The 57,671-nt window shown below is 55.0% G+C and carries 53 protein-coding genes, 1 tRNA gene, 2 riboswitches and 1 other annotated feature (1 of these 57 running past the window's edge); of the genes, 53 read left to right on the forward strand and 1 reads right to left on the reverse strand.

Annotated features, from left to right (window positions below):
• The 5 genes from E308F_RS13285 to E308F_RS13305 all read left to right on the forward strand — a co-directional run.
• Window positions 1–897, forward strand: partial view of a uroporphyrinogen decarboxylase family protein gene (locus tag E308F_RS13285; RefSeq protein ID WP_141265406.1) — the 3' portion only. It extends 117 nt beyond the left edge of the window; the window shows 897 of its 1,014 coding nt (coding positions 118–1,014); its start codon lies off the left edge, out of view; it ends in the stop codon at window positions 895–897.
• Window positions 898–1,026: 129 nt separating this feature from the next.
• Window positions 1,027–1,815, forward strand: a complete 789-nt coding sequence (gene hyi / locus E308F_RS13290) for a hydroxypyruvate isomerase (protein ID WP_141265407.1) — start codon at window positions 1,027–1,029, stop codon at window positions 1,813–1,815.
• A 97-nt stretch (window positions 1,816–1,912) separates the two neighbouring features.
• Entirely contained in the window at window positions 1,913–2,803 is an 891-nt protein-coding gene (gene garR, locus E308F_RS13295; protein WP_141265408.1) for a 2-hydroxy-3-oxopropionate reductase, read from the forward strand.
• A 167-nt stretch (window positions 2,804–2,970) separates the two neighbouring features.
• Window positions 2,971–3,708, forward strand: a complete 738-nt coding sequence (locus tag E308F_RS13300) for a FadR/GntR family transcriptional regulator (RefSeq protein ID WP_141265409.1) — start codon at window positions 2,971–2,973, stop codon at window positions 3,706–3,708.
• Between the two features lie 225 nt (window positions 3,709–3,933).
• Window positions 3,934–4,021, forward strand: a riboswitch (cyclic di-GMP riboswitch).
• Window positions 4,022–4,179: 158 nt separating this feature from the next.
• Window positions 4,180–4,419 carry a hypothetical protein gene (locus E308F_RS13305; protein ID WP_141265410.1) on the forward strand — a complete coding sequence of 80 codons (240 nt, stop codon included), beginning with the start codon at window positions 4,180–4,182 and terminating at the stop codon, window positions 4,417–4,419.
• Here the strand turns inward: E308F_RS13305 and E308F_RS13310 are convergent.
• Complete coding sequence (locus E308F_RS13310) at window positions 4,408–5,652, reverse strand: ISL3 family transposase (protein WP_141262898.1); 1,245 nt, start codon at window positions 5,650–5,652, stop codon at window positions 4,408–4,410. The genes E308F_RS13305 and E308F_RS13310 overlap by 12 nt on opposite strands.
• Before the next feature lie 222 nt (window positions 5,653–5,874).
• Between E308F_RS13310 and E308F_RS13315 the strand changes: the two genes are divergently transcribed.
• The 48 genes from E308F_RS13315 (at window position 5,875) to E308F_RS13550 (ending at window position 57,587) form a co-directional block, all read left to right on the forward strand.
• Window positions 5,875–5,949: transfer RNA gene (locus E308F_RS13315), tRNA-Gly, on the forward strand.
• 196 nt (window positions 5,950–6,145) lie between these two features.
• Window positions 6,146–7,480: a trigger factor gene (gene tig / locus E308F_RS13320; RefSeq protein ID WP_141265411.1), complete on the forward strand. Its 1,335-nt coding sequence runs from the start codon at window positions 6,146–6,148 to the stop codon at window positions 7,478–7,480.
• Window positions 7,481–7,534: 54 nt separating this feature from the next.
• Window positions 7,535–8,134 (forward strand): ATP-dependent Clp endopeptidase proteolytic subunit ClpP, encoded by a 600-nt coding sequence (clpP, locus tag E308F_RS13325; protein WP_141265412.1) that lies wholly within the window; start codon window positions 7,535–7,537, stop codon window positions 8,132–8,134.
• A gap of 23 nt (window positions 8,135–8,157) precedes the next feature.
• On the forward strand, window positions 8,158–9,417 hold the full coding sequence (gene clpX / locus E308F_RS13330) for an ATP-dependent Clp protease ATP-binding subunit ClpX (RefSeq protein WP_141265413.1): 1,260 nt from the start codon (window positions 8,158–8,160) through the stop codon (window positions 9,415–9,417).
• A 113-nt stretch (window positions 9,418–9,530) separates the two neighbouring features.
• Window positions 9,531–11,249, forward strand: a complete 1,719-nt coding sequence (gene lonB, locus E308F_RS13335) for an ATP-dependent protease LonB (RefSeq protein WP_141265414.1) — start codon at window positions 9,531–9,533, stop codon at window positions 11,247–11,249.
• Window positions 11,250–11,347: 98 nt separating this feature from the next.
• Window positions 11,348–13,660: an endopeptidase La gene (gene lon / locus E308F_RS13340; protein WP_141265415.1), complete on the forward strand. Its 2,313-nt coding sequence runs from the start codon at window positions 11,348–11,350 to the stop codon at window positions 13,658–13,660.
• A gap of 355 nt (window positions 13,661–14,015) precedes the next feature.
• Window positions 14,016–16,658 carry a valine--tRNA ligase gene (locus tag E308F_RS13345; RefSeq protein ID WP_141265416.1) on the forward strand — a complete coding sequence of 881 codons (2,643 nt, stop codon included), beginning with the start codon at window positions 14,016–14,018 and terminating at the stop codon, window positions 16,656–16,658.
• Window positions 16,659–16,669: 11 nt separating this feature from the next.
• Window positions 16,670–17,992, forward strand: a complete 1,323-nt coding sequence (locus E308F_RS13350) for a bifunctional folylpolyglutamate synthase/dihydrofolate synthase (protein WP_141265417.1) — start codon at window positions 16,670–16,672, stop codon at window positions 17,990–17,992.
• A 62-nt stretch (window positions 17,993–18,054) separates the two neighbouring features.
• Entirely contained in the window at window positions 18,055–18,702 is a 648-nt protein-coding gene (locus tag E308F_RS13355; protein ID WP_141265418.1) for a redox-sensing transcriptional repressor Rex, read from the forward strand.
• Between the two features lie 330 nt (window positions 18,703–19,032).
• Window positions 19,033–19,623: a Maf family protein gene (locus E308F_RS13360; protein WP_141265419.1), complete on the forward strand. Its 591-nt coding sequence runs from the start codon at window positions 19,033–19,035 to the stop codon at window positions 19,621–19,623.
• Window positions 19,620–20,315, forward strand: coding sequence for a RadC family protein (gene radC / locus E308F_RS13365; protein ID WP_141265420.1), 696 nt, complete (start codon window positions 19,620–19,622; stop codon window positions 20,313–20,315). Before E308F_RS13360 ends, radC begins: the two co-directional genes overlap by 4 nt.
• Before the next feature lie 93 nt (window positions 20,316–20,408).
• Window positions 20,409–21,449, forward strand: a complete 1,041-nt coding sequence (locus tag E308F_RS13370; RefSeq protein WP_141265421.1) for a rod shape-determining protein — start codon at window positions 20,409–20,411, stop codon at window positions 21,447–21,449.
• A 15-nt stretch (window positions 21,450–21,464) separates the two neighbouring features.
• A complete protein-coding gene (gene mreC, locus E308F_RS13375) occupies window positions 21,465–22,379 on the forward strand; it encodes a rod shape-determining protein MreC (protein ID WP_141265422.1) in 915 nt (304 codons plus the stop codon).
• Window positions 22,306–22,809, forward strand: a complete 504-nt coding sequence (gene mreD / locus E308F_RS13380; protein ID WP_141265423.1) for a rod shape-determining protein MreD — start codon at window positions 22,306–22,308, stop codon at window positions 22,807–22,809. The genes mreC and mreD overlap by 74 nt, the downstream gene beginning before the upstream one ends.
• Window positions 22,776–24,854, forward strand: coding sequence for a penicillin-binding protein 2 (gene mrdA / locus E308F_RS13385; protein WP_141265424.1), 2,079 nt, complete (start codon window positions 22,776–22,778; stop codon window positions 24,852–24,854). Before mreD ends, mrdA begins: the two co-directional genes overlap by 34 nt.
• Before the next feature lie 200 nt (window positions 24,855–25,054).
• Window positions 25,055–25,480: a septum site-determining protein MinC gene (gene minC / locus E308F_RS13390; RefSeq protein WP_141265692.1), complete on the forward strand. Its 426-nt coding sequence runs from the start codon at window positions 25,055–25,057 to the stop codon at window positions 25,478–25,480.
• The gene (gene minD / locus E308F_RS13395; RefSeq protein WP_141265425.1) at window positions 25,473–26,267 is read left to right on the forward strand and encodes a septum site-determining protein MinD; all 795 of its coding nucleotides are present in this window, start codon (window positions 25,473–25,475) and stop codon (window positions 26,265–26,267) included. The genes minC and minD overlap by 8 nt, the downstream gene beginning before the upstream one ends.
• A 16-nt stretch (window positions 26,268–26,283) precedes the next feature.
• The gene (minE, locus tag E308F_RS13400) at window positions 26,284–26,580 is read left to right on the forward strand and encodes a cell division topological specificity factor MinE (RefSeq protein WP_141265426.1); all 297 of its coding nucleotides are present in this window, start codon (window positions 26,284–26,286) and stop codon (window positions 26,578–26,580) included.
• A 138-nt stretch (window positions 26,581–26,718) separates the two neighbouring features.
• On the forward strand, window positions 26,719–27,855 hold the full coding sequence (gene rodA, locus E308F_RS13405; RefSeq protein ID WP_141265427.1) for a rod shape-determining protein RodA: 1,137 nt from the start codon (window positions 26,719–26,721) through the stop codon (window positions 27,853–27,855).
• 112 nt (window positions 27,856–27,967) lie between these two features.
• Complete coding sequence (groES, locus tag E308F_RS13410; RefSeq protein WP_054936265.1) at window positions 27,968–28,255, forward strand: co-chaperone GroES; 288 nt, start codon at window positions 27,968–27,970, stop codon at window positions 28,253–28,255.
• Window positions 28,256–28,279: 24 nt separating this feature from the next.
• Window positions 28,280–29,896, forward strand: coding sequence for a chaperonin GroEL (groL, locus tag E308F_RS13415; RefSeq protein WP_141265428.1), 1,617 nt, complete (start codon window positions 28,280–28,282; stop codon window positions 29,894–29,896).
• 189 nt (window positions 29,897–30,085) lie between these two features.
• Window positions 30,086–30,194, forward strand: a riboswitch (TPP riboswitch).
• A gap of 177 nt (window positions 30,195–30,371) precedes the next feature.
• Window positions 30,372–30,983: a thiamine phosphate synthase gene (thiE, locus tag E308F_RS13420; RefSeq protein WP_253260480.1), complete on the forward strand. Its 612-nt coding sequence runs from the start codon at window positions 30,372–30,374 to the stop codon at window positions 30,981–30,983.
• Window positions 30,984–31,118: 135 nt separating this feature from the next.
• On the forward strand, window positions 31,119–31,319 hold the full coding sequence (thiS, locus tag E308F_RS13425; protein WP_141265429.1) for a sulfur carrier protein ThiS: 201 nt from the start codon (window positions 31,119–31,121) through the stop codon (window positions 31,317–31,319).
• 99 nt (window positions 31,320–31,418) lie between these two features.
• Window positions 31,419–32,195 (forward strand): thiazole synthase, encoded by a 777-nt coding sequence (locus E308F_RS13430; RefSeq protein ID WP_141265430.1) that lies wholly within the window; start codon window positions 31,419–31,421, stop codon window positions 32,193–32,195.
• 71 nt (window positions 32,196–32,266) lie between these two features.
• Window positions 32,267–33,664, forward strand: a complete 1,398-nt coding sequence (gene hydG, locus E308F_RS13435; protein ID WP_141265431.1) for a [FeFe] hydrogenase H-cluster radical SAM maturase HydG — start codon at window positions 32,267–32,269, stop codon at window positions 33,662–33,664.
• Between the two features lie 76 nt (window positions 33,665–33,740).
• Entirely contained in the window at window positions 33,741–34,475 is a 735-nt protein-coding gene (locus E308F_RS13440) for a murein hydrolase activator EnvC family protein (protein WP_141265432.1), read from the forward strand.
• Window positions 34,476–34,478: 3 nt separating this feature from the next.
• Complete coding sequence (locus E308F_RS13445; RefSeq protein ID WP_141265433.1) at window positions 34,479–35,363, forward strand: M50 family metallopeptidase; 885 nt, start codon at window positions 34,479–34,481, stop codon at window positions 35,361–35,363.
• Between the two features lie 162 nt (window positions 35,364–35,525).
• The gene (locus tag E308F_RS13450; protein WP_277997651.1) at window positions 35,526–37,379 is read left to right on the forward strand and encodes a TIGR03960 family B12-binding radical SAM protein; all 1,854 of its coding nucleotides are present in this window, start codon (window positions 35,526–35,528) and stop codon (window positions 37,377–37,379) included.
• Entirely contained in the window at window positions 37,369–38,070 is a 702-nt protein-coding gene (locus tag E308F_RS13455) for a TIGR03936 family radical SAM-associated protein (protein ID WP_141265435.1), read from the forward strand. The genes E308F_RS13450 and E308F_RS13455 overlap by 11 nt, the downstream gene beginning before the upstream one ends.
• Before the next feature lie 14 nt (window positions 38,071–38,084).
• Window positions 38,085–39,770, forward strand: a complete 1,686-nt coding sequence (locus E308F_RS13460) for an Rne/Rng family ribonuclease (protein WP_141265436.1) — start codon at window positions 38,085–38,087, stop codon at window positions 39,768–39,770.
• 40 nt (window positions 39,771–39,810) lie between these two features.
• Window positions 39,811–39,888: a sequence feature (ribosomal protein L21 leader region), on the forward strand.
• Between the two features lie 9 nt (window positions 39,889–39,897).
• Window positions 39,898–40,212 carry a 50S ribosomal protein L21 gene (rplU, locus tag E308F_RS13465; RefSeq protein ID WP_141265437.1) on the forward strand — a complete coding sequence of 105 codons (315 nt, stop codon included), beginning with the start codon at window positions 39,898–39,900 and terminating at the stop codon, window positions 40,210–40,212.
• Window positions 40,209–40,541 carry a ribosomal-processing cysteine protease Prp gene (locus E308F_RS13470; RefSeq protein WP_141265438.1) on the forward strand — a complete coding sequence of 111 codons (333 nt, stop codon included), beginning with the start codon at window positions 40,209–40,211 and terminating at the stop codon, window positions 40,539–40,541. The genes rplU and E308F_RS13470 overlap by 4 nt, the downstream gene beginning before the upstream one ends.
• 33 nt (window positions 40,542–40,574) lie before the next feature.
• The gene (rpmA, locus tag E308F_RS13475; RefSeq protein ID WP_172613671.1) at window positions 40,575–40,844 is read left to right on the forward strand and encodes a 50S ribosomal protein L27; all 270 of its coding nucleotides are present in this window, start codon (window positions 40,575–40,577) and stop codon (window positions 40,842–40,844) included.
• 107 nt (window positions 40,845–40,951) lie between these two features.
• A complete protein-coding gene (locus E308F_RS13480; protein ID WP_141265440.1) occupies window positions 40,952–41,488 on the forward strand; it encodes a Spo0B domain-containing protein in 537 nt (178 codons plus the stop codon).
• Window positions 41,489–41,625: 137 nt separating this feature from the next.
• Window positions 41,626–42,897 carry a GTPase ObgE gene (gene obgE, locus E308F_RS13485; protein WP_141265441.1) on the forward strand — a complete coding sequence of 424 codons (1,272 nt, stop codon included), beginning with the start codon at window positions 41,626–41,628 and terminating at the stop codon, window positions 42,895–42,897.
• 386 nt (window positions 42,898–43,283) lie between these two features.
• Window positions 43,284–44,420 carry a glutamate 5-kinase gene (gene proB / locus E308F_RS13490; RefSeq protein ID WP_141265442.1) on the forward strand — a complete coding sequence of 379 codons (1,137 nt, stop codon included), beginning with the start codon at window positions 43,284–43,286 and terminating at the stop codon, window positions 44,418–44,420.
• 32 nt (window positions 44,421–44,452) lie between these two features.
• The gene (locus tag E308F_RS13495; protein ID WP_141265443.1) at window positions 44,453–45,709 is read left to right on the forward strand and encodes a glutamate-5-semialdehyde dehydrogenase; all 1,257 of its coding nucleotides are present in this window, start codon (window positions 44,453–44,455) and stop codon (window positions 45,707–45,709) included.
• A gap of 37 nt (window positions 45,710–45,746) precedes the next feature.
• Entirely contained in the window at window positions 45,747–46,400 is a 654-nt protein-coding gene (gene nadD / locus E308F_RS13500; protein ID WP_141265444.1) for a nicotinate-nucleotide adenylyltransferase, read from the forward strand.
• Window positions 46,401–46,445: 45 nt separating this feature from the next.
• The gene (locus E308F_RS13505) at window positions 46,446–46,691 is read left to right on the forward strand and encodes an RNA recognition motif domain-containing protein (RefSeq protein WP_141265694.1); all 246 of its coding nucleotides are present in this window, start codon (window positions 46,446–46,448) and stop codon (window positions 46,689–46,691) included.
• A gap of 77 nt (window positions 46,692–46,768) precedes the next feature.
• Window positions 46,769–47,335, forward strand: a complete 567-nt coding sequence (yqeK, locus tag E308F_RS13510) for a bis(5'-nucleosyl)-tetraphosphatase (symmetrical) YqeK (RefSeq protein ID WP_141265445.1) — start codon at window positions 46,769–46,771, stop codon at window positions 47,333–47,335.
• Between the two features lie 3 nt (window positions 47,336–47,338).
• Complete coding sequence (rsfS, locus tag E308F_RS13515) at window positions 47,339–47,686, forward strand: ribosome silencing factor (protein WP_141265446.1); 348 nt, start codon at window positions 47,339–47,341, stop codon at window positions 47,684–47,686.
• 131 nt (window positions 47,687–47,817) lie between these two features.
• Window positions 47,818–50,307: a leucine--tRNA ligase gene (leuS, locus tag E308F_RS13520; RefSeq protein WP_141265447.1), complete on the forward strand. Its 2,490-nt coding sequence runs from the start codon at window positions 47,818–47,820 to the stop codon at window positions 50,305–50,307.
• Window positions 50,308–50,539: 232 nt separating this feature from the next.
• Entirely contained in the window at window positions 50,540–51,988 is a 1,449-nt protein-coding gene (locus E308F_RS13525) for a sodium:proton antiporter (RefSeq protein WP_172613955.1), read from the forward strand.
• A gap of 246 nt (window positions 51,989–52,234) precedes the next feature.
• Window positions 52,235–52,906, forward strand: coding sequence for a ComEA family DNA-binding protein (locus E308F_RS13530; protein WP_141265449.1), 672 nt, complete (start codon window positions 52,235–52,237; stop codon window positions 52,904–52,906).
• Between the two features lie 108 nt (window positions 52,907–53,014).
• On the forward strand, window positions 53,015–53,800 hold the full coding sequence (gene uppP / locus E308F_RS13535) for an undecaprenyl-diphosphatase UppP (RefSeq protein WP_141265450.1): 786 nt from the start codon (window positions 53,015–53,017) through the stop codon (window positions 53,798–53,800).
• Window positions 53,801–54,103: 303 nt separating this feature from the next.
• Window positions 54,104–55,441 (forward strand): ammonium transporter, encoded by a 1,338-nt coding sequence (locus E308F_RS13540; RefSeq protein WP_141265451.1) that lies wholly within the window; start codon window positions 54,104–54,106, stop codon window positions 55,439–55,441.
• Between the two features lie 38 nt (window positions 55,442–55,479).
• On the forward strand, window positions 55,480–55,818 hold the full coding sequence (locus E308F_RS13545; protein WP_141265452.1) for a P-II family nitrogen regulator: 339 nt from the start codon (window positions 55,480–55,482) through the stop codon (window positions 55,816–55,818).
• A gap of 170 nt (window positions 55,819–55,988) precedes the next feature.
• Window positions 55,989–57,587, forward strand: coding sequence for an NAD(P)/FAD-dependent oxidoreductase (locus tag E308F_RS13550; RefSeq protein WP_141265453.1), 1,599 nt, complete (start codon window positions 55,989–55,991; stop codon window positions 57,585–57,587).
• Window positions 57,588–57,671: the final 84 nt, after the last annotated feature.

The following is a 57,671-nucleotide window of genomic DNA, read 5'->3' on the forward strand; positions in this document are numbered from 1 at the left end:
CGCAAGACCGATTTGCCGCCGGGCTGGCGTACCCCACCGGACTTATATAAAATTCTCTGCCTTGATACCATAACGTATAACTTCAGGCCCCCCTTTTATGCCATCATGGAGAAGAACGGCGACGTAGAACAATTGAAGGAAGGCCTGCTCAAGACCAGGGACGACTTAAAGGCTTTAAAGGAGTTTCTACCCGATCCTGAGAATCCGGATTTTTACAGGGGCGCCGAAGAACTTTTATCCTTTGCCCGGCAAAACGGCCTGGCGGCCATTGCTGGTATCAGGGTGGGGTTGAGCAACACGTACAACAGCATGGGGTATGAAAACTTCTCCTACGCCCTTTATGACGACCCCGGTTTTATTGAAGAAAGTATGGAATTGATCGGCGAGTGGTGTATTAAGGTTATTGAGCGGGTAAATGATTTAGGTTTCGATGCAGCCTATATTTCCGAGGACATAGCTTTTAAATGGGGACCGATGTTTTCTCCGGAACACTTCCGGAAATATATGCTGCCCCATATGAAAAAGGTAGTTGATCACATAGCTATTCCCAGGATATACCATACTGATGGCAATCCCCTGCCCATGCTTAAAGATCTGGTGGAAGAGCTAAACATCTGCGCCATTGCCAATCTAGAGCATGGTGCCGTTGATATTTTCCAGGTGAAGGAAGAATGGGGAGATAAGCTCTGCCTCATTGGCAACATGGACCTGCATTATACCTTAACAATGGGTACTCCCGAAGAGACGGTATTAGAGGCCAAAGAGAAGCTCGAAAAGGTGGGCAAGGGAGGGGGCTATATTATTTCCAGTTCTAATGGCTTGACAGAATACTGCAAGGCGGAAAATATATTAGCTTTAAACGGAGCAATACTGCGGTACGGTGTTTATTTTGAATAGCTAACTTCCCTACCAGGGTTTTTTATACCCGTTTGGTTCCTGGTTTTCAGTGAAAGGGGGGGTTAAGCAAATGTCGTAAAGAACCATATCAAATGGACGAGATATAATCTAAAAGGAGGCGTTAAAAATATGCCAAAATTCGCCGCCAACTTAACCATGCTGTTTACCGAAGTGCCTTTCCTGGAGCGCTTTCAGGCCGCGCGGGAAGCGGGTTTCAAAGCGGTGGAGTTTCTTTTCCCGTATGAATACAGCATGGACGCGATAAAGGGCGCGGTAGAAGAAAACAATCTCCAGGTGGTGCTTTTTAACCTACCTGCCGGCGACTGGGCGGCGGGTGAGCGCGGCATTGCCGCCAACCCGCAGCGGAGGGAAGAATTCCGTGAAGGAGTTAAGCAGGCAGTGGCCTGGGCCCGCGCCCTGGGCGTGCCGCGGTTGAACTGCCTGGCCGGCAAGAGGTTAGACGCCTTCACTTTTGAAGAGCAGTGGCAGGCGCTGGTGGACAACGTCCGCTATGCGGCTGGAGTTCTGGGAGAACATGGCTTAAACCTCATGGTGGAACCCTTAAACCATTACGACGTACCGGGTTTCTTACTTAACACGACCGGACAGGTTTTGCAACTGCTTGCCGAGGTTGATATGCCCAACGTTTATTTACAGTACGACATTTATCATGCCCAGAAAGTAGAAGGAAATCTGACGGCTATCCTGCGCGAGCATCTGCCAAAGATCGGCCACATCCAGATCGCCGACAACCCCGGCCGGCACCAGCCGGGAACGGGCGAGATTAATTATCCTTTCTTGTTGCGGGAGCTGGACAACGTCGGTTATAAGGGTTATGTGTCTCTGGAATACATTCCGGTACCGGACACTCGCCGGTCTTTAGACTGGGTGGCAGCGTACGGGTACAGGCTAGATTAATTTGGGGAGTGCGTTAGCCCCGATAAAAGGAGTATGCCGCTTGGGCGGCACATTAAAACCAGGTAAAAATTTTGGCGAAAGGGGTAAAAAGAAAAAGATGAGTAAAATTGGCTTCATAGGACTGGGCATCATGGGCAAGCCCATGAGTAAAAACCTGCTGAAGGCTGGCTATGAGCTGGTCGTATATGATATTATTAAAGAAGCAGTAGACGATGTAGTGGCCGCCGGCGCGGAACCGGCCGGTTCCTGCCGGGAGGTGGGCGAACGCTGCGATAAGTTTATCACCATGCTGCCCAATTCCCCCCACGTGAGGGAGGCTGTCCTGGGGCCGAATGGTTTGCTTGAGGGTGCCCGGCCTGGTTCAATCCTTATTGATATGAGCTCCATTGACCCTATGGTTAGCAGGGAAATAGCCGGGAAGCTGGCTGAAAAGGGCGTGCGTATGCTGGATGCGCCGGTGAGCGGCGGCGAACCCAAGGCCATCGACGGAACTTTGTCGATAATGGTCGGAGGCAAACAGGAAGACTTTGATGAATGTTATAATATATTAAAGGCCATGGGATCTTCCGTGGTCCGCGTCGGTGACATCGGCGCCGGCAATGTGACCAAACTGGCGAACCAAATTATTGTCGCCCTAAATATTGCCGCCATGTCCGAGGCCCTGGTCCTGGCCACCAAAGCCGGCGTTGACCCGGAACTGGTCTACCAGGCCATCCGCGGCGGCCTGGCCGGGAGTACGGTCCTGGACGCCAAGGCGCCCCTGGTGCTGGCCGGTCAGTTTAAGCCCGGTTTCCGGATTAACTTGCATATTAAAGACCTGGCCAATGCCATGGCTGCCGGGCATGAGGTGGGAGTTCCCCTGCCGCTCACCTCTGTTGTTATGGAAATTCTGCAAGCCTTAAAGGTTGATGGCTTGGGTGACGCCGACCACGGAGCCATCATTCGCTTTTACGAAAAACTGGCACAAGTTGAGGCAAGAAAGCATTAGTGGTCCCCCTTTGCGAGGTCCAGGCTGCCTGTAAGCCGCCTGGACCTTTATGCCAAAAACTTGAAAGGGCATGATGTGGAGAATGATCCGAACTTGAGCGGTGCCAGAGGGGCAATAGGACAGCGAGGTCTTAGTGGAAACATTTTGGTATAGGTGCGTGAATAACCATGAAAGACGGGCTAATCATCCGCAAGAAGAAAATGTATGAAGAAGTGGTGGAGCGCATTACCCGGTTGATTAAGAGCGGGGAGTATAAAGTGGGGGACCGCTTGCCGCCCGTTCAAGAATTGAGCGAAATGTTCGGTGTCGGTACCCCCACTTTAAGGGAAGGCCTCTCTGTCCTGGCCTCCAGCGGCATCCTGGAGATAAGGCACGGTAATGGCATTTATGTCAAGCGCTTTCCCTTGGAACCAGAGGACCTGATGGCCAAATTAAACGAGGTAGAATACCAGCAGTTGCTCTCCTGGGTTGAGTTTCGCCGGGCGCTGGAAGCCGAGGCTGCTGCCCTGGCCGCCGAAAGGAGCGACGAGGCGGATTTAGAGGCCATGGAAGCGGCAGAAATAAGGCTGGAAGAGGAGATAACCAGGGGAGAAATCACCATCGAACCTGACTACCAGTTTCACAACAGCATAGCTTTAGCCACCAAGAATCCTATATTTATCCAGACTTCTACCACTATAGAGCATATTATTCGGCAGTATTTTCATTTGAGTTTACGCTACGGCAGGACCTTGCCCTGGCACCGGGAATTGGTGGTGACTGAACACCGGAAAATATTGGAGAACATCCGCAAGAGACGACCGCGAGAAGCGCGCAATGCCATGCTGGAGCACCTCAACAACGTCTCCGGACGGGTGAAGCTTTTAGAGAGCCTGGCCGGGGGTAAGCAAATTGATGATCGTTAAGATGCGTTACTTAATCAAACCGGAGTATAAATTTAATTCATTTTTAAAGAGGGCTTAATACAATTATAACCCTGGCGTGCTATTATAAAAGCGAGCAAAGCCCTCTGACCTCCTTTTTAATATATACCCTACCACACCCGGATTGCCCGGGTTGTTTTTTTATTGCCCCAAAAAGTGGTATATTTTGCAGGAAAAAAAGCATTAATGTCGAATAGCGTAAAGGGTTACCGCTAAAGGCAAACCCCACCGAAAGGGGGGGACGCAAAGCCATGGGTCTAAGGCTTTTACGAGCTAAGATCGCCAGGCTGCCGGTACTTTGATGCTGCTGCAATTTTTAAGCATGAAGACAGGGGCGGCCTTTGGCGATGAGGCTGTCCTTTATTTTTTGTCTTCCATGAGGGTTGCTTCGCGCATGTGATCATTGCCGGGAAGGGGTAAAATTAATGAATAAAACCATAGGGTTATTGTCCGATGGCCTGCCGGGATAAACTCGTTAACCAGGAAGTACTGGAAGCCCTCCTGGACGATTACCTGCGCCGTAAGACTTTGCCGGCAACCTATAAAAACTATCTTTTGAGGTTAATCGAAGGCCAGGTTAACATACTCGTTCACAATCTTTTACAAATGGTTGATGGCGAGGGCGTTAATGAACCTGGCCGCTGCGTTAAATTGTCACAGCCCGGTGGGCAGAAAACGGCTCTATGTCAATAGTTGTGGGATTAAATTTTGAGGGCAACATCCCAGGAAAATTTTCTTGATGAAATGATTACGATTCCTAAAACCAAAACTTAATCGTTTCAGCATTTTGCTTAAAGTATTCTTGCCTTCTATATAACCATTGGTGTACCGGCGGCCTTGCTGGGTGTATCTAACCAGGTTTAATATTTCTGACCTCCAGAACTTAATAGTACGAGCCCATACCCGTCCCTCTACATTTTCAGCGCATTCTGCATTTATAAGCCAACGGCTTAAGGCAATTTCTGCCTCTTCAACCCGGTCCATCTTTATGATTTGTCTTAAATCTTCTTTTAGCTGGTATAGTTCATAGAGGGACGGGTATTTATTCTTAATTTCTTCTAGCTGCTGTTGTTGTCTGGAAGTAAGTTTTTCTTTAGCCTTGAGCAAGGGTAGGCGAGGTATATTCTCCTTGCCTGCTTCTTGCTCTATCTTGCGTGCTTCATTTAAGCGACGGTTGGCATCCTGAATTACATGGAAAGGGTCTACTATTATCCTGGCTGAAGGAAAGATTGCTTTTATTAACTTGCGCCAGGAGTCTTTCATGTCAATTACTACTGCTTCTACTTTAACCCCGGCTTTTTTGAGCCCCTCCAGGTAAGCCTTTATAGTTGCTTTCCTGTCATCACCCAAAATCGTCAAAGGCCTCTTATCCGGTTCCAGGCGCCCTACTACGCATACATAATCATTCCCGCTAAAGGACAGTTCATCTAAGGTTAAGACTATGGGCTCTTGAGTATCATCTGCTGGAAGACCGGACTGGATATACTTGTCTAGTAATCTTATAACCCTATTAGGAGTAAGGTGTAATATTCGGGCTGCATAGGTAAAGCTCATCCTCTGGGCATAATACACTACTGTCTGCACTCCTAGTTTTGTAAATCTGGCCCAGGGGATGGTATTCGGAGGACGAAGGGTAAAAGTCTTATGACAATGGTAACACTTATACCGTACAGGAACCCAGGATAAAAAAATCCATCTCCCGTATAAAAAAGCGTGACGAATTTTCCTTTCTTGGGGCTTCCGGTTCTTCTTTAAAATGCCGTGCTTATGTAATTTGCCTTTGTTACATGCAGGGCATAATGCTGGCGGCTCTAGCGTCACCCTTAACACAATATCTTTACGTTCCTGCCGTTCTCCTAAAATGGACTGGAGTATTTTATCAAAATTCTCTTGTCCCTTGAGGGTGATCGTGCTATTCTTATTCATGGGGGCACTCCTTTCCTAATGGGGTTTTTGTTTGCTAACATTTGATTTGGATGTGCCCCCCTCTTTTTCCTCCTTTAACTTCTAAAATCTCTTCTCCTCTGTCCTTCTATCTCTTCCTATCCCCTCCCACACTTTTTATTATAGAGCCGCAGAAAACTTGACAGAACCGGAGCTATCTGTTAATATATCGCTACGGAAAGCGTGGTAGTGCCTGAATAACGGGCGGAAGTAGCTCAGCGGTAGAGCATCGCCTTGCCAAGGCGAGGGTCGCGGGTTCAAATCCCGTCTTCCGCTCCATATTTTTGGCTTGGGGGGACCTCGGATCGGGTTTTTACCTGTCCGAGGTGTTATTCTACTAGCTTGTTTTTTAGTAGGCGCGGCAGGAAAAGGTAGACAAAGCGGCGAAATAAAATTGCTGATAGTATTTTATGCTAAATGGATGGTCATAATGAATGGCGTCCAGTAGTCGGGAGCAGGGAGGAGCAAGTAGGTAATGAAGGCTACCGTCGAGAAGTTAGATAAGCATCAGGTACTTCTGGAAATTGAAGTTGAAGCACCCAGGGTACAGAAAGCCCTGGATCAAGCTTACCGCCGCCTGGTAAAGCGGGTAAACATCCCGGGTTTCAGGAAAGGCAAGGCACCGCGTTTTATCCTGGAACGGTATATCGGCAAAGAGCCTATCTATAATGAGGCGGTAGAAATTGTTATTCCACCGGCCTATAAAGAAGCAGTAGCCGAGCACCAGCTGGAACCCATCGATCACCCTGAAGTGGAAATAGTCAAGGTGGAAGAGGGCGAGCCTTTAATCTTCAAGGCCAGAGTAGAAGTCAAGCCGGAAGTCCACCTCGGCACCTACAAAGGCTTGGAAGTGGAACGGCCGGAAGTAAAAGTTAGCGAGGAGGATATCGACGCCTATCTGAAAAGCTTACAGGAGCGTTATGCTACCATCAAGAACATCGAAGATGAACCGGCGGCAGCGGGGGATATTGTCGTCATTGATTTTAAAGGGACGGTAGAAGGCCAGCCTTATCCAGGTTTAGAAGGAAATAATTATCATCTGGAATTGGGGTCGGGTACCTTTGTCCCCGGCTTTGAGGAACAACTGGTAGGTGCCCGTCTAAACGAGGAACGTACCGTTACCGTTACCTTCCCTGCCGACTACCACAAAGAAGACCTGGCGGGCAAGGAAGCCGTCTTCCAGGTTGCCATCCGGGGCATTAAACGAAAAGAGCTGGCCCCTCTGGATGATGAATTTGCCAAAGACGTCAGCGAGTGCGAGACTCTAGCCGAACTGCGCCAGGATATCCGCCGCCGGCTGGAAGAGAGACAGCGGCAAGAGATTGACGCTGCCGTAAGGCAAGCTGTAGTGGCCAAGGCCGTAGCGGCAGCCACGGTGGATTTACCGGAAATCATGGTTAAACGGCGGATCGAATCCCGGCTCAGGGAACTGGAACGCAACCTGCATGCCAGGAAAATAACCCTGGGGGAGTTCTTAAATAATACTGGTAAGACTATGGATGATTTAGAGAAAGAATTCCAGCCCGGGGCGGAAAGGGATGTAAAGACCGAACTGGTGCTGGAAGCCATTGCCAAGGCCGAAAATATTGCGGCCACGGAAGAAGACATTGAGGCGGAAATTGAGAAGATGGCCAGGATCTTCCGCCAGGATGCAGCCGAAGTACGGAAGAATCTGGGCGACTTGTCCCTCCTGAAATACGATATAATGATTAAAAAGACCATAGATTTTCTGGTCGAGCACAGTGTGGCCGTACCTCCCCGGGAAGGCGGAGAAGGGGAGACAGGAGAAACTGCTGCGACGGAAGGCTAAAAGGAGTAGAAGCGGTTGTGGAAGGAATTTTTCACCATGGAGGTGGGGTAAGGAGTGTCAATCCTGGTACCGGTAGTAGTTGAGCAGACCAACAGGGGCGAGCGGGCCTACGACATTTATTCCCGCTTGCTGAAAGACCGGATTATCTTCCTGGGAAGCGCCATTGACGATCATGTAGCCAATCTGGTGATTGCCCAGATGCTATTCCTGGAGGCAGAAGATCCCGATAAAGATATCCACCTGTATATCAACAGTCCTGGTGGTTCCATCTCAGCCGGGATGGCTATCTTTGATACCATGCAGTATATCCGGCCCGATGTTTCCACCATCTGTGTCGGCCTGGCAGCCAGCATGGGCGCTTTTCTCCTGGCTGCCGGTGCTAAAGGCAAGCGTTTTGCCCTGCCCCACAGTGAAATTATGATTCACCAGCCCATGGGTGGCACCCAGGGGCAGGCGGTGGATATCGAGATTCATGCCAGGCGTATCCTGGCCATCCGGGATACATTAAACCGTATTTTAAGCGATATTACCGGTAAACCGGTGGAACAGATTGCCAGGGACACCGACCGCGATCATTTCATGACCGCCCAGGAAGCGAAGGAGTACGGTTTAATTGATGAGGTGATCACCAAGCGCGAGTTGCCCGGTAAATAGGGACAGCGAGGTGAACTAAAACCATGTATAAATACACGGACGATAAGGGCCAGCTGAAGTGTTCTTTTTGTGGTAAACTTCAGGACCAAGTCAAAAAGCTGGTCGCCGGTCCTGGCGTCTATATCTGCGACGAATGTATTGAGCTGTGCAATGAGATAATCGAAGAAGAACTGAGCGAGGATCTGAACCTGGAAATGGGCGAACTGCCAAAACCCAAAGAGATCCGGGAAATCCTCGACCAGTATGTCATCGGCCAGGATAAAGCCAAGAAAGCCATGGCGGTAGCCGTTTACAACCACTACAAGCGCATCAACCTGGGCATGAAGATGGATGACGTCGAGCTCCAGAAGAGTAACATCATCATGCTCGGGCCCACCGGCAGCGGTAAAACACTCCTGGCTCAGACCCTGGCCAAGATCCTGAATGTACCCTTTGCCATTGCCGACGCCACTTCCCTTACGGAAGCCGGTTATGTAGGCGAGGATGTGGAGAACATCCTGTTAAAGCTAATTCAGGCGGCCGACTACGATGTGGAGAAGGCGGAAAAGGGTATCGTCTATATCGATGAAATAGATAAAATCGCCCGCAAGTCGGAAAATCCGTCCATTACCCGGGACGTATCGGGCGAAGGTGTCCAGCAGGCCCTCCTCAAAATCCTGGAAGGGACCATTGCCAGTGTACCTCCCCAGGGAGGGCGCAAGCATCCCCATCAAGAATTCATCCAGCTGGATACCACCAATATCCTCTTCATCTGCGGCGGCGCCTTCGACGGCCTGGATAAGATCATCAAAAACCGCATCTCCCAGAAGACCATGGGCTTTGGTGCCGAAATTCACGGTAAAAAAGACATCCAGGTAGGCGATATCTTAAAGCAGGTCCAGCCGGTCGACCTATTGAAGTACGGTTTGATCCCCGAGTTTGTCGGCCGCCTGCCGGTTATCGTCACCCTGGATGCCTTGGACGAAGATGCCCTGGTCCGGGTCCTGACAGAACCCCGCAACGCCCTGGTGAAGCAGTACCAGAAGCTGTTTGAAATGGACGGAGTCACCCTTGAGTTTAAAGAAGATGCCCTGCGGGCCATTGCTAAGGAAGCCCTGAAACGAGAAACCGGCGCCCGGGGCTTAAGGGCCATCCTGGAAGAGATAATGCTTGACGTAATGTATGAAATACCTTCGCGGAACAACATCACCAAGTGTATCGTCACTAAAGATGTGGTCATGCGCAAGGAAGAGCCCCTGCTTTTGACGGTAGAAAGGAAGAAGAAAAAAGAAGAAACAGCTTGATGATAAAGGATGATAAAGGCGGTAGCGGGAAAGCTACCGCCTTTTTGGATAAAATCTTCCTTTCCGGATAAAACTTTAGGTAATCGAGATATCCGGAAAGGAGTAAAAGACCAATGTATGAATGGGGTCAAGGTCTGGGAGGAGTATTAAGTTTTATCCAGATATTTTTTGCCGTGGTAATCGGCCTCTATTTCTGGAACCTTTTGCGCAACCAGCAGGGCAACCGGGTCGCTGTCGAGAAGGAATCCCGTAAAGAACTGGAGAAACTCCAGCGTATGCGGGAAATATCCCTGTCGGAGCCCCTGGCGGAAAAGACGCGTCCCACCGCTTTTGAGGAAATAATCGGCCAGGAAGAAGGCCTGAAAGCCCTCAGGGCCGCCCTCTGCGGCCCCAACCCCCAGCACGTTATTATCTACGGACCCCCAGGGGTAGGCAAGACGGCGGCCGCCCGCCTGGTTCTGGAAGAAGCCAAAAAAAACCCCCTTTCCCCCTTTAAAGAGACAGCCCGGTTTGTCGAAGTGGACGGGGCGACCTCGCGTTTTGATGAACGAGGCATTGCCGATCCCCTGATAGGTTCCGTGCATGACCCCATCTACCAGGGTGCCGGTCCCTTAGGCATGGCCGGTATTCCCCAGCCCAAACCCGGTGCCGTTACCCGCGCCCATGGCGGCATCCTGTTTATAGATGAAATTGGCGAGCTGCATCCCATCCAGATTAACAAGCTCCTCAAAGTCCTGGAAGACCGGAAGGTGATCCTGGAGAGCGCTTACTACAGCACGGAAGACAGCAACATCCCCAGCCATATTCATGACATTTTCCGGAACGGCTTGCCGGCCGATTTTCGCCTGGTAGGAGCGACGACCCGCTTGCCCCAGGAAATCCCGGCCGCCATCCGGTCGCGCTGCCTGGAAGTTTTTTTCCGCCCCCTGCAGGCAGAAGAAATCGGCATCATTGTCCGCAATGCGGCCAGGAAGATAAACTTAACCATTTCCACAGCCGCCGTAGAAATAATCAAACAGTATGCCACCAACGGCCGCGAAGCCGTTAACATGGTGCAGCTGGCAGCCGGCCTGGCCCTGACGGAAAAGCGCCAGGAGATTACCCGCGAAGATGTGGAATGGGTGGTAACCAGCTGCCATTATACCCCCCGCCAGGACGGCCGGGTTTCATCTGAGCCCCAGGTGGGCGTGGTCAACGCCCTGGCCGTCTACGGTCCCAGTATGGGCCTTTTAGTAGAGATGGAGGCCAGCGTCAATTTTGCCGGCCACCGCCGCGGCCAGGTTACCGTTACGGGCGTCATCGAGGAAGAAGAAAGCGGAAGTAGCGACGGCCGCCGAATGCGGCGCCGGAGCATGGCCCGCAATGCGGTGGATAATGTATTGACCGTCCTGCGCAAGCTCTTACCGGTAGATGTGCGGGATTATGATATTCACCTCAATTTTCCCGGGGGAGTACCGGTAGATGGCCCTTCCGCCGGTATCAGCATGTTAACGGCTGTTTATTCCGCCTTTACGGATATACCGGTTAACAACCTGGTAGCCATGACCGGGGAAGTTTCTATCCGGGGCACTGTCCGGCCGGTGGGCGGCGTGGTGGCCAAGGTAGAAGCGGCCCGCCTGGCCGGGGCGAAAAAAGTGCTCATTCCAAAAGATAACTGGCAGGAAATATATCGCTCTTTTACGGATATCCAGGTAATACCCGTTCAAACAGTCAATGAGGTCCTGGAACAGGCCTTAATGCCGCGGACAAAGTCTAGCAGCCATGAAAGTTTCAAATCCCGTCCCCAGGTTTTAAGCGCAACGCCTTTGCCGTCTCATCCTTTAAGCTGCTAAAGCTATTGCAATAAGACGAATAATGCCGTAGAATATATTAGAATAATTACCTGGACAGATAAAAGTATATACAAGGGAGCACCGTGGAGGTGTAAAGTTTGAGCCGGATCCTTCCCCTGTTGCCCCTGCGAGGGGTTATTGTTTTTCCTTACACGGTAATTCACCTGGATGTCGGGAGGGAACGTTCGGTCAGTGCCATTGAGGAGGCAATGCTAAGGGACCGGGTTATTTTCCTGGCCATGCAGAAGGAGGCCCAGGATGACGATCCCGGGGAAGATGATATATATACTACCGGGACGATAGCTGAGATAAAGCAATTATTAAAATTACCCGGCGGCACCATTCGTATCCTGGTTGAGGGTATCCGGCGGGGAAAGATTAAGGAATATTTGAGCCATGATCCCTTCCTTAAAGTCGAAGTTGAGGAGGCTCCGGAGCCTGCCGAAACTTCCAGCGAAATCGAAGCCCTCATGCGCTGCCTGATCGATGAATTTGAGACCTATGTAAAGATGTCCAAAAGAATCCCCCCGGAGACGGTAGTGGCTGTCGTTAGCCTGGAGGAACCGGGACGGCTGGCCGATGTGGTAGCTTCCCACCTTAACCTTAAACTGACGGATAAACAGGCCGTCCTGGAAGCGGTAGATATTAAGGAACGCCTGAACCTCTTGTGCGAGATCCTGGCCAAGGAAAAGGAAATTCTGGAACTGGAACGCAAGATCAACTTGCGCGTCCGCAAGCAGATGGAAAAGACCCAGAAAGAGTATTACCTGCGCGAGCAGATGAAAGCCATCCAGAAAGAGCTGGGGGAAAAGGATGAAAGGGCAGCCGAAGTTGAGGAATTGCGGCAAAAAATTGAAGCAGCCAGGTTGCCCAAAGAGGTGCGGGAGCGGGCTTTAAAAGAAGTTGAGCGTCTGGAAAAAATGCCGCCCATGGTTGCCGAGGCTACGGTTGTCCGCAACTACCTGGACTGGCTTTTGAGTTTACCGTGGAACAAGCAAACCCGGGACCGCCTCGATATAAAAGTGGCCGAGCGCATCCTGGATGAGGATCACTATGGCTTACAGGAAGTCAAGGACCGCATCCTGGAATACCTGGCCATCCGCCAGCTGGCCAGGAAGATGAAAGGCCCCATCATCTGCTTTGTCGGGCCGCCGGGGGTAGGCAAGACATCCCTGGCCAAATCCATTGCCCGGGCCCTGCAGCGCAAGTTTGTGCGCATATCTTTAGGCGGGGTTCGGGATGAAGCCGAGATCCGGGGCCACCGGCGCACCTATGTGGGCGCCCTGCCGGGGCGGATAATCCAGGGTATGAAGCAGGCAGGTACCAGGAACCCGGTCTTTTTACTGGATGAAATCGATAAACTGAGCAGCGACTTTCGCGGCGACCCGGCTTCCGCCCTGCTGGAAGTCCTGGACCCGGAACAGAACTATATGTTTAGCGATCACTATATTGAAGCTCCCTTTGATCTCTCCAGGGTAATGTTTATTACCACGGCCAACGTCGAATACTCCATCCCGCGGCCGCTCCTTGACAGGATGGAGGTTATCCGCATCCCGGGTTATACCGAAGAGGAAAAAGTTAAAATCGCCGCCCTGCACCTGGTGCCCAAACAGATCAAGGAACACGGCCTGAAAAAGGACCAACTGGAAATATCAGAAAATGCCCTGCGCCGGATTGTACGGGAATACACCCGGGAAGCCGGGGTGCGCAACTTGGAACGGCAGATTGCCACCATTTGCCGTAAAACGGCCCGGGATATTGTCAGCGGTAAAACTAAAGCAGTTAGAATTACCGCCGGTAATGTAGAAGATTACCTGGGTATACCCCGTTACCGGCACACAGAAGCTTTCCAGAATGAGATGGTAGGGGTGGCCAACGGGCTGGCCTGGACTGAGGCCGGAGGCGAGGTGCTCAATGTAGAAGTTTCCGTTATGAAAGGCAAGGGTAACCTTACCCTGACGGGGAAACTTGGTGACGTCATGAAAGAATCGGCCTACGCCGGCTTCAGCTATATTCGCTCCCGGGCAGACACCCTGGGGCTGGAAGCCGACTTCCATGAGAAGCATGACCTGCACATCCATGTGCCCGAGGGTGCCATCCCCAAGGACGGGCCCTCTGCCGGAATCACCATGGCCACGGCCATGGCCTCGGCCCTTATGGGGGTACCGGTGAAAGGTGATGTGGCCATGACGGGCGAGATTACCCTCCGGGGCCGGGTGCTGCCGGTAGGCGGTATTAAAGAAAAGATCCTGGCTGCTCACCGGGCAGGGGTGAAAAACATCATTCTTCCCCGGGAGAATGAAAAGAACCTGGAGGACATCCCGGCCAATATCCGGCGCAAGCTCAACTTCATCCTGGTGGAGCATATGGATGAAGTCCTCAAGGAAGCCCTGGTGAGGAAAGAAGAATAACAGACAATACTTGACAGCAAGAGGCAGAAATCAGTAAGATAGTACCGTAGAGAGCGCCATTAAGGCTTATCTCCCCTCGTCCGTCCGGGCGGATGGGGGTTTTTTGTAGTGGGCTGGCTTTGTTTTCGCTCGCTCCGTGGTCCTCGCGGAGCGGCCTAAGGCTCAGCCTCCGGCTCGGGCGGGGTTCCCGGCCTATTCGGCATCCTTGCCTTTAGAATCCGGCCTCGGACATCCTGTCCTCGGCCCCGCCCTCGCTCTTCGGCACAGCCTGCGGCCGCTAAGCCGCTCGGACCAAGTCGCTCGCTCAAAACAAAAGCCAGCCAGGGTAAGTAATGATTCCGAGGAGGCAAGCGTTTTGGCTGCGCTAGATAAGGTCTACGATCCTAAAGCCGTAGAAGAAAAATGGTACCGCTACTGGACGCAAAAAGGCTATTTCCGCGGTCCCCTGCCGGCAGCGGGCCAGCAACCCTTCAGCATAGTTATGCCCCCGCCCAACGTTACCGGGAGCCTGCACCTGGGACATGCCCTGGATAATACCTTGCAAGACATCCTTACCCGCTGGCACCGTATGCGGGGGGATGCCACCCTGTGGGTGCCGGGTACCGACCATGCCGGTATAGCCACCCAGGCCCGGGTGGAAGAAGAGCTGGCCAAGGAAGGTTTGAGCAAATATGACCTGGGCCGGGAGAAGTTCCTGGAGCGAGTCTGGGCCTGGAAGAACGAGTACGGTGACCGCATTACCAGGCAGCTGCGCCTCTTAGGTACCTCCTGCGACTGGAGCCGGGAGCGTTTTACCATGGACGAGGGCTGCTCCCGGGCCGTGCGCGAGGTCTTTGTCCGCCTCTACGAAAAGGGCCTTATATACCGGGGCAACTATATTATTAACTGGTGTCCCCGCTGCCAGACCACCATTTCCGATATCGAGGTGGAACACGAGGAAGAGGACGGCCGCCTCTGGTATATCCGCTATCCCTTTAAAGACGGTAGCGGCAGTATCACCGTGGCCACCACCCGACCGGAAACCATGCTGGGCGATACGGCCGTAGCCGTGAACCCGGAGGACGAACGTTACCGGGACTTAATCGGGAAAACCCTGATCCTCCCCCTGGTCAACCGGGAAATCCCCCTGATCGCCGACAGCTACGTCGATCCTTCCTTTGGTACCGGTGCTGTCAAAATTACCCCGGCCCATGATCCCAACGACTTTGAAGTGGCAGCCCGGCATAATCTCCCCGCCATTACCGTCATCGGCAAGGACGCGGTGATGACGGAAGAAGCAGGTCCCTACGCGGGTATGGACCGCTACGCCTGCCGCGAGAAAATAGTTAGTGACCTGAAAACCCAGGACTTCCTGGTCAAGGTGGAAGACCACACCCATGCCGTGGGGCACTGTTATCGCTGTGGTACTGTGATTGAGCCCCTGGTCTCACCCCAGTGGTTCGTGCGCATGGCTCCGCTGGCGGCACCGGCCATCCGGGCAGCGAAAGAAGGCAAGGTACGATTTATCCCGGAACGCTTCACGAAAATATATCTGAACTGGCTGGAGAATATTCGCGACTGGTGCATATCCCGCCAGCTCTGGTGGGGCCACCGCATTCCCGTCTGGTACTGCCAGCAGTGCGGTGAAGAAATATGCGCCGTAGAAGACCCTGTGGAGTGCCCGGCCTGCGGCAGTACAGCCCTGGAACAGGATCCCGATGTCCTGGATACATGGTTCAGCTCCGCCCTCTGGCCTTTTTCCACCCTGGGATGGCCGGAAGACACACCGGAACTGAAAACCTTCTATCCTACTTCCGTCCTGGTAACAGGCCGGGATATCATCTTTTTCTGGGTCGCCAGGATGCTTTTCATGGGCCTGGAGTTCATGGGCCAGGTGCCCTTCCGCGAGGTTCTTATCCACGGCCTCGTCCTGGACGCGCAGGGGCGCAAGATGAGCAAATCCCTGGGAAACGGCGTCGATCCCATGGAGGTTATCGAAAAATATGGCGCCGACTGCCTGCGCTTTATGCTGGTTACCGGCAACACGCCGGGGAACGATCTCCGTTTTCATCCCGAACGCCTGGAGGGCACCCGCAATTTCACCAATAAAATCTGGAATGCGGCCCGCTTTGCCCTCTTGAATCTAGAGGACTTTAAACCCGTGCCCCTTGAACCAAAAGAGCTGGCCCTGCCCGACCGCTGGATTTTAAGCCGTTTGAACCGGCTTATTCGCGAGGTCACGGAGGGCCTCGAGGCCTATGAAATCGGTGAAGTGGCCCGGCTCCTTTATGACTTTTTCTGGGGTGAATTTTGCGACTGGTATATTGAACTAATCAAACCCCGCCTGTACGGCAAGGATCAAAAAGCCCGGCAGGTGGCCCAGGGAGTCCTCGTGGAAGTCCTGGGTAAAAGCCTGCTGCTCCTCCATCCCTTTATGCCCTTTATTACCGAAGAAATATGGCAGCATTTACCGGGAAAAAGAGAGAGCATCATGATCAGCTCCTGGCCCCGGGCTTTGCCGGAGCTGGATGACGATGACGCAGAGAAGGCCATGGCACTCGTAATGGCTGTCATCAGGGCTATCCGCAACCTGCGCAGCGAAATGAATATACCCCCGGGACGGCCGGCCGAGGTTATCCTGGTAGCAGAAGCGGAGGAAGATCGACAGATATTGCAGCAGGCCTCCCTTTACCTGGAAGTGCTGGCGGCGGCCAGCCCGGTGCAGGTGAAGGCTGCTTTATCCCAGCCACCCGCCCGGGCGGCAACGGCGGTCACCGGCGGCGTCCAGGTGTTCCTGCCTCTGGCGGGCCTTATCGACCTGGAAAAGGAACAGGCCCGCCTGGAAAAGGAACTCAAGAATACCCGGGCCGAGCTGGAGAAGGTGGAAAAGAAACTGGCCAGGGAAGACTTCCGCACCAAAGCCCCGGCGGCCATTGTAGCCAAGGAAGAAGCCCGGGCGGCAGAATTAAAGAGCAAGATAACGGCTTTGAGCCAGCGCCTGAGCTTCCTAAAGGGTTAGGAGGCGAAGGGGTGGATTATAAAGAAGCCCTTGAATTTTTGAGGCGGCTGACAAAATTTGGCTTTAATCTGGGCCTGGAGCGGATTAGAGAACTCACCCGCCGCTGCGGTGTGCCCCAGGAACGGTTGCGTTTTATCCACATTGGCGGGACCAACGGCAAGGGTTCGGTAGCCGCCATGGTTGCCAGTATCCTGAAGGAGGCCGGTTACCGGGTAGGTCTTTTTACTTCACCCCACCTGCATTCCTATACCGAACGGATGCGGATTAATGGCGTGCCTATCCCCGAAGAGCGCCTGGCAGCTCTCCTGACATGGTTTAAGCCGGTATTAGAGGCCATGGTGGCCGCAGGTTATGAACACCCGACGGAATTTGAAGTAAGTACGGCGGTGGCGCTGAAATATTTTGCCGAAGAGGGTGTTGACCTGGCAGTCCTGGAGGTCGGTTTAGGAGGGGCTATCGATTCTACCAATGTTATATCTTCAGCCCTGGTAAGTTGCATTACCAATGTAGGCATGGATCACATGGAGTACCTGGGGAACAATATAGCTGAGATCGCCAGGGTCAAGGCCGGTATCATCAAAGACGGCGGCGTCGTGGTGACTGCGGCCCGTCGCCCCGCGGTCCTGGAAGAAATCAGCCGTACCTGCCGGGAAAAGGGAGCCACCCTTTACCGCGTGGGCCGGGATGTCACTTGGCAGGAGCGCCGCGTCTCCCTGGCCGGGGGCGAGTTTGACCTGCAGGGCCTGCTGGGAACTTATGAGGGCCTTAAAATCTCCCTGCTGGGCAGGCACCAGCTGGAAAATGCCGCTACAGCCGTTACTGTGGTTGAAGCTGCCGTGCGCCACCATGGCCTTGGGGTTACAGAAGAGCATATCCGCCATGGCCTGGTGCAGGCCTCCTGGCCGGGGCGGCTGGAAATTATGCACCGGGAGCCCATGGTAGTCATCGATGGCGCCCATAATGTTGATGGGGCCAGGACTCTCCGTCGGGCCCTGGAAGAATTATTCTCTTACCGGCGGCTGATCCTGGTGCTGGGTATGCTGGCTGACAAGGAGCGCGAAAAGGTAGTGGCCGAGCTGGCCCCGAAGTCCGCAGTGGTAATTGTTACCCGGCCCAATAATCCCCGTGCCGGAAACTGGCAGTCCCTGGCGGGCTTTGTGCGCCGGTATGGAGAACAGGTAGAAGTTATTGAAGAAATTCCTGAAGCCCTGGACCGCGCTTTGAATATTGCCGGTCCGTCTGACCTCATCTGTGTAACAGGATCATTGTACATGGTGGCAGATGCCAGAGAATGGCTTAAGAAGCTTAAAAAAGAGGATTCTATCTGCCGGTAGCGAATATCTTTTAAAGATTATTTGTGCAAGGCCATATTGAGCCTTCAAGGGGGCAGATTCAGGTGAAAACCCTCAAAATTCCCGAAGCTACCATTATCCGGCTCTCGGTTTATTCCCGTTACCTGGCCCAGGTAGACCGGCGGGGAGTGACAACCATCTCTTCCGGGGAAATAGCCGACGGCGTTGGCGTTAGTCCGGCCCAGGTACGTAAGGACCTGGCCTATTTTGGCGAATTTGGTACCCGCGGTGTAGGGTATAATGTAAAGGATCTCTACTGGCATATCATCAAGATCCTGGGCCTCAATACCACCTGGTCGGTGGTCATCATCGGTGCCGGCAACCTGGGTACGGCCCTCTCCATGTATGGCGGCTTCCGGGAGCGCGGTTTTAAAGTGGTGGGAATTTTTGATAATGCTCCCCATAAAATTGGCTACCGTTTGAACGGCGTTGAAGTCTACCCTATGGAGCGCTTGAAGGAAATTATCGAACGGGAAAAGGCCCAGATCGCCATCATTGCCGTACCGGCAGAGTATGCCCAGGAGGTCGCCGACCAGCTGGCCGGGACAAGCATTCAAGGGATATTAAACTTTGCTCCTCGCGTGCTCAATGTACCGGAGCATATTGAACTCCGTAATGTTGACCTTTCCGTCAACCTGGAACTCCTAACCTTTAACCTGGCCCTGCGCCGGAGTATGAAGGGCGTGAGATAAACCCGCCGCTTCACGAGAACCAGGTACCAGGTAATGACGGCGAGCTGCCACCAGCGATGGCAGGAAAATTTAGGGCTGGCATTTGTCGGAAGCGAGCGACTTGGTCCGAACGGCGAAGCGGTCTCGGCGAAGCCGAGGAGCGAGGACGGGGCCGAGGACAGGATGTCCGAGGACGGCCTTTGAGGCAAGGATGCCGAATAGGCCGTGAACCCCGTCCGAGCCCGAGGCTGAGCCATAGACCGCTCCGTAAGGACCATGGAGCGAGCGAGACAAAGCCAGCTGCGACGGAGTGCCATGTGGTATAAAGAAGGAAAAAGGAAGAAAATTCCAGTGAATAGGTTAATTCTGGCTTCGGCCTCGCCGCGACGAAGGGAACTTTTGCAACGCATAGGTTTAAACTTCGAAGTCCGCCCCAGCCAGGTGGATGAAAATAACTTCAGGGACCTGCCGCCGGCGGCCAGGGTAGAGCACCTGGCCCTGGCCAAGGCCCGGGCCGTGGCTCAAGCATGTAAAGAAGGCCTGGTACTCGGTGCCGATACCATTGTCGTCTGCCGGGGGCAGGTTCTGGGTAAACCGGCCTCAGCGGCAGAAGCCGCGGCGATGCTTTCCTTTTTAAGCGGCCGCACCCATACAGTTTATACCGGGGTAGCGGTTGTCAGGGCCCCGGGCGGCGAGGAAAAGTTTACCCACTCGCGCACCGAAGTAACCTTCCGCCACCTGGACCCCGCCGTAATTTCTGCCTACGTAGCCACAGGTGAACCCCTGGATAAAGCCGGAGCCTACGGCATCCAGGGACGTGGCGCCCTGCTGGTGGAAAGGATCAACGGCGACTACTTTAACGTCGTCGGCTTGCCCTTGGTAAAAGTGGTGGAGCTCCTAGAAGAGTTTGGCGTGGATGTGTGGGGAGGAGAGAGAGAATGACCGGGGAAGCAGCGAAAGGGACCACCATTAAAGAGATGCCGGCCGATTTGCGGCCCCGGGAAAGACTATTGAGCTCCGGGCCCCAGGCCCTGTCCAACGCCGAGCTTTTGGCCATCCTCATCCGGACGGGTACCAGGACCGAGACGGCCATCGACGTAGCAAGACGCCTGCTCTCCCGGCCCGAAGGGCTCCAGTACCTGGCCGCGGCTTCCCTGGAAGAGTTACAAAAAGAAAAAGGTATTGGGCTGGCCAAAGCAGCCGAGCTGAAAGCCGCTCTGGAACTTGGCCGGCGCCTGGCCGCCTTTAACCTATCCCGGACGGTGATTAAGAACCCGTGGGATGTAGCCGGCCTCCTCATGGACGAAATGCGCTACCTGGACCGGGAAAATTTCCGTACCGTTTCCCTGAATACTAAAAACCAGGTAATAGGGATAGATAGTGTCTCTGTAGGCAGCCTTAATTCTTCCCCGGCCCATCCGCGGGAGGTCTTTAAAGACCCCATCCGACGCAGTGCTGCGGCCATTATCCTAGTCCATAATCATCCCAGCGGCGACCCCACTCCCAGCCAGGAAGACCTGCTGGTTACCCGGCGCCTGGTGGAGGCCGGCCAGATTTTGGGGATTGAGGTGCTGGATCATCTAATTATCGGCGACGGTCGCTTTATTAGCTTAAAGGAACGAAATTTACTATAGTGTACACCCGCTCCAATTCTATTATTAACCTGTTGCCCTTACATTTATCATGTACTATAATGGGTGCGAATTAAGCAGGAAGGAGCTAAAGGTATGCTTTTCGCCCGGGATCTCGGGATTGACCTGGGGACGGCCAATACCCTGGTTCATGTCCGCAACAAGGGCATTGTTCTCCGGGAACCATCGGTGGTCGCCATCCAGCGGGGAACGGGGAATGTCCTGGCCGTTGGTGAAGAAGCCAAGCGGATGATTGGCCGGACCCCTGGTAATATTGTTGCCATCCGCCCTTTAAAGGACGGTGTCATTGCCGATTTCGATGTTACCCAGAGCATGCTGCGGTATTTTATTGAGAAATCCATTTCCAAGGGATTCCTGGTTCGGCCGCGGGTAGTGGTAGGTGTTCCTTCCGGCGTTACGGCTGTGGAAGCGCGGGCCGTCCGGGAAGCTGCCTTCCAGGCCGGGGCCAAGGAAGCCTACCTGATTGAGGAACCTATGGCGGCAGCCATCGGTGCCGGATTGCCGGTTTACGAGCCGACGGGCAACATGATTGTTGATATTGGCGGCGGTACCACCGAGGTAGCCGTTATCTCCCTGGGAGGTATTGTCACCAGCCGTTCCATTCGCATTGGCGGCGATGAAATGGATGAGGCCATCACTCAGTATATCAAGCGTACCTACAACTTGATGATCGGCGAGCGGACGGCGGAGGAGATCAAGATTGAGCTGGGAGCGGCCTTTTTTGGTGATACTGAAGAGGACAGCGCCCGCAAAGATCGCACCTATGCCGTCCGCGGCCGGGATCTGGTCACCGGGCTACCCAAGACCATTGAGATTACGGCAACTGAAGTCCAGGAAGCCCTGGCGGAACCGGTGGCCGCCATCCTGGAGGCCATTAAGGTCTGCCTGGAAAGGACGCCCCCCGAGCTTGCTGCCGACCTTATGGACCGGGGCATCGTCCTGGCCGGCGGCGGTTCCCTGCTCTGGGGTCTGGACCGCCTGGTGAGCCAGGAAACAGGCATGCCTGTGAATATGGCCGAAGACCCCTTGACAGCCGTGGCTATAGGTACGGGTAAGGTCCTGGAAAATATTGAAGTACTGAAACGAGTGCTTTTACCGGCGCAGCGCGTAGGTTAAAGGGAGGGAGGAGCTTTGGGCCCTTATCGGCGGAAGCTCATTACCCCTCTCATCTTGATCCTGGCTGCCTTAAGTATTTATTTCATCATGCGCTGGACGGCCCTGGAACGGGGGCGCTTAAGCATTTTAGAAGGAGGCTTGCGGGATGCCCTGGCTCCGGCCGAAAGGGGTATTACCCTGGTGGTAAACAAAACCGAGGGGTGGCTGGCGGCAATCAAGAATTACAGCCGCCTCCAGGCCGAGAACCAGGCCTTGAAGCAGGAAATAGCTGCTTTAAAGGCGGCTAACATCCAGCTGGAAGAATACCGCCAGGAAAACAACCGCCTGCGCAACCTCCTTAAATTTACGGAAGTAAACGGCAATGCCTTTGACTTTACCGTGGCCCCGGTCATCGGCCGCAACCCTTCCAACTGGTACCATACCCTTACCCTGGGCCTTGGCTCCAGGGCAGGATTGCAAAAAGACCAGGTGGTAGTCACCTCCCAGGGAGTGGTCGGCCGGATCGTTGCCGTCACACCCCGGACGGCGGAAGTCTTGCTCATCCTGGACCGTGAAGGAGCCCTGGGTGGTATGATCCAGGTTAACCGGACGCCAGGCATCGTCGAGGGGAGCCCTGATTACCGCGGCTACCTGCAAATGATTCATATCGCCCGCGATGCCCCGGTAATGGAAAATCAGGTAGTCGTCACTTCCGGCCTGGGCGGTATTTTCCCCAAGGGCTTACTCCTGGGAACGGTGGTCAAAGTTTTGCCCGAGCCCGACGGGCTTATGAAACGGGCCATTATCGAACCATCGGTAGATTTTGACCGGCTGGAAGAAGTCCTGGTCATTACGCGGGTCAAGGGGGGCATTGAAGATGCAGTTCCTGGGGCTGGTGCTTCTGGGGCTGGCAGGACTTATCCTGGAGGCAACCCTGCTACCGGCCTTTAAGATGGCAGGAGTTAAGGCCGACCTGCTAACTGTTTTCCTGACCATTTTTGCCTTCCTTAAAGGGGCACCCCGGGGAGCTGCCATGGGTTTTATCTATGGGCTGTTGGAAGACTTTTATCTGGCTAAATTCTTAGGCCTCAATGCCCTGACCAGGATGGCTACCGGTTACCTGGTGGGTTTAAGTAAAGACTGGTTAAACCATGATAACCTGCTGGGTCCCGGTATCCTCACTTTTCTAGCGACCATTGGTCAGGGGTTTTTATTTTTACTGGTGGGGCATCTTGCTGGATTTAAATATCCCTGGCTGGCCGGGATGTTAACCGTCGTTTTGCCTATGGCCTTTTATAACGGCAGCCTGGCTCTGTTGGGATACAGTTTATATCAAGGGGGAGCAGCATGGGGGACCAGGAAAAGGAAAACTGGAAGCTGAAACTCTCCAGGCGCCTCAATGGCTACCTGGTAATTCTTATCTTTATCTTTATCCTCTTGACCTCCCGCCTGTTTTTTCTCCAGATTGTCAATGCCCAGGAATTCAGCAAACAGTCGGCCGAGAATCGCATCCGCATAAACCCCATTGAAGCCCGCCGGGGCGATATCCTGGATAGGAACGGCCAGGTCCTGGCCACCAGCCAGCCGGTATATGTGGTGACCATTCGCAGCATGCCCAACCAGGATCTGGATGGAGTCATTAACAACCTCTCCGCCCTGCTGGAGGACCCGGAGTTGACACCGGCGGCTATTAAAGAATTGATCAAAAATAACCCTATCCGTTACCGGTCGACGGAGATCAAAAGGCTCCCGGCCAGCGACCCGGTGGCCATTGCCACTGTGACCAGACTCGAGGAGCACCGCCAGGACCTGCCGGGGGTAAATATTATTGAGGAACCCCAGCGTTATTACCCCTATGGACCCCTGGCCGGCCATCTCCTGGGTTACGTCGGCCAGATAACCCAGCAGGAACTAGAAGACAGGAAAGAAGAAAATTACGGCCTCAACGATAAAATAGGCAAGAGCGGTATTGAAGCCTTCCTGGAATACAGTAACGAGGGCGGCCGGGAAATAGGCCTGCGCGGCAAGAAAGGCGCCGAGCAGGTGGAGGTTGACGCCTATAACCGTAAGGTCCGGGACCTGGTAACTCTGCCGCCCACACCGGGCGATACTGTTCAGCTCACCATTGACCTGCGGCTCCAGCAAACACTGGAAAAGGCCATGGACCAGGTGATTGCTGCTACAAAGAAAAAGAACCCCAAGGCCGGCGGCGGGGCGGCGGTAGTCCTGGATGTCAAGACCGGGGCGATCCTCGCTATGGCCAGCAAGCCCGATATGGATCCCAATGACTTTGTTAACGGCAACTATACCAGGAAGCAGGGCTATTATAACAACCCGCGCCTGAAACCCCTTTTCAACCGGGCCATTCAGGGGATTTACCCGCCGGGTTCGACCTTTAAGCCTATTACGGCCATGGCGGCCCTGGATGCCGGCGTGGTTAAGCCTCAGGATACCATTTACGACAGCGGCCGTTACTGGAAACCGGGTGGCATTACCTGCTGGGCGGTTCACGGCAATGTTAATTTATACCGGGGCATGGCCGTCTCCTGCAACACCTATTTCCAGTGGGCCGGGGAACTGGCCGGAATCGATAAAATCGACGAGGTGGCGCGGCAATTCGGCCTGGGAGAACCTACCGGGGTTATCGGCCTCCGGGGTGAAGCAGCGGGCATCCTGCCTTCACCAGAATGGAAAAAAGAGATTAATGCCCCATACTGGGACCGGTGGTTAAAAAATCAAGAAGACCGCATCGAAAAGAAGTATGCCGGTTTACTTGCGGCAGCCGCCCCGGAGGAAAAAAGCAAGCTGCTTGAGCAGAAGGAAAGGGAACTAAAGCAGGTTAAGGCCGAGTACCAGATAAACTATAACTTTAATACTACCTGGCAGCCCTTTAATACCTATAACACCTCCATAGGCCAGGGCGATAATAATTACACCATCATCCAGCTGGCCAACTATATAGCCACTCTGGCCAACGGCGGTACCCGCTGGCGCCCCTACCTGGTAGATAAGGTAATTGGCGCCGACGGCTCGTTAAAAAAACAATACCACCCCGAGGTGGCCGGGAGGGTTACGATCTCTCAAGAAGCTATGGCCCAGGTACGGCAGGCCATGCTGGAAGTGACCCGGGCGAGTGATGGTACTGCCAGTTTCCTCTTTCGCGATTTCCCGCCCGAACTTCAGGTGGCGGCCAAGACCGGCACCGCCCAGACAGGGCTGGCCGGTGACGACAGAAATAGCGATTTTTACGGGCTCTTTGTGGCCTTTGCTCCCTTCGATGACCCGCAGATTGCTATCGCGGTTATCATCGAATACGCCCAGCACGGCGGTGATTCCGCCGGTGTGGTGGCCCGGGCAGTCCTGGCCCAGTACTTTGGCCTGACGGATATCTTAAATAAGCCTTTTAACGGCGTTTCCGTGGAATAATGTCAGCTAGCGTCTCTTTTTGCTGAGAAGATGGGGAAAAAAGACCCCATCTTTTTTCCTGCTGCGGCAGGATTTACCTCACTGGTGTAGAAAATTAATAAAGCCGAAGCGGATTCTGCCGCCCGGTATCAAGGAGGAGAAGAGGCGTGTTTTCTTCAACTGGTAGTGACACCGGGGCAGGCACCCAGCAGGGGATAACGATGCCGGCTGCCAGGGGAAAACCGGGGTCGGACAACCATACCTTTCTGGTCTGCCGCACAGTGCGTTCCGGCCAGAGGTTAGAGTACCCCGGAAATGTGGTAGTTATGGGCGACGTTCATCCTGGCGGGGAAATAGTGGCCAGCGGCCATGTTATTGTCATGGGCACCTTAAAGGGAGTAGTCCATGCCGGGGCTGAAGGCAATGAAAAGGCTGTGGTCATGGCCTTCCGGCTCCAGCCCACTCAGCTGCGGATTGCCGGCTACATTACCAGGGCTCCCGATGATGAGGTCCAGGATGTCATGGGAGAACCGGAGATCGCCCGCATCCAGGATGAAGCAGTCGTCATTGAAAAATACCAGCCCGGCGGCGAAAAGCGATGGTTAAGCAGGAGCATGATTGAGGAAGAGGAGGAACAAAATGGGTGAAGTGATTGTCATCACTTCCGGTAAGGGCGGGGTTGGCAAAACAACTACTACAGCCAACCTCGGTACCGGCCTGGCCAGTCTGGGTAAGAAAGTTGTTTTAGTTGATACGGATATTGGTTTAAGAAATCTGGATGTGGTCATGGGCCTGGAAAACCGGATTGTGTATGATCTTCTTGATGTCGTCGAGGGCCGTTGCCGCTTAAAGCAGGCTTTAATTAAGGATAAAAGGCTGGAAAACCTCTACCTTTTACCAGCCAACCAGACCAGGGACAAGACAGCCGTCAGCCGCCAGCAGATGATTGACCTGGTGGCCCAGTTACGCGAGGAATATGAATTTGTGTTAATCGACTGCCCGGCCGGAATTGAAATGGGCTTTAAAAATGCCATCGCCGGGGCGGAAAAGGCCCTGGTGGTTACCACACCGGAAGTTGCCGCCGTCCGGGATGCCGACCGCATTATCGGGCTCTTAGAAGCAGCCGAAATGGAGGCTCCGCGCTTGATTATCAATCGCCTGCGGCCGGATATGGTGCGCAAGGGCGACATGATGGACATCGAGGATATGCTGGAGATCCTGGCTATTGATCTCATCGGCGTGGTGCCGGAAGACGAGTATATCGTTATTTCCACCAATCGCGGCGAACCGGCAGTTCTGGATAAGCATTCCCGGGCCGGCCAGGCCTACCGTAATATCGCCCGCCGTCTTTTAGGAGAAGAAGTTCCCTTCTTGAACTGGGACGCGGGGAGCGGCATCATGGCCAGGCTCCGCAGACTGATTGGCCTGGGTTAGGAAGGGGGCACGCGGGGTGCTGGAATTTTTGCTGCGTTTTTTCGGGCGAGATATTACAGCCAGCAAAAAGGTTGCCAAGGAACGCCTGCGCCTGGTGCTGGTTCATGACCGGGCCGGTGTTTCCCCTCACCTGCTGGAAGCCCTGAAAAACGATTTAATCAACGTCATTTCCGAATACCTTGATATCGATACTACGGGGCTGGAGGTTAGCTTAAATCACGAAAATGATTCCGTGGCCCTGGTGGCCAATATCCCCATCCTCAGGGTCAAGCGCACCTTTAAAACCAGTCCGGAGACCGCCGTTAAAGCATAAAAGTATCCCCCGGATTTTGCCGGGGGATTTCCTTTTACCGCTATTTTGTTATAGCCCGGCCATGCTTGCTGTTATATAATAATTACGGCCCCTTATTATCATGACTATCATTGACTCCCGTGAAGGGCAGGGGAAATAATGTTGGAGCGCCGCCTCTGGCGTAATCTCGATTATTATTTTGTGGGTAGCATTATCACCCTGTTATTAATTAGCCTGGCTGTTCTTAGCAGCGCTGCGGCCAACGTAGCAACAGATCCCTATTATTATGTTAAAAAACAACTGATATGGATTTTTGTTGGCCTAGCAGGGTTGACCGCAGTATTACTTATCGATTACGGGCAACTGAAACGCTATCAGTATCCCCTGTATATCTTGAATCTAATTTTATTGTCCGCGGTTTTCTTCATTGGCCATGAAGCTAAGGGAGCCCAGCGCTGGATCAACCTGGGCCCTTTTCTCCTGCAGCCTTCCGAATTTGCCAAGACCATAACGGTCATTACCCTGGCCTGCTTCCTGGATAAACGCCGGGGCAAACTTAACCGCTGGCAGGATTTAATCGTACCCTTCGCCTATGTAGCTGTACCCATGCTGCTAATTTTAAAACAGCCCGACCTGGGTACGGCCCTGGTTTTGCTGGCCATCCTTTTTGGCATGTTGTATATAGGAGGGGCCAACCCCAGGCTGTTATTATTAATCTCCGGCGGCGGCCTCCTCCTGGTCGGACTGGCCCTTTACGCCCACTTCCATTTCGGCCTGCCCCTGCCCCTGCAGGATTACCAGCTGCGCCGGTTGGTGGTAGTCCTCAATCCCTATAACGACGGCCAGGGCGGTACCGGTGCCGGTTACCATGTCATCCAGTCCCAGATCGCCATCGGCTCCGGCGGGTGGTGGGGGGTCGGCTTTCGCCAGGGTTCCCAGGTGCAGCTCAATTTCCTGCCGGAACACCATACCGACTTTATCTTCTCAGTAGTCGGGGAAGAGCTGGGATTCGTTCGTACTGTGGGTATTCTTGCCCTTTATTTCTTGCTCCTCTACCGCATGATTCGGATTGCTGCCCAGGCCAAGGACATGTTTGGCGCTTTGCTGGTGGGCGGCGTAGTCTCCATGTTTACCTTTCATATTTTGGTTAATGTGGGCATGACCATAGGTATTATGCCGGTGACGGGGATACCTCTGCCCCTTTTTAGCTACGGGGGGAGCGCTATGCTGGCCAATATGCTGGCCCTGGGGTTGGTTCTCAATGTTAACCTCAGGCGGCAAAAAATTCTTTTTTAGAGTTGTTCCTATTGACAAGGGGTAACCCCTTGTGTATATTAGTAATTGGCTGTTAGCACTAAGCTCAGGTGAGTGCTAACAACTCCTAAATGCTGTGAAAGGAGGAGTTTTCATGCTTAAACCGCTTGCCGACAGGGTAGTACTTAAGGTCCTGACCGGCGAAGAAAAAACCCAGGGGGGTATTGTTTTACCGGATACTGCCAAGGAAAAGCCCCAGGAAGGGGAAGTAGTGGCCGTCGGACCGGGCAAGATCCTGGAAAACGGTACCCGGGTAGCGCCGGAAGTTAAGGTTGGCGACATAGTAGTCTTTGCCAAATACAGTGGTACTGAAGTCAAATATGAAGGCCAGGAATATCTGATTATCCGTGACAGCGACATCCTGGCCATTAAGGAAAAATAAAGGAATTTAAAGGAGGTAGAAATTATGGCTGCCAAACAGCTGGCCTTTGATACGGAAGCCAGGCGCGCCCTGGAAAGAGGTGTCAGCGCTGTTGCCCAAGCGGTGAAAGTCACCCTGGGACCGAAGGGCCGCAATGTGGTCATAGAACGCAAATTCGGTTCCCCGGTCATCACCAAAGACGGGGTTACCGTAGCTAAAGAAATTGAGCTGCAAGATCCCTATGAAAACATGGGTGCCCAGCTCTGCCGGGAAGTCGCTTCTAAGACAAACGATGTCGCCGGTGATGGAACAACCACTGCCACCGTTCTCGCCCAGGCCATTGTCCTGGAAGGCTTGAAGAATGTGGCCGCCGGGGCCAATCCCGTCTTCATCAAGAAGGGCATTGACCGGGCTGTGGAAGCTGTGGTGGAAGAAATCAAGAAGATAAGCATCCCGGTGGAATCCAAGGAGAGCATAGCCCATGTAGCCTCCATTGCCGCCAATGAGCGCGAGATTGGCGAGCTCATTGCCGATGCCATGGAGAAGGTTGGTAAAGACGGCGTCATCACAGTGGAAGAATCCAAAGGTACGGCCACTACTGTAGAAGTAGTGGAAGGTATGGAATTCGACCGCGGGTATGTATCGCCGTATTTTGTTACCAACGCCGAGGCCATGGAAGCCGAATTTGAAGAACCCTATATACTTATCCATGAAAAGAAGATCTCGGCTATCAATGACCTGCTACCCCTGCTGGAAAAGGTAGTTCGTACGGGTAAACCCCTGGTTATCATAGCCGAGGATGTGGAGGGCGAAGCCCTGGCCACCCTGGTGGTTAACAAGCTGCGCGGCACCCTGAACTGCGCTGCCGTCAAGGCTCCCGGCTTTGGCGACCGCCGTAAAGCCATGATGGAGGATATCGCTATCCTGACTGGTGGCACCTTTATCTCCGAGGACCTGGGTGTCAAGCTGGAGAATGTTGACCTCCACATGCTGGGCCGGGCCAAGAAGGTCAAGATTGCCAAGGAAAAGACCACCATTGTCGAAGGTTACGGTAAGAAAGATGCTATTGACGGCCGCATAGCCCAGATTAAGAAGCAGATTGAAGAGACCGATTCCGATTACGACCGCGAGAAGCTACAGGAACGCCTGGCCAAGATGGCCGGCGGCGTAGCCGTCATCCGTGTCGGTGCGGCTACCGAAACCGAACTGAAAGAGAAGAAACACCGGGTGGAAGACGCTCTGGCCGCTACGCGGGCTGCTGTTGAGGAAGGTATTGTCCCCGGCGGCGGTGCCACCCTGGTCCACTGCATCCCGGCGGTAGAAAAGCTCCAGGCCGAGGGCGATGAGGCTGTGGGTGTCCGGATCATCAAACGGGCCCTGGAAGAACCCCTGCGCCAGATTGCAGCCAACGCCGGCCTGGAAGGTTCGGTTATTGTAGAACGGGTACGCAACGAAAAGCCCGGCATCGGCTTCGATGCTGTCTCCGAGCAGTATGTTGACATGGTGAAAGCCGGTATTGTTGACCCGGCCAAGGTTACCCGCAGCGCCCTGCAGAATGCGGCCAGCATTGCTGCCATGCTGCTGACCACCGAAGCCCTGGTCGCCGAGATACCCAAGGAAGAAAAGAATCCTCCCATGCCGCCCGGCGGTATGGATTATTAAAGTAGAAAAGGGCCTGGAGGTTATGTCCTCCAGGTTCTTTTTTCTACCCCCTTTTTAATTAAATAAATATAAAGGCGGGTGAAAATTGCTGCCAGGAGCTACAGGCCGGCGTTAAATGTGAAAATATGGCTTATATAATCTTAAATAGCCCTTGCGTTAAGAAACTATGAATAGTAAAATTATAGCAAAATTAATATGGAGGGGAGCTCCTGTTAGGGGCTGAGAAAGGGCTAGTGAGCACCTGACCCTTTGACCTGATCAGGGTAATGCCTGCGGAGGGAGAGTGAACGTTTACGACCGGTGTCCTCCTCCAAAGGAGCACACCGGTTTTTTTACTGGCAGAGGTTCTCATGAAGGCACCCTGCACCGGCGAACGAAGAAAATGAGAGATAAGTAGATCTGAAACTGGCGTGGCCAGTTTCCACAGAAATCCCACCTCTAACCTCCCACTTCGCACCTCTCATATACGGAGGTGTTGACCCTGGCCTGGCTTTATGTCATCACCAGCCGTCGCCTTGCTGGTGCCAGGTCTCTGGTAGACCTGGCTGCAAAGCTGGAAGGAGTAGATTACCTACAGCTGCGAGAAAAGGATTTAACCGGTAGGGAACTTTACCATCTGGCCCTGGATATAAAGCAGGTCCTGCCGCCGGGAACACGGCTGCTGATCAATGACCGGCTGGATGTGGCCCTGGCCGCCGGAGCCGACGGGGTGCATCTGGGCGAAAACTCACTGCCGCCGGCCGTGGCCCGCAGGCTTTTAGGGCCTGAGAAAATCATGGGGGTATCCGTCCACAGCGTGACGGCCGCCCGGGAGGCGGAGAAGGCCGGTGCAGATTACCTGCTGTTCGGCCACATATTCCCGACGGCTTCCAAGGAGGGAATCCCCCCCAGGGGGGTGGGAAGCTTGCGGGAAGTCGTTGCCAGTGTTGGTATACCAATTATCGCCCTGGGCGGCATCAATGCCGCCAATGCCCGCCAATGCCTTGCCGCCGGGGTCAGGGGTGTGGCCGTGATGTCAGCCGTTATGGCTGCTTCCGACCCGGCCCGGGCTGTTGCTGAATTAAAGCAGACCCTGAATAAGAGGTGAGGAGTGGGAGGTGGGAAACGGGAGGGTAAAGTACATGGAAATACCGGGCTGGCATTTGTCGGCAGCGAGCAAGCTTCTGCCGAGCGAGACAATGCCAGCCTACGACAGAGTTGTTTGGGGGGAGGCAATATTATTATGCGCCTGAAGGTGAATGGCGAAGAGCGGGATGTAGCGGCCGGGTTGACGGTTGCCGAACTGCTGCAGGAGCTGGGGATCGAGGGCCGTTATATGGCCCTGGAACGCAACCGGCAGGTTGTACCCCGGCAGGACTACGCGACAACTGTTCTTGAGGAAGGTGATGAACTGGAAATCATACGTTTTGTCGGGGGAGGCTGATGCCGGCCGAAGTCACCTTGCTGTTGAGGCCAGGTCGCTGGCTGCAGGCAAATGCCAGCTATATGCAAAAGTTCAAATTGCTACAGGGAGGAATCTTTTATGAATGATAAACTGGTCATCGCCGGCCGGGAGTTCAATTCCCGCCTGATGGTCGGGACCGGCAAGTACGCCACCATGGAGCTCATGCAGCAGGCTATTGCTGCCTCAGGGGCGGAGATAGTGACGGTAGCTGTGCGCAGGATCAATCTTCAGTCTCCGGGCCCATCCCTCCTGGATTACCTCGACCTGAAGAAGATAACCCTCTTACCCAATACCGCCGGGGCCACTACCGTTGATGAAGCGGTGCGTCTGGCCCGCCTGGCCCGGGAAGCAGGCCTTTCCGACATGGTCAAACTTGAGGTTATCGGCGACCAGGAAACCCTTTTACCTGACCCTGTGGCTACCATTGAGGCTACCCGCATCCTCGTCAAGGAAGGCTTTATTGTTTTACCCTACACCACCCAGGACGTAGTTGTGGCCCGGCGTCTGGTGGAAGCCGGGGCGGCTACAGTTATGCCCCTGGGTTCGCCCATCGGCTCGGGGCAAGGGTTGCCCAACTTTGATGCCATTAGGCTCATCATCGACCGCGTTAATGTCCCGGTGATAGTTGATGCCGGCATCGGTGCTCCCTCCGACGCCGCCCTGGCTATGGAAATCGGCGCTTCGGCCTGCCTGATCAATACAGCCATTGCTGAAGCTCGCGATCCTGTCCTCATGGCCACAGCTATGCGTGAGGCAGTAATTGCCGGCCGGCTGGGGTACCTCGCCGGCAGGATACCCAAGAAAACCTATGCCAGCCCCAGCAGTCCCACCGAGGGTATGATCGGCCGCGGCTAGGAAAGACACCCTTTCCCAACGAGCCGAGGGGCGGGGGCCCCGTCACATTTCCTATTCGGAGGTGTTTGTATATGAACGTGCCGGCTTATGAATACGACGGTGAGCTGAAGGCGATAGTTGATGCCGAAGCCATCGAGGCCCTCCTGGCAACGCCGCCCCCCGGAGGAGCGGCCCTGGATGCCATTTTACGTAAGGCCCGCTCTTTAAAGGGGTTAAGCCTGGAAGAAGCAGCCGCTATCCTTAATTTAAATGATGACGCTTTGCTGCCAAAGGTTTACCGGGCGGCAGCCGAGGTTAAAGAGCGGGTTTATGGCCGGAGAATAGTTCTTTTTGCTCCCCTGTATATCAGCAATCGCTGCAGCAATAACTGTCTCTACTGCGGTTTCCGCCGCGATAACAGGGACCTTAAACGCAGGCTTCTAAGTCCGGAAGAGATTGGTAAAGAAGCCCGGGCCCTGGCTGAGCAGGGCTTCCAGCGTGTCCTCCTGGTCGCCGGTGAAGGCCGGCCGGGTGCCGATGTTGATTACCTCTGCCAGGCCGTCGAGGCGGTTTACCGCTATTCGCCCCTGCGTATTGTCCACCTTAACGTTGCTCCCCAGACGGTGGCCGGATTTCGCCGCTTGAAGCAGGCCGGGGCCGGCGTTTACCAGTGTTTCCAGGAAACCTACCATCCTGCTACTTACCGGGTAATGCATCCTGCCGGCATCAAGGCCGACTACGGCTGGCGCCTGACGGTCATGCACCGGGCCATGGCCGCCGGATTTGGCGACGTGGGCATGGGGCCGCTCCTGGGCCTGTATGATTACCGTTTTGAGGTCCTGGCGGCCATCAGCCATGCCCGCAGCCTGGAGGAGGCGTTCGGCGCCGGTCCCCATACCATGTCGGTGCCGCGCCTGCGGCCGGCCCTGGGGGCGGCTTTAACTGAGGTACCCTATCCTTTAAGCGATACCGATTTCCGCAAGGTTATAGCCGTTTACCGCCTGGCCTTACCATATGTCGGCCTGGTGCTCACTACCAGGGAGCGGCCGGAACTACGGGATGAGCTGGTGGATATGGGTGTTTCTCAGATTTCCGCCGGTTCCTGTGTCAGCCCGGGCGGCTACGCTGAACCTGAAGACCCGGCCGCCCAGTTTGAAGTGGGCGACCACCGGCCTTTGAGCGCCATGGTAGCCATGCTGCTGCAACATGGCCACCTGCCCAGTTTTTGTACCGCCTGTTACCGCTCTGGCCGTACCGGTAAACGTTTTACCGCCCTGGCGCGGGAAGGTGACATCCGGCGTTTCTGCCTGCCCAACGCCATCTTGAGTTTTCAGGAGTACCTGGTGACAAAAGCGCCGTCGGAGCTAAAGGCTGCAGGGGAAAGGGTTATTGCTGCGGCCATAGCTACCATTGCTGATAGCAACTTGCGGGAGGAGATCATGAAGCGCCTGGAACAAACCCGCCATGGAGAGATAGATTTACATTTCTAACACTTTCATTAGTCATACCTCCCCGGTCCGGGCATATACATAAATAAAGAAATATGCTTGTCCGGGGGGACGCAAGGTGCGGGATAGCTGGGACTGGGAGGAAGTTAAAGGGGCTCCCCTGGGTGGCTGGGCTGGGCCGGGGCGGACCGTACCGCCGTCACGGTTTCGACGCCGCTGGCTGCGGCAGGGGATCATTGCCGGCCTGTTATGGCTGGCCATAACCATACTTTTTCGCCTGGACGGCCCTGTGGTCCAGCCCCTGCAAATGGGCCTGCGTCATTACCTGGCCGACCCGGCGGCCGACTTTACCCCGGCCGTAGCTCAACTGGTACGTTCAGGGATGTGGCTGGATGCTTACGACCGCTGGGTTTTCCATTTTTTCAAGCCGGGAGCAGAGGCAGTCCCGGTGACTGCCGGCCAGGCTTTGCCAGCCATGGCTGTACCCCTTTCCGGGGATATCAGCCGCCCTTACGGTTGGATGGTTGCCGACGGCCAGCAATATTTCCATAATGGCATCGATATCCAGGCACCAGGGGGTTCAACTGTCCGGGCCGCCCTGGCGGGTAAGGTCATCAGGACCGGGGAGGACCCCGTCCTGGGGCTGGTCGTGGAAATCGATCACGGCCGGGGCCTGGTTACGGTATACGGCACCCTGGGCCAGGTCAAGGTCAGCCAGGGGCAGGCAGTGGAAAAGGGAAACGTGATTGCTACCCTGGCTCAAGGCCCGGTGGCCCAGCTCCATTTTGAAGTGCGGCAGGATGGCCGGCCGGTGGACCCTACAGCTTTATTAACTCCCCCAGGTAAGATGTAAACCATGCGCGCTGGTCGAGTGGGAACGGCAGAAATAATTTTCAACGATTATTTTCTGCTTCTCCTGGGCCTTTATTTTCTCGTGGGGGTTTTACCCCAGGCCTTACTTTTGTTTACGGCTGTGGCCTGGCATGAAGGCTGCCATGTCCTGGCAGCCTCCCGTCTCGGCTGGAAAGTGAAGAGCGTGGAACTCTTTCCCTTTGGTGGGGTGGCACGCCTCCGGCGGCCGCAGGGGCGGGATTTTACGGACGAAGCTCTGATAGCCCTGGCCGGCCCCGCGGCCAGTTTTTTCCTGGCGCTGGGGATAACCCTTTTTGACCTGTTGCTTAACTTAACGCCGGCCTGGCTCCTTTTTTTTCGCCAGGTCAACCTTATCCTGGCCCTTTTTAACCTCTGGCCGGGCCTTCCCCTGGACGGGGGACGTATCTACCGGGCCTTGAGGGCGAAGCATACCGGGCTGTACCGGGCAACTTTGGAAGGAGTTTACGGCGGCCAGGTCCTGGCTCTCCTCCTGGGCCTGGGGAGTATTGGCGGTTTTATCTTCCGGCTGGCGGATCTCCAGGGCCTGGCCCTGGCCTTGTTTATCTATTACGCCGCCAGGCGAGAAGGGGAGGTGGCACCCTATATGTTCTGGCAGGATTTCTGGCGGCAGCGGGGTAAGGAAGCTGTTAAAGGGGATCAGTTTAAAACCACCAGGGTCTTTTGGCTGGCGGCCGGCCCGGGTCTCACTCTGGCCAGGGTGGCGCGCTCCTTTTCTCCTCGATCTTTCAACCTGGTAGCCGTCATCGGTAAAGGGGGACGGCTGGAAGGTATCCTAACGGAAACGGAAATCATGCAGGAGCTCCTGGAAGGAGGAAATAATACCCTGGATGTCCTGTTGCGGAGGTAGGGCAGACTCGCCCCGCCTTTTTCTTTGGATACAATTTTCGTTCCCTGATGAATGGAAGGGATGGCTATAAAAACCTTCGGGGTATATTTTTTTTTGATTTCCTGTTATACTAATGACCAGGAAATTGAGTAGCGCGAGGCGAAGAAATTGCAAGGTATTGAGTTGGAAAAGTTATTGACCAGGGTTAGCAAACCGGCCCGTTACCTGGGCACGGAGTGGAATGCCATTCACAAGGCCTGGGAAGAAAACCCGGTGCGCATGGCTTTTGTTTATCCTGACCTTTACGAAGTAGGCATGTCCCATCTGGGTCTGGCCATACTTTACGGCGTCGTCAATGAGCGGCCCGGTATGCTCATGGAGCGAGCCTTTGCCCCCGGACCGGACCTGGAGGGACTGCTCCGGGAAAACCATCTTCCCCTCTTCAGCCTGGAATCTCACCGGCCTTTAACTGAATTTGATGTCCTGGGCTTTACCCTCCAGTATGAAATGAGTTATACTACAATTCTTAATATCCTCGACCTGGCCGGCATACCTCTTATGGCTTCGGAGCGGTCCGCGGGCCATCCTCTAGTTATCGGCGGGGGACCGGGAGTGGCCAACCCGGAGCCGGTGGCTCCCTTTTTTGATGCTTTCCTCCTGGGTGATGGCGAGGAGGCATTGCCCGAGCTGCTGGCAATGGTGGGCAGTTTAAAAAAAGAAGGGGCAATTAACGACCGCCGCCGGGTTTTAAAGGCCATAGCCAGCATGCCCGGTTTTTATGTTCCTTCCCTGTATGAAGTGGAATACAACAACGACGGTACCGTGGCCGCGGTTGTCCCCCGGGAGGAGGGCGTACCCGAGCGCGTAGTCAAACGGGTCATCCCTGACCTGGATGCAGCCTATTTTCCCACCCAACCTATTGTTCCCTTCCTGGAGGTAATTCATGACCGCATGATGCTGGAAGTCATGCGGGGTTGCACCCATGGCTGTCGTTTTTGTCAGGCCGGGGCCATTTATCGTCCGGTAAGGGAACGGGACCTATCCATCCTCCTGCGCCAGGCGGAAGAGCTGGTGCGCCATACCGGCCACGAAGAGATATCCCTTACCTCTTTAAGCACGGCCGACTACTCCCGGGTGGAGGAGCTGGCGCGGGTCCTGGCAGCTGCCTATGCCGATCGAGGCGTCAGCATTTCCCTGCCCTCTTTACGGGTGGACGCCTTCAGCGTGCGCCTGGCGGAAGCCGTCCAGCGGGTACGTAAAAGCACCCTCACTTTTGCTCCCGAGGCGGGCAGCCAGCGTCTGCGGGATGTGATTAATAAAGGCGTAAACGAGGAAGACATCCTGACGGCCACCGGCGAGGCTTTCCGGGCCGGCTGGCAGGCCATTAAACTTTACTTTATGCTTGGTTTACCTACGGAAAGGGAAGAAGACCTCCTGGGCATTGTTGATCTGGCGCGGCGCATTCTCGATCAGGGTAGGAAACTGGCACCCGGGGGAAAACCGACGGTCACCGTCAGCGTTTCTTCCTTTGTCCCCAAACCCTGGACGGCCTTCCAGTGGGAACCCCAGGACCGGGTGGAAGCAATCAAAGAAAAGCAGAAGCTGCTGCGCACCCACCTTAAAGGCCCGGGTCTGCGTTTTAACTGGCATGAGGCCGAGGTCAGCTTTATCGAAGCGGTTCTCTCCCGGGGCGACCGGCGTTTGAGCAGGGCGATTGTGGCAGCCTGGCGCCGGGGAGCTAGATTAGAGGGCTGGTCGGAATACTTTAATTACAGCTGCTGGGAGGAGGCTTTCCGGGAGACAGGCCTTGATCCGGCCTTTTATGCCTACCGTTCGCGCCGGGAAGAAGAAATATTTCCCTGGGACCACCTGGACTTTGGCATAGCTAAGGACTTCTTAAAAAGGGAACGCCGGCGGGCCTGGGAGGGCCTAGTCACGGCTGACTGCCGCTCGGGTCGCTGCACAGGCTGTGGCGTCTGTCCTGGCCTGGGGGTTGACCTGATCCTGAAAGGAGGGCCCCGGGACAGTGCGACTTAGGATAAAATATAGCAAGGGCGGCCAGGCGGTTTTCCTGGGCCACTTGGAGATGCTCCGCCTGTGGCAACGGGCCATGCGCCGGGCGGGGCTTCCCCTGGCCTACAGCCACGGCTTTAACCCCCACCCGCGCCTGGCCTTCGGTCCGGCCCTGGCGGTAGGGATAGAGAGCCTGGCGGAATACCTGGACATGGAATTAACGGCACCCCTCGACCCGGTTGAGGTCAAAGATAGGTTACAGGCCGAGTTGCCGGCAGGTTTGGAAATCTTGCTGGTCTTTGCCATTTCCGACCAGGCCCCGGCCCTGACGGCCATTATTAATACTGCTGCTTACCGCGTTGCCTGGGAGGAGCCTCCCGACCCCAAAATCCTTCAGGAAAAAGCGGAAACCTTTCTTTCTCAGCCGGTGGTCCGGGTGAGCCGGCCGGGCAAAGAAGGCACCAGGGTCAAGGATATCCGGCCGGGTGTTTTCCAGCTGGCCGTTAAACCCGGAGCCACCCTGGAAATGCTCCTTGAGTGCAGTTCCCGGGGGGTTGTCCGCCCGGAAGAAGTGGTTGGCGCCATGGCCCTGGAGGGACCCTCCCGGGTGATTCGTACCGGCCTGTTTATCCGCCGGGACGGCAGGTTGCTGACCCCGGAAGAGTATGTTGACCCGCAGTTTCCGGCCCGGGGGCGAAAATGCAGCGTTTTATGAGAAGGTAGAGATGGGTGAACAAGGAAATCTTAATCCAGGCAGATGCCGAAGAGACGGCAGTGGCCGTCCTGGAGGACGGCCGTTTAATGGAGATATACCTGGAGAGGGTTACAAAAGCGCATCTGGTGGGTAACATTTATAAAGGCCGGGTGGCCAACGTTTTACCCGGTATGCAGGCGGCCTTTGTGGATATCGGCCTGGAGAAGAACGCCTTCCTTTTTGTTGATGATACCACCGGCCTGGAAGCCCTGGAGGGAGAGATGCCCGGCCGCAGCCGGAGACGCATCAGTGATGTTGTCCAGGAAGGCCAGGAGATCCTGGTCCAGGTGGTCAAAGAACCCCAGGGGAGCAAGGGTGCCCGGGTCACCACCCAGATTACTCTGCCGGGGCGTTATCTCGTCCTCATGCCTACAGTTAACTATATCGGCATCTCCCGCCGCATCGGCAGTGAGGAGGAAAGGGAGCGGTTGAAAACTCTGGCGCGAGCGGTTAAACCGCGCCGCATGGGGTTAATCGTCCGGACGGCGGCCGCCGGCGCCGGGCTGGAAGAACTCCGGGAAGACAGCAAGGCCTTGAGCCGGGTCTGGAAACGTATTCGTGAGCTGGCCAGGCGGAGCAAAGCCCCGCGGCTGCTCCACCATGATGTGGAACTCTCTTTACGTATTTTAAGGGATTTATACACGGAAGATGTCGATAGGCTCCTGGTCAATTCCCGGGATACCTACGACACGGTTGTAGGCATCCTGGCCGGGCGTTCGCCGGAGCTGCGGCGGCGGGTGGTGTTAAGGGAAGGTGCCGACCTTTTTGCCCTCTACGGCGTGCAAAACCAGATAGAGCAGGCTCTGAAGCGCAAGGTCTGGCTTAAATGCGGCGGTTACCTGGTTATTGACCAGATGGAGGCCCTGACGGCCATTGATGTTAATACGGGTAAATTTGTCGGCCGCCATAACCTGGCCGACACAATCCTGACGACCAACCTGGAAGCAGCGGTGGAAGTAGCCAGGCAACTCCGCCTGCGCAACATCGGCGGTATCATTGTCGTCGACTTCATCGATATGGAAAATCCCGCCCACCAGGAGCAGGTAATAAAAGTCCTGCAAAGAGAGCTGGCCCGGGATAAAACGAAAACCCAGATCCTGGGTTTTACCCGCCTGGGGCTCCTGGAAATGACCCGGAAAAAAGACCAGCAGGAACTGGGAAGCATGCTGCAGCAGGACTGCCCCTACTGCCACGGTACGGGCAAGGTCTTGTCGGAAGAAACGGTGGCCCTCCAGGCCAGGAAAAAAATCCTGCAACTGGCCGGGGAGAGCCGGGCGCGGGCCCTGCTGGTGGAGGCCAATCCGTCTGTAGCTTCTTTGCTTATTGGCTCAGGGGGAGCCCACTTGCGCCTCCTGGAGCGGCGGGCCGGGAAACAGCTGATCATCAAGGGCGCTGAAAATCTTCACCTGGAAGAAGTAAACCTGCGGGAACTCTTCGACCTGGACGAAATCAACAATGCCGCCCCCGTCAAAGCAGGCCAGATTCTGAAAGTTACCATCGAAGGGGCACATACGACCAACAACGGTGACGGTATCGCCAGGGTGGACGGCTTTGTCCTGGATATACCCGGCGGCGCCTCTTACCTCGGCCAGGAAGTTCCGGTAGAGGTTACCCGGGTTTACCGCACCTTTGCCCGGGCGCGGCTCTTAAACGATGCTTGACAGGTGCTGGGAAGATGTGTTACACTGCAAAAAGCCGCACCAGAGTTTTAAACCGCTCGCCGCAGGTTTTAAAACCTTTTTAATAAGGTGCCTGACGGTGGCGAGTCTTAGCTTGGGGGGATTTCAGGTGTACGCCATTATTATGACCGGAGGCAAACAGTACCGGGTTAGCGAAGGCGATGTCATCCGGGTAGAAAAGCTGCCGGTTGCCGAAGGCGAAAAGGTAGTCCTGGATAAGGTGCTGGCCGTCGGCGAAGGGGCTGACCTGCAGGTAGGCACCCCTTACGTGAACGGCGCCAGGGTTACCGCTGCCGTAGAAGCCCATGGTAAGGGCAAAAAGATAATTGTTTTCAAGTATAAGCCCAAGAAAAACTACCGGCGCAAGCAGGGTCATCGCCAGCCCTATACCCGGTTGCGGATTGAAAAAATTGAGGTGCAATGATAAGGATTGTCTTCTGGCAGGAAAGGGGCGGGAGCCTTACGGGCTTCACCGTTACCGGCCATGCCGGTTACCCTCCTAAAGGCGAGGATATCGTCTGTGCCGCTGTATCGGCCCTGGCCCAGACGGCAGTTTTTAGCCTGAAGGACCATCTGGAAGAGGAACCCGGGGTAAGCATCCGGGAAGGTTTTCTGGAGTGCCGCTTACCGGCTAGCTTAAACCCCGCCGACCAGGAGAAAGCCCGGGTGATTCTCAAAACTATAGAACTGGGGCTGAAGGCTATAGCCAGCGATTACAGGCAGTATGTAGCATTAGAATATAAAAACATCTGACTTCCGAAATCTAAGGGGGTGGGCGAGATGATGATGGATTTACAGCTTTTTGCCCATAAAAAAGGTGTAGGTAGTTCCCGGAACGGCCGCGATAGTGAGGCCAAACGCCTGGGAGTAAAGAGACAGGACGGCCAGTTTGTTAAGGCCGGCAACATCCTGGTGCGCCAGCGCGGTACCAAGATCCACCCGGGCCTGAACGTTGGAATTGGCAAAGACGATACCCTTTTTGCTCTGATTGACGGCATAGTCCGTTTTGAGCGTAAAGGCCGCGAGAAGAAACAAGTAAGCGTTTATGCCAGTTAAAAAGAACCCCTGGAAATTTCCAGGGGTTTCTGCTATGGACCGGCCCGTCAGCGCCTGGGACCACGGCAGGTGAATGTGCGAAAATAATAAGGGGCGAGGTGTCTGGCATGACCTGGCAGGCCGCAGAAGTAATATCTTTGCTACGCTCGCAAAGACACGATATCTTGAACCACCTGCAGGTAATATCCGGCTATCTCCAGTTACAAAAATATGACCGGGCTTTAACATATTTGCAAGAGGTTAATGCAGAGCTGGAGCAGTTAGGCCGGCTCATGCGCCTGAAACAACCCGATCTGGCCCTGCTAAGCCTTCTTAAAATGGAACAGGTAGCTGCCAGGGGTATAACCCTGACAATAGCAGTACATACCATGATGGAGAACCTGACCATGGATAATAATGTAGCCCTCGCCCTCTGGGAGGCAGCCTGGGACCTGGCCCTGGCCCTGGCCGGTGAAGGGAATACCCTTCAGGTTAGCCTTATTGAGCAGGAGGAAGGCTATTACCTATCCTTTAAAGTCGGAGTTCCGGCAGCAGTCCCTGCCGGAACCGTAAAACACCTGGCCGACCTGGCCGGTAGCCACCAGGTACCCTTCACCTGGCAACCGGAAACCGGAGAAATGGGACTGCTTTTGAGGAGCGGGTAGTGAGGGGCCGGAGTAGCCCATGACGTTACTCGCTGTTTTTGGCAATTAATGAAAAAGCAAGCGGGCTGGCTTTTGTCAGGAGCGAGCAAGACAATGCCAGCCTGCGATAGAGTTATTTTCGGAGGAGCGCTATCCCCTTGTTTTACGACGAAGCCAAAATTTACGTGCGCGGCGGCGACGGCGGCAATGGTGTCGTCGCCTTCCGGCGGGAGAAATATGTCCCCCGCGGCGGCCCCAGCGGCGGTGACGGCGGCCGCGGCGGCAGCGTAATCCTGGAAGCCGATGCGTCTTTAAGAACCCTGGTCGATTTCCGCTATCGCTCCCACTACCGGGCCGAGCGGGGCCAGCACGGTCAAGGGAAAAATAAACACGGCCGCAGTGCCCCGGATCTCATCCTCCGGGTGCCGGTAGGGGTGGTAGTCCGGGATGCCGCTACCGGACAGGTCCTTGCCGATCTGGTAGAGCACGGCCAGCGCGTCGTGGTGGCGACCGGCGGCCGCGGCGGCCGGGGGAATGCCCGCTTTGTTTCACCGACAGACCGGGCACCTACCTATGCCGAGAAGGGCGAACCCGGGGAGGAACGCTGGCTGCTCCTGGAATTAAAGCTGCTGGCCGATGTCGGCCTCATCGGCATGCCCAATGCCGGCAAGTCAACCCTGCTTTCCCGTATATCCGCCGCCCGGCCCAAGATTGCCGACTACCCCTTTACCACCCTGACTCCCGTTCTCGGTGTGGTTCGGGTAGATGATGAAAACTCCTTTGTGGTGGCCGACATACCCGGCCTTATTGAAGGTGCCCACCAGGGCGCCGGCCTGGGGTTAAAGTTTTTACGCCACATCGAGCGCACCAGGGTCCTGGTCCACGTCCTCGACGTATCTTTACCGGCCGAAGAAGTCCTGGATAACTGGCAAACTATCAATAAAGAGCTGGAACACTATAACCCGGAACTGGCCCGGCGGCCCCAGGTAATAGCCGCCAACAAAATGGACATCCCAGGCGGGGAAGCAAAAGTGGCTTACCTTAAAGAGCGCTTTAGCGATGCTTACCCTATTTTTCCCATTGCCGCCGCTACCGGTGCCGGCCTTGAGGCCCTCCTTTACCACCTGGCAGGCATGCTCAAAAACCTGCCACCGCCGGCACCTTTGCTGGAACCAGGGGAAGAAAAGGTGACAACCTTTACCCCGGAAGAGATAACAATCACCAGGGAAGGGAGCGTCTTCCTGGTTAAAAATAGAGAAATCGAGCGCCGGGTAGCCATGACTTACCTGGATAACGACGAAGCCGTGCGCCGCCTGCAGGTCTACCTGCAGCAGAAGGGCCTCGAAGCCGCCCTGCGCCAGGCTGGCGTCTTCCCCGGCGCTACGGTAAGAATAGGTAAATATGAATTTGAGTACAGGGAAGAGGAATAAAGGTACTGAATGCCCAAAAGGTATGAATAAAGATGGTATCTGGCGGAAGCGAGGGGGATAATGCCAGGCAAGGGGGTGGTGGGTACAGGCGGAAGGCGACTTGGTTCGAGGCGTAAGATACTTACGCAAAGCCGCAGCGAGGCGGCGGTGAACGGGATGGGGATCGTAACGTAGCTTCAAGGATGAGAAGTACCACGCCCCGTAATGATTGTGCAAAGAGATAAAGCCAGGCCACCCCCGCCGCCGAGCAAGGCTGAGCGTAAAGTTTGCTAGCCGAGAACCACCGGAGCCTGAAGCCTGTACCCCCACACCCCAAAAAGCTGGAGTACAGATCAACCAGCAATCGCCGTTTTTGATAGAACCTTATTTTAGTAGGAGTGACGGGTTTGACGGAGAGGGAGTGCCGCGAGGCTCTACAACAGGCCCGCAGGCTGGTAGTTAAAGTAGGCACCAGCACCCTGACCCATAAAACAGGCAAATTAAACCTCGAACGCATGGAGCGCCTGGTCCGGGAACTGGTAGACCAGGTCAATGCCGGCCGCCAGGTTGTGCTGGTTACTTCCGGGGCCGTGGGGGCCGGCATGGGTCGCCTGGGATTGAAGGAAAAACCCCGGACACTGCCGGAAAAACAGGCCGCTGCCGCCGTGGGCCAGGGCTTGCTCATGCATATGTATGAAAAATTGTTCAGCGATTACGGGCTGCTTGTAGCCCAGATCCTTTTAACCCGGGACGATCTGGCCGACCGCCGCCGTTACCTCAATTCCCGCCACACCCTGGCCACCCTGTTACACCTGGGCGTGGTACCCATAGTCAATGAAAATGATACCGTGGCCGTGGACGAAATCCGGGTTGGTGATAATGATACCCTGGCGGCCCTGGTGGCCGGCCTGGTTGACGCCGATATTTTAATCCTGTTGACGGATATCGGCGGCCTTTTTTCCTCTAACCCCTTGACTGATAGGGATGCCACTTTACTCCGGTGTGTTACAGAAATTACGCCGGAGATTGAAGCCCTGGCCGGGGGGGCCGGTTCTACCTGGTCCACCGGCGGCATGGCCACCAAGCTCCAGGCCGCGCGGCTGGCCACCAGCTTCGGCATCCCGGTAGTGATCACCAGCGGCCTGGAGGGTGGAAGAATCAGCGCCGTCCTGCGGGGGGAAGAAGTGGGTACCATCTTTATCCCCCGGGAACACCGCACCCATACCCGTAAGCGCTGGCTGGCCTACGGCCCGGGGATCCAGGGCCAGGTCCAGGTGGATGCCGGGGCCGTCAGGGCCATATGCGGGGGGGGAAAAAGCCTTTTACCGGGGGGTGTGGTGGCCGTTTACGGCGACTTTGACCAGGGAGCCATTATCAGCATAATCGATCCGGACGGCAAGGAAATTGCCCGCGGTATGTCCAACTATGCGGCCGAGGCCATTCGCCGCATCCAGGGCAGGAAAACGAAGGAGATTGTCGAAATCTTAGGCTATAAAGATTACGATGAGATCGTACACCGGGATAACATGATAGTCCTGGTTTGAACTTACATCTCATATACAAAGGAGTGGCTGCCATGAATGTAGCCGCAGAAGTGCAGGCCAAGGGTAAGCTGGCCAGGGAAGCGGCGCGCATACTGGCTAACCTGAACACCAGTATAAAAAATGAAGCCCTGCTGGCCATGGCCCGGGCCCTGGAGGATGAACAGGATTTTATCCTGGAGGCCAATGCCCGGGATATGGCTGCCGGCAGAGAAAAGGGGCTTTCCCGGGCCCTGCTGGACCGCCTCCTTTTAAACGAGAAGCGCATCAAAGATATGGCCGTGAGTTTGCGGGAACTGGTAGCTTTGCCCGACCCGGTGGGCGAAGTTACTTCCATGTGGACGCGGCCCAACGGCCTGCAGATCGGCCGCGTACGGGTACCCCTGGGGGTGATCGGCATTATCTATGAAGCCCGGCCCAATGTGACGGTAGATGCGGCGGGACTGTGCTTGAAAACCGGTAATGCCGTTATCCTGCGCGGCGGCTCCGAGGCTTTTAATTCCAACCGGGCCCTGACCCGGGTCATCAGCCGGGCGGCAACGGCCGCCGGCATACCGGAGGGGGCCATCCAGTTAATTGAGACTACCGACCGCGAAGCTGTCAATCTGCTGCTCCGGGCCAATGAATACCTGGATGTCCTGATACCGCGGGGAGGCGCCGGCCTCATCCGGACGGTGGTGGAGAACGCTACGGTGCCGGTGATTGAGACGGGTGTAGGCAACTGCCATGTCTACGTCGATGCCGCAGCCGACCTGGAGATGGCCAGAAACATCGTTATCAATGCCAAGACCCAGCGCCCCGGCGTCTGCAACGCCATGGAGACCCTGCTGGTCCACGAAAAGGTGGCGGCAGAGTTCCTGCCTTCCCTGGCGGAGGCCCTGAAGGAAAAGGGGGTTGTTTTGCGGGGGTGCGAACGCACCCGGGAACTTGTCCCCTGGGCGGAAGCGGCTACCGAAGAAGACTGGGCTACCGAATACCTGGACCTGATCCTGGCCGTCCGGGTGGTCGACAGCTTGGAAGCTGCTCTGGAGCATATCCATACCTACGGCACCAAACATTCGGAAGCCATTGTCACCAGCAATTACCAGACAGCACGGGAATTCCTGGCCCGGGTTGATGCTGCCGCCGTTTACGTCAATGCTTCCACCCGCTTTACCGATGGTTATGAATTCGGTTTCGGGGCGGAAATCGGCATCAGCACCCAGAAGCTCCATGCCCGGGGTCCCATGGGTCCGGAGCAGCTAACAACTTTTAAGTATATTATCTTTGGTAGTGGACAGATTCGTCAGTAATTGTTAAAATAACAACATAGGGAACCGGGAGGGAGCTATGAAGACATTTAACAACAACCGGCGGGTAGGTATTATGGGGGGGACCTTTGACCCCATTCATTTCGGTCACCTGGTAACGGCCGAAGCCGCCCGCTGGGAATTTGCCCTGGAAAAAGTGGTGTTTGTCCCTTCCGGGCGACCTCCCCATAAAAAGGACTACCCGGTCACCGATTCGGAGCACCGCTACCAGATGACGGTCCTGGCTACGGCCAGCAACCCATACTTTGAAGTATCCCGGAGCGAGATTGACCGGGAGGGCTATTCTTATACCATCGATACAGTTCTTGAGTTTCGCCGCTTTTACGGCCCTGAGGTCCAGCTTTTCTTTATTACCGGTGCCGATGCCATCCTGGAGATCTTGACGTGGAAGGATGTCGACAGGCTCCTCCAAGAGTGCCATTTTATTGCCGCCACGCGTCCCGGTTTTCAGTTGAGCCGGCCAGGGGAGTCCAGACCCATGTTACCGGTTGAGGGTAGGCACCGTATTCATCTCATTGAAGTCCCGGCTCTGGCCATTTCTTCTACTGATATCCGCTGGCGGGTACAAAATAAAAAACCGATTAAATACCTGCTCCCGGAGGCGGTAGAAGAATATATCCACTGCCAGGGGTTGTACCGGCCCCGGAACAGTGGCGTATATGAAAAGAGCTAGGACTATATACTACTACTAACATCGAAGAAGAGGTGAAGTGCATTGGTGCGTACCCTGTATGTGGGCAACCTTCCCTGGGCCACAACTGAGGAAGAACTGGCCAGGGCGTTTGCGGCCCACGGCGAAGTGTTGAGCGCGCGGATTATTACCGACCGCCAGACGGGCCGGTCCCGGGGTTTCGGTTTCGTTGAAGTTAACGATGCCGATGCCGACCGCATGATCGCTGCCATGAATGGTACCGAACTTGGTAATCGCGTCTTAACCGTCAACGAAGCCCGGGCCCGTTCGTAAGACCCGGATTGAGTTTAACCTCCTATTTTTAAAAAAAATAGGGGGTTTTTGTTAGCTGCCAGGCGGAGGTTAAAAAAGTGAAAAAATACCTGCAGCTTCTAGCAGCTCGGCTGCCCGCAGGGCGTTACCGCCACAGCCTGGGTGTAGCTGATACCGCAGCCGGACTGGCAGTAAAAAATGGTATTGACCCGGAACAGGCCCGCCTGGCGGGCCTGTTACATGATTATGCTCGAGATTTACCGCCGGAACAGCTCCTGGACCTGGCCGGGACTGCGGGGCTCATAACCTGTGATCTGGAAAGGCGACTGCCCGTTTTACTCCACGGCCCCGTGGGAGCCCTGCTCCTGGAACGGGAGCTGGGGATAACCGATAAAGCCATTCTCCAGGCGGTGGCCCGACACACGGTAGGGGCACCGGCCATGACACCGCTGGATAAAATTATATACCTGGCGGATGTCATTGAACCCGGGCGCCAGTTTGCCGGTGTCAATGCTCTTCGCAAAATAGCAGCAACTGACCTGGAGGCAGCTTTGTTGAAAGCCTTTGAAGCGAGTATTATTTACATCCTGGATAAAGAACAGCCCCTCCATCCGGCCACGGTGGAGGCGCGCAACTACATTTTACTGGCCAGGGGAGGTTATTAATTAATGGATGCAGCCCGGGTAGCTGAGCTGGCGGCCAGGGCAATAGTTGAAAAAAAGGGACTGGAACCGGTAATCCTGGACCTTAGAGGTATTACCCTCATTGCCGATTACTTTGTTATCACCAGCGGTACATCGGCAACTCAGGTTCAGGCCATTGCCGGCCGGGTAGAGGAACTCCTGAGGGAAAACGGGGTAAAGCTCCTGCACCGGGAAGGCTGGGATGCCGCCCGCTGGATCTTACTCGATTTTGGCGCGGTGGTGGTACATATCTTCCAGGAAGAAGAGCGCCGTTTCTACGACCTGGAACGCCTCTGGCGGGATGCCAGGGTGATTAAAATAGATGCCGTTTAGCACAAGATAGCTATGCCGCTTTTGCGGTACCCAGCAGAAAGGATTAAAATAAAGGGCTGGCATTTGTTTGGAGCGAGCAATGCCAGTTTGGTGCGCAGTTATTTTAGGGTAAACTTTGGGAGTGACTGGTTATGGAAGCAAGGTATAATTTCAAGGAAATTGAACCCAAATGGCAGCGCCGCTGGGAAGCAAGCGACCTTTACCGGGTAACGGAAGATAGCAGCAAACCCAAGTATTATTGCCTGGAGATGTTCCCTTACCCATCCGGAAATTTACACATGGGGCATGTACGCAATTATTCCATTGGTGATGTTGTCGCCCGTTTTAAACGCATGCGGGGCTACAACGTCCTCCATCCCATGGGCTGGGATGCCTTTGGCCTGCCGGCGGAAAACGCGGCCATCCACCGGGGGATTCCGCCGGCGGAGTGGACCTGGAGCAATATTGCCAACATGCGCCGCCAGCTCCATGCCATGGGTATCAGCTACGACTGGGACCGGGAGGTAGCTACCTGCCATCCCAGCTACTACCGCTGGACCCAGTGGCTCTTCCTGCAGATGTACAAGCACGGCCTGGCCTACCGTAAAAAAGCCGCCGTCAACTGGTGCCCTTCCTGCGCCACGGTCCTGGCCAATGAGCAGGTAGTTGACGGCGCCTGCGAGCGCTGTCATACCCCTGTCATGCGCAAAGACCTGGAACAATGGTTTTTCCGCATCACTGCTTATGCCGAGCGGCTCTTGAACGATCTGCAAAAGCTGCCCGGCTGGCCGGAAAAAGTTAAAATCATGCAGGAAAACTGGATCGGCAAGAGTACCGGTGCCGAGGTTATTTTCCGGGTGGAAGGCAGTGGCGAGGAAATACCGGTATTTACTACCCGCCCGGATACCCTTTACGGCGTTACTTATATGGTCCTGGCTCCCGAACATCCCCTGGTGACGAAACTGGCAGCGGGGAAACCCCAGGAAAAGGAAGTAGACCAATTTGTCCAGGCGGCTCGCTATTTGAGTGATCTGGACCGGACGGCTACCGAGAAGGAAAAGGAAGGCGTCTTTACCGGTGCTTATGCCATAAACCCGGTCAATAACGAGCGGGTGCCCATCTGGATTGCCAACTACGTCCTCATGGAATACGGTACCGGGGCGGTCATGGGGGTGCCGGCCCATGACCAGCGGGACTTCGAATTTGCCCGCAAGTACAACCTGCCGGTCAAGGTTGTTATCCAGCCCCAGGGGCAGGAAATTGACGGCGCTACCATGACAGCCGCCTACGTTGAGGACGGCATCATGGTCAATTCCGGTCCCTTCAGCGGATTGCCTAACCGGGAGGGCATTCATAAGGTTACTGAATACCTGGAGAGTACAGGTAAAGGCAGGGCGCGGGTGAACTACCGCCTGCGGGACTGGCTGATTTCCCGCCAGCGTTACTGGGGCGCGCCCATACCCATGATTTACTGCGATAGCTGCGGCCTGGTACCCGTACCCGAAGAAGATCTGCCGGTCATCCTGCCCGAGGGAGTGGAGTTTAAACCGACAGGGGAATCGCCGTTAAAGAACTGCCCCGAGTTTGTCAACACCACCTGTCCCCGGTGCGGCGGCCCGGCGCGGCGGGAGACGGACACCATGGATACCTTTGTCTGCTCCTCCTGGTATTTCCTGCGCTACACCAGCCCCCGCAGCCAGGAGCGGGCTTTTGAACGGGATAAGGTTGATTACTGGATGAACGTGGATCAGTATATCGGCGGGGTGGAGCATGCCATCCTCCATCTCATGTATGCCCGCTTTTTTACCAAGGCCCTGTACGACTTTGGCCTGATAGGGGTTGAGGAGCCCTTCCAGAACCTCCTGACCCAGGGGATGGTCTTAAAGGACGGCAGCAAGATGTCCAAATCCAAAGGGAATGTTGTCAGCCCGGAAGAAATAATAGAGCGCTATGGCGCCGATACCGCCCGCCTCTTTATCCTCTTTGCCGCCCCTCCGGAGCGGGACCTGGAGTGGAGCGACCAGGGGGTGGAAGGTTGCTACCGCTTTTTAAACCGGGTCTGGCGTCTGGTTGCTGCTTACGCCGATGCCGTCCGCCGGGCTGGCGGCACCCCCGCGGTGAAAACTCCTGCCGACCGCGAGCTCTGGCGGCTCCTCCACGCCACCATCAAGAAGGTTACCGAGGATATCGAGCAGCGCTTTAACTTTAACACGGCCATCAGCGCCATTATGGAACTGGTCAACGGTTGCTACCGTTACCAGGACACCGTTGCTGAAAATGAACAAAACCTGCCGCTGATGGGTGAGGTTTTGCGGAAGTTAATAACCTTGCTGGCCCCCTTTGCTCCCCACATTGCCGAGGAGCTATGGCAGGGCCTGGGAGGGCGGGAGAGCGTCCACCTGGAATCCTGGCCTGCCTTTGACCCTGATGCCCTGGTGGAGGAAGAGGTAACCCTGGTGGTGCAGATCAACGGTAAAGTTAGGGACCGGGTGCAGGTTCCTGCAGGGCTGCCTGAAGAAGAAGTTAAGAAGCTTGTTTTAAAAAGGGAAAAAGTGGCCAGCCTGCTTGCCGGCCAGCAAGTGGTTAAAGTTATTGTGGTGCCGGATAAGCTGGTCAATGTCGTAGCCCGCCGGGCGAGTTGAAAGCGATCCGGCCATCAAGGTTGGTAGGCTCCGGGAGGGCAGTCACAGGTCTACCTGCGACCCTCCCGGCTTCCAGCACAGGGCGTGATTATAAAAGGCGGTATCCCACCCCATGGGTAAAAGAAGGTATCAACGGTTCCTGCCCTGTTTTCGTCAAAAAGGCTGGAAAAATGGCTCTAGTTAGGTTAAAATGTTGCGCGTAGCGAGGGAAACTGGAGAAAGGATGGATGGGATGTCTCTTAAACGAATTCTACAGTTAGTGCTGCTGGTGTTCGGTTCTTTTCTCGCCTTGAGCGATGTGGCCTGGGCATCTGGAGGAAATGAATTGGGCCATCTTTTACCCTGGTGGAGCGTACTGCCATTTGTAGGTATGTTGCTGTCCATTGCTATCTTCCCCCTGGTTAACGTCCACTGGTGGGAGCACAACATGGGCAAGGTAAGCGCGTTCTGGGCCCTGGTTTTCTTTATTCCCTTTTTAATCGCCTTCGGCAGCGGGACTGCTTTTTTCCAGGCCCTGGAAGTATACCTGCTTGATTACCTGCCCTTTATCATTCTCCTCTTTGGCCTATTTGTAGTCTCGGGAGGAATTATCCTTCGCGGGACCTTGCAGGGAACTCCGGCCGTTAACGTATTGCTCCTCCTGGTAGGCACCGCCCTGGCCAGCTGGGTGGGAACGACGGGAGCCAGCATGCTCCTGATCCGGCCGGTGATCCGGGCCAACGAGTGGCGGCGTTATAAGGCCCATATAATTATCTTCTTTATCTTCCTTGTATCCAATATCGGCGGCTCCCTGACACCCGTGGGTGACCCGCCCCTGTTCCTCGGGTATTTAAGGGGCGTTCCCTTCTTCTGGACAATGCGATTAATTGTTCCTATGGGATTTAATGTAATTATCCTCCTGGCCTTATATTATATCCTGGATAGTTACTTTTACCGTAAAGAAAGCGTCCCGGAACTGAAGAACGAGCGGGAACCCTTGCGTGTAGAGGGGTTACACAATCTTATTTATCTCGGCATCGTTCTTGCTGCGGTTATTACCAGCGGCATCCTGGCCAAGAACCCTGCCTTTGCCGATCTGAAAACAGGTACCCTTTACGGCATCACCCTGTTTAGACACGGGGAAGAAGCAGTGGTACTGCCTTACACCAATATAATCCGCGACCTGGCCATTCTCCTGGCAGCCTTCTTGTCTCTAAAAACTACTCCCCAGCTTATTCGCAAAGATAATCGCTTCACCTGGGGCCCCATCAAGGAAGTGGCCACCCTTTTTGCCGGTATCTTCATGACCATGATCCCGGCCCTGGCCATCCTCCACGCCCGTGGTGCGGAATTGGGCTTAACCCACCCGGCGCAGTTTTTCTGGGCCACGGGGTCCCTTTCCAGCTTCCTGGATAACGCTCCCACGTACCTGGTGTTTTTGACCACTGCCGCTAGCCTGGGAGCCGCCAGCGGCGTGCCGACCACTGTAGGGATAGTAGCTCCCAAGATGTTGCTGGCCGTATCCTGTGGGGCGGTGTTTATGGGGGCCAATACTTATATCGGTAATGCTCCCAACTTTATGGTGCGCTCCATAGCGGAAGAGAATGCCATCCGCATGCCGAGCTTCTTCGGCTATATGGCCTGGTCGATGGGTATTTTAATTCCCCTGTTTATCCTGGACACCCTCCTCTTTTTCCGTTAACCCTTAACAGGATTGCCATGCAGGTAATAGCTTTTATGGATAAAGCCGGTGCTCCAGCACCGGCTTTATCCATTTACTTCCCCTGACGGTACCACGTTAGCAGATGGTGGTTACTGGCAGCTTCGTACCCCTGCGAGGGGACTTTTTGATATCTATTAGTGGTAGAATATGGCGCCAATGGCAGGAAAAAGACGATTCTAGTCGTATTTTTAATTGAGTAAGAACTTTTTACCGGGGTGATAGGAAGTGTGGGAATGGGACGGCCGCGTGCGCTGGCTGGCCGCAGCCCTGGTGGCGGCCTTCCTCTTCGGCGCCGGTCTCCAGTACGGCCGCTGGCAGGAACGGCAAGCGGCAAAAGAGCTGCCCCGGGTTGTGCCGGGAGATAAAGCCGCGGCGGCTCTTACCGGGGACAAACCTGCCGCTGAGGACCAGGGGGCTAACGATTCCAAACCACCGACCATCCAGGTCCACGTAGCCGGGGCGGTGCAGAGGCCCGGTGTCTACGAGCTCAAGGCCGGAGCCAGAGTCAACGAAGCAGTCAGCCTGGCAGGGTTATTACCGGAGGCCAATCCTAATGCCCTGAACCTGGCCGCGCCTTTAAATGACGGCCAGCAGGTGATTGTTCCCCGCCAGGGCGAGGCAGGGCCGGCAGGTGGTAGTAGCAATTTTTCCGGCCCGGTAACTTCTGGGGGAGGCACTGCCGGCGATACTGCTAAGACAGGCGGTAAGGTAAATATTAACACCGCCACCATGGCGGAGCTGGATAGTTTACCTGGTATAGGCCCTACCCTGGCCCAGCGCATCATCGACTACCGGAACCAGAAAGGCCCCTTCCGGACTATTGAAGACCTGCAGAATGTCTCCGGTATCGGGCCGGGCAGGTTCAACGACCTCAAGGATTTGATAACTGTTTATTGACCACCTGTGTTGATTCTTGACACACGGGTAACAGGACGGCAATACTTGACACGGGGGGAAGGTGAAGATAAACTTGCTATGTGACTAAATTCTAAGGAGAGTATGAGAATGAACTACATCCAGGCCATTGTCCTGGGCCTGGTCCAGGGCCTTGGCGAGTTTTTGCCTATCTCCAGTTCTGCCCATCTGGTTTTGCTTCCCTGGTTTTTCCGCTGGCCCGACCCGGGCTTAACCTTTGATGTCGCCTTGCACCTGGGTACGCTGATTGCCGTGGTAGCTTATTTCTGGCGAGACCTTATAGAATTGGTTGTTTGCGGCTTGTTTCAACCCAGGAGCCAGGACGGCCGCCTCTTCTGGTACCTGGTTGTTGCCTCCATCCCGGGGGCCATCTTTGGTTATCTCCTGGAAGACCAGGCCGCGACGGTTTTCCGCTCGCCCCAGCTCATTGCTTTAACCCTTACCTTGATGGGTATTGGCCTGTGGTGGGCCGACCGGGTGGGTCGAAAGACCCGGCAAATGGATGATATTACCCTGGCTGACAGCATTATTGTTGGTATTTCCCAGGCACTGGCCATAATCCCCGGCGTCTCTCGTTCCGGGATTACCATGTCCGCCGGGCTCCTTACCGGGATGCAGCGCGAGACGGCAGCCCGCTTTTCCTTCCTCATGTCGGTGCCGATTATTGCCGGGGCAGCCCTGCTGCAGTTAAAGGAATTAACCCTGGCTGCTATCAACCTGCCCTTTATCTTGGGGGTTCTGACGGCAGCCGTCGTCGGCTTTTTAGCCATCAAGTTTTTGCTCCAGTACTTGCGCCACGGCAGTTACCTCCTATTTACCTGGTACCGTATTTGCCTGGCCGCCTTGGTGGTAGCTGTTTTATGGTTACGCCGCTAAAATAGCTAAGAAATTTTATTTATTGACATTGGGGTTCCAGGTAATTATAATAAAAACAAAATAAAATAACGTAAGCAATGGTGCTTACAAGGCGATGAAGCCGCTATCATTTTTAAGATAGCGGCTTTATTATTATCCTAATGTTGGGAGCAAGTAAAGGCGCTAATCAGGGTGGATTGAAAGCCCCCTGGGGTAGCGCCTTTTACTTTTTAATTCTTTAACACCAGGGAGGGGGTAGCCATGGGCAAACTGGTCAGGAAGAGATGGTAATTTCGTTTAAAAAAGTTTGGGGGAGGTAAAACCATGCAAATTTCAAGATGCAGAATCGGTCTGGTTCTTCTCTTTGTAAGCGTAATGTTATTTCTCCCTTCTGTGGCCTGGGCCGGGGAGCCGACGGCTGCCAGCAACGCGACTGCCCTTGATACCGTCTGGACTTTAATAGCTGCTTTTCTAGTTTTCATTATGCAGGCGGGCTTTGCCATGGTCGAAACCGGCTTTACCCAGGCCAAAAATGCAGCCAATATTGTCATGAAGAACCTCATCGACTTTTGTTCCGGTTCCATCATCTACTGGCTGGTTGGCTTTGCCATCATGTTTGGCGTTGATGCCGGCGGCTTTATCGGGACCACCGGCTGGGGAACAACAGGCACCTTTGAACACCTGGGGCTGGAGATCCCCCTCTACGCTTTCCTGATTTTCCAGACAGTCTTCTGCGCTACAGCAGCTACCATCGTTTCCGGCGCTATGGCTGAAAGGACGAAGTTTGTTGCTTACCTGATTTACAGCATCTTTATCAGTGCCGTCATCTACCCTGTAGTTGGCCACTGGGCCTGGGGCGGCGGCTGGCTATCCCAGCGCGGCTTCATCGATTTTGCCGGTTCCACTGTAGTCCACTCGGTCGGGGGCTGGACGGCCCTGGTAGGCGCGGCCATGGTGGGTCCCCGGCGCGGCAAGTTTGGTCCTGACGGTAGTGTGAGGGCTATTCCCGGCCACAGCATTACCCTGGGAGCCCTGGGCGTCTTCTTACTCTGGTTCGGCTGGTTCGGTTTTAACCCGGGCAGCACCCTTTCCGGTACCACACCGGACATTGCCCGCATCGCCGTCACGACTAACCTGGCTGCGGCGGCAGGGGCCTTTGGCGGCCTCATTCTGCCCTGGCTGCGTTTTGGGAAACCCGATGTCAGTTTGACTCTGAACGGTACCCTGGGTGGACTGGTGGGCATTACGGCCGGGACGGCTGCCGTCAGTCCCCTGGGAGCTGTGATTATCGGCTTCCTGTCGGGCTGCGTAACGGCCCTGGGAGTGGAATTTATGGATAAGGTTTTAAAGGTTGATGACCCCGTTGGCGCCGTTTCAGTTCACGGTTTTAGCGGTGCTTTTGGAACCATTATGGTCGGTCTTTTTGCCGTCGAGGGAGGCCTTTTCTACGGCGGCGGCGTCTCCCTGTTGATCACCCAGTTAATTGGCGTGGCAGCAGTTTTTGCCTGGACTGTACTTACAGCAGCCATCCTTTTTGCTATCATCAAAGTTACTGTAGGTTTGCGGGTATCTGAGGAAGAGGAAAGCGAAGGGTTGGATATTTACGAGCACGGTATCCAGGCCTACGGTGATTTCGTCATGCGGGGTACGCAAGTTCACTGAGGCAGGATACCGTAGTTCAAAGGAAAGGCGGGGAAAAAATGAAAAAGATCGAGGCCATTATCCGGCCGGCCAGGCTGGAAGCTGTGAAAGAGGCCCTGGGTAAATACGGCATCAATGGGATGACCGTAACCCATGTTACCGGTTGCGGCCTGCAAAAGGGCAAAACTGAAGTTTACCGCGGCAGCCAGTATACTATTGACTTGTTACCTAAAGTTAAGGTAGAAATTGTTGTCCTGGATAAAGACGTAGATGAGGCGATTAACCTTATCTTGAGGGAAGCCCGTACCGGTTCCATCGGCGATGGTAAAATCTTTGTTTATAATATAGAAAATGCCATCCGTATTCGTACCGGTGAAATGGGTGAAGCAGCTATTTAAGGCAGAAGCTTGCCCGTGAGCTGGAGTAACGTCTTCTTTTGCCAGCGGTCTTTGGTTATCCCTTCGACGAGGGTAGCCGGACCGTCTTTTTTTATCCCTGCCCGGATATTTAAGCCTGGCTCAAATGGTAAAATAAAATCATAACCGTATAAATTAAAGAAGGTGAAGCAGTGCTCAGAGTCACAGGTATCAAGATACCCATAACAGATAAAGTGCCGGATCTGCAGGCCGCCCTTTTGCAAAAGCTCGGCATACCGGCCCGGGATTTACAGGGTTTTACCATTTACCGCCAGTCCCTGGATGCCCGTTCCCGGGAGATGATCTACTGGGTCTATACCCTGGATGCCAGGGTTAAGAATGAAAGCCGCCTGTTAAAGAAACATGCCTGCAATAAAACCATCTCCCGGGCTACCTACCCGGTCTATCAATTCGTCAAACCGGGCGAGGAAAAACTTGCACACCGTCCCGTAATTATCGGTACCGGGCCGGCCGGACTTTTTGCCGGGCTGCTTTTAGCCCGCCAGGGTTACCGGCCTCTCCTCCTGGAAAGGGGTGCTGATGTGGACACCCGGACCAGGGTGGTAGCCCGCTTCTGGCAGGAAGGTCACCTGGATCCCGGCTGCAATGTTCAGTTCGGTGAGGGCGGGGCTGGTACTTTTTCTGACGGCAAGCTGACGACTTTAATTAACGATCACCGCTGCCGTTTCGTCCTGGAGGAATTGGTACGGTGCGGGGCACCGGAGGAAATTCTGTATTATTACCGGCCCCATATCGGCACCGATATTCTGCGGTATGTAGTTAAAAATTTGCGTAATGAAATAATTCGCCTGGGAGGCGAGGTTTGTTTTAACGCCCAGGTTACCGGTATCGAAATAGGGGACAACCACCTCCAGGGCCTGGTTATAAATGGTACGGAAAAGCTGCCGGCAACGGTGGCCGTTCTCGCCTGTGGCCACAGTGCCAGGGATACTTTTAAATTGCTGGTAGAGCGAGGGGTGCAGGTGGGCCCCAAACCCTTTTCTATCGGGGTACGCATTGAACATCCCCAGGACCTGATTAATGTTGCCCAGTACAAGCAATTTGCCGGCCTGGAGGGACTGGGACCGGCCGACTATAAACTGGCCTACCACGCACCTAACGGCCGCTCGGCCTATACCTTCTGCATGTGCCCCGGGGGCACCGTGGTGGCTGCCGCCTCGGAACCCGGCGGTGTGGTGACCAACGGCATGAGCACCTACGCCCGGGATGGGGAGAATGCCAACAGCGCCCTCTTAGTGGGAGTAACGCCGGAGGATTTTGGCAGCGATCACCCCCTGGCCGGGGTCGAGTTCCAGCGCCGCTGGGAACGCCTGGCTTTCCAGCTGGGAGGGGAAAATTATCATGCCCCGGCCCAGATGGTGAGCGACTTCCTGGCTGGGCGGCCTTCTGAACAACTGGGCAAAGTTAAGCCTACCTATCGCCCGGGGGTAACCCTCCAGGAGCTAAAAAAATGCCTGCCTGATTATGTAGTGGCCACTTTAAGGGAAGCCATAACCGTTTTTGACCGCAAGGTTTACGGCTTTGCCCTGCCGGAGGCGGTGCTGACCGGGGTGGAAACCCGCAGTTCTTCTCCGGTACGCATCTGGCGCGATGAACGATTTGAGGCCAGCATAGGGGGCCTTTACCCGGCGGGCGAAGGGGCGGGGTATGCTGGAGGTATTGTCTCCGCCGCTGTCGACGGCCTTAAGGTAGCTGAAGCCATCGTCAGCCGCTACCGGCCGCTAGAGTAGCTGCCTTTGCCGCCGGGACGCAGGTATAAACAGGTGCAGCCGGGCATATATTTATTGCAGTTAAATGCAATGGATTTGCATTAA

This window comes from Moorella sp. E308F (genome assembly GCF_006538365.1).
Lineage (GTDB): Bacteria > Bacillota > DSM-521 > Neomoorellales > Neomoorellaceae > Neomoorella.

Excerpts from the sequence above, each read along its gene's own strand:
- hyi (WP_141265407.1), top strand. The coding sequence starts at position 1,027 with ATGCCAAAATTCGCCGCCAACTTAACCATGCTGTTTACCGAAGTGCCT.
- garR (WP_141265408.1), top strand. The coding sequence starts at position 1,913 with ATGAGTAAAATTGGCTTCATAGGACTGGGCATCATGGGCAAGCCCATG.
- E308F_RS13300 (WP_141265409.1), top strand. The coding sequence starts at position 2,971 with ATGAAAGACGGGCTAATCATCCGCAAGAAGAAAATGTATGAAGAAGTG.
- E308F_RS13305 (WP_141265410.1), top strand. The coding sequence starts at position 4,180 with ATGGCCTGCCGGGATAAACTCGTTAACCAGGAAGTACTGGAAGCCCTC.
- E308F_RS13310 (WP_141262898.1), bottom strand. The coding sequence starts at position 5,652 with ATGAATAAGAATAGCACGATCACCCTCAAGGGACAAGAGAATTTTGAT.
- tig (WP_141265411.1), top strand. The coding sequence starts at position 6,146 with ATGAAGGCTACCGTCGAGAAGTTAGATAAGCATCAGGTACTTCTGGAA.
- clpX (WP_141265413.1), top strand. The coding sequence starts at position 8,158 with ATGTATAAATACACGGACGATAAGGGCCAGCTGAAGTGTTCTTTTTGT.
- lonB (WP_141265414.1), top strand. The coding sequence starts at position 9,531 with ATGTATGAATGGGGTCAAGGTCTGGGAGGAGTATTAAGTTTTATCCAG.
- radC (WP_141265420.1), top strand. The coding sequence starts at position 19,620 with ATGACCGGGGAAGCAGCGAAAGGGACCACCATTAAAGAGATGCCGGCC.
- E308F_RS13370 (WP_141265421.1), top strand. The coding sequence starts at position 20,409 with ATGCTTTTCGCCCGGGATCTCGGGATTGACCTGGGGACGGCCAATACC.
- mreD (WP_141265423.1), top strand. The coding sequence starts at position 22,306 with ATGCAGTTCCTGGGGCTGGTGCTTCTGGGGCTGGCAGGACTTATCCTG.
- mrdA (WP_141265424.1), top strand. The coding sequence starts at position 22,776 with ATGGGGGACCAGGAAAAGGAAAACTGGAAGCTGAAACTCTCCAGGCGC.
- minC (WP_141265692.1), top strand. The coding sequence starts at position 25,055 with ATGCCGGCTGCCAGGGGAAAACCGGGGTCGGACAACCATACCTTTCTG.
- minD (WP_141265425.1), top strand. The coding sequence starts at position 25,473 with ATGGGTGAAGTGATTGTCATCACTTCCGGTAAGGGCGGGGTTGGCAAA.
- rodA (WP_141265427.1), top strand. The coding sequence starts at position 26,719 with ATGTTGGAGCGCCGCCTCTGGCGTAATCTCGATTATTATTTTGTGGGT.
- groES (WP_054936265.1), top strand. The coding sequence starts at position 27,968 with ATGCTTAAACCGCTTGCCGACAGGGTAGTACTTAAGGTCCTGACCGGC.
- groL (WP_141265428.1), top strand. The coding sequence starts at position 28,280 with ATGGCTGCCAAACAGCTGGCCTTTGATACGGAAGCCAGGCGCGCCCTG.
- thiS (WP_141265429.1), top strand. The coding sequence starts at position 31,119 with ATGCGCCTGAAGGTGAATGGCGAAGAGCGGGATGTAGCGGCCGGGTTG.
- E308F_RS13430 (WP_141265430.1), top strand. The coding sequence starts at position 31,419 with ATGAATGATAAACTGGTCATCGCCGGCCGGGAGTTCAATTCCCGCCTG.
- hydG (WP_141265431.1), top strand. The coding sequence starts at position 32,267 with ATGAACGTGCCGGCTTATGAATACGACGGTGAGCTGAAGGCGATAGTT.
- E308F_RS13445 (WP_141265433.1), top strand. The coding sequence starts at position 34,479 with ATGCGCGCTGGTCGAGTGGGAACGGCAGAAATAATTTTCAACGATTAT.
- E308F_RS13470 (WP_141265438.1), top strand. The coding sequence starts at position 40,209 with ATGATAAGGATTGTCTTCTGGCAGGAAAGGGGCGGGAGCCTTACGGGC.
- rpmA (WP_172613671.1), top strand. The coding sequence starts at position 40,575 with ATGGATTTACAGCTTTTTGCCCATAAAAAAGGTGTAGGTAGTTCCCGG.
- E308F_RS13480 (WP_141265440.1), top strand. The coding sequence starts at position 40,952 with ATGACCTGGCAGGCCGCAGAAGTAATATCTTTGCTACGCTCGCAAAGA.
- E308F_RS13495 (WP_141265443.1), top strand. The coding sequence starts at position 44,453 with ATGAATGTAGCCGCAGAAGTGCAGGCCAAGGGTAAGCTGGCCAGGGAA.
- nadD (WP_141265444.1), top strand. The coding sequence starts at position 45,747 with ATGAAGACATTTAACAACAACCGGCGGGTAGGTATTATGGGGGGGACC.
- rsfS (WP_141265446.1), top strand. The coding sequence starts at position 47,339 with ATGGATGCAGCCCGGGTAGCTGAGCTGGCGGCCAGGGCAATAGTTGAA.
- leuS (WP_141265447.1), top strand. The coding sequence starts at position 47,818 with ATGGAAGCAAGGTATAATTTCAAGGAAATTGAACCCAAATGGCAGCGC.
- E308F_RS13525 (WP_172613955.1), top strand. The coding sequence starts at position 50,540 with ATGTCTCTTAAACGAATTCTACAGTTAGTGCTGCTGGTGTTCGGTTCT.
- uppP (WP_141265450.1), top strand. The coding sequence starts at position 53,015 with ATGAACTACATCCAGGCCATTGTCCTGGGCCTGGTCCAGGGCCTTGGC.
- E308F_RS13540 (WP_141265451.1), top strand. The coding sequence starts at position 54,104 with ATGCAAATTTCAAGATGCAGAATCGGTCTGGTTCTTCTCTTTGTAAGC.
- E308F_RS13545 (WP_141265452.1), top strand. The coding sequence starts at position 55,480 with ATGAAAAAGATCGAGGCCATTATCCGGCCGGCCAGGCTGGAAGCTGTG.